The sequence below is a fragment of the Methylophilus sp. 14 genome (genome assembly GCF_015354345.1).
Classification (GTDB): Bacteria; Pseudomonadota; Gammaproteobacteria; order Burkholderiales; family Methylophilaceae; genus Methylophilus.
Genome location: NZ_JADKYS010000004.1, coordinates 1 through 57,671 on the forward strand (window position 1 = coordinate 1; position 57,671 = coordinate 57,671).

The 57,671-nt window shown below is 49.3% G+C and carries 54 protein-coding genes; 29 read left to right on the plus strand and 25 right to left on the minus strand.

Annotated features, from left to right (window positions below; translation table 11 throughout):
- Positions 1–237 precede the first annotated feature (237 nt).
- Positions 238–1,449, minus strand: a complete 1,212-nt coding sequence (hemW, locus tag INP78_RS10850; protein WP_194742227.1) for a radical SAM family heme chaperone HemW — start codon at positions 1,447–1,449, stop codon at positions 238–240.
- Between the two features lie 203 nt (positions 1,450–1,652).
- On the opposite strand from hemW, the gene INP78_RS10855 reads away from it, so the two are divergent.
- Positions 1,653–1,931, plus strand: a complete 279-nt coding sequence (locus tag INP78_RS10855) for a hypothetical protein (protein WP_194742228.1) — start codon at positions 1,653–1,655, stop codon at positions 1,929–1,931.
- 4 nt (positions 1,932–1,935) lie between these two features.
- Complete coding sequence (locus INP78_RS10860; protein ID WP_228522833.1) at positions 1,936–2,463, plus strand: DNA-binding protein; 528 nt, start codon at positions 1,936–1,938, stop codon at positions 2,461–2,463.
- A 16-nt stretch (positions 2,464–2,479) separates the two neighbouring features.
- On the opposite strand, the gene recQ is transcribed toward INP78_RS10860, so the two are convergent.
- The 6 genes from recQ to INP78_RS10890 are packed head-to-tail and all read right to left on the minus strand — an operon-like array spanning position 2,480 to position 7,753.
- Complete coding sequence (gene recQ, locus INP78_RS10865; protein WP_194742229.1) at positions 2,480–4,306, minus strand: DNA helicase RecQ; 1,827 nt, start codon at positions 4,304–4,306, stop codon at positions 2,480–2,482.
- A gap of 20 nt (positions 4,307–4,326) precedes the next feature.
- Positions 4,327–4,542, minus strand: a complete 216-nt coding sequence (locus INP78_RS10870) for a hypothetical protein (protein ID WP_194742230.1) — start codon at positions 4,540–4,542, stop codon at positions 4,327–4,329.
- Positions 4,539–5,162, minus strand: coding sequence for an RdgB/HAM1 family non-canonical purine NTP pyrophosphatase (rdgB, locus tag INP78_RS10875; RefSeq protein WP_194742231.1), 624 nt, complete (start codon positions 5,160–5,162; stop codon positions 4,539–4,541). Before rdgB ends, INP78_RS10870 begins: the two co-directional genes overlap by 4 nt.
- Before the next feature lie 2 nt (positions 5,163–5,164).
- Positions 5,165–5,887, minus strand: a complete 723-nt coding sequence (gene rph, locus INP78_RS10880; RefSeq protein ID WP_194742232.1) for a ribonuclease PH — start codon at positions 5,885–5,887, stop codon at positions 5,165–5,167.
- Positions 5,888–5,903: 16 nt separating this feature from the next.
- Complete coding sequence (locus tag INP78_RS10885) at positions 5,904–6,821, minus strand: PP2C family serine/threonine-protein phosphatase (RefSeq protein WP_194742233.1); 918 nt, start codon at positions 6,819–6,821, stop codon at positions 5,904–5,906.
- Positions 6,818–7,753 carry a serine/threonine-protein kinase gene (locus tag INP78_RS10890; protein WP_194742234.1) on the minus strand — a complete coding sequence of 312 codons (936 nt, stop codon included), beginning with the start codon at positions 7,751–7,753 and terminating at the stop codon, positions 6,818–6,820. The genes INP78_RS10885 and INP78_RS10890 overlap by 4 nt, the downstream gene beginning before the upstream one ends.
- Positions 7,754–7,922: 169 nt before the next feature.
- Here INP78_RS10890 and INP78_RS10895 point away from each other — a divergent pair, with 169 nt between their 5' ends.
- The 9 genes from INP78_RS10895 to recG all read left to right on the plus strand — a co-directional run bounded on the left by INP78_RS10895 (position 7,923) and on the right by recG (position 18,310).
- The gene (locus INP78_RS10895; protein WP_228522834.1) at positions 7,923–8,810 is read left to right on the plus strand and encodes a YicC/YloC family endoribonuclease; all 888 of its coding nucleotides are present in this window, start codon (positions 7,923–7,925) and stop codon (positions 8,808–8,810) included.
- Between the two features lie 173 nt (positions 8,811–8,983).
- Positions 8,984–10,477, plus strand: a complete 1,494-nt coding sequence (locus INP78_RS10900; RefSeq protein ID WP_194742235.1) for a circularly permuted type 2 ATP-grasp protein — start codon at positions 8,984–8,986, stop codon at positions 10,475–10,477.
- A complete protein-coding gene (locus tag INP78_RS10905; RefSeq protein ID WP_194742236.1) occupies positions 10,471–11,415 on the plus strand; it encodes an alpha-E domain-containing protein in 945 nt (314 codons plus the stop codon). The genes INP78_RS10900 and INP78_RS10905 overlap by 7 nt, the downstream gene beginning before the upstream one ends.
- A gap of 87 nt (positions 11,416–11,502) precedes the next feature.
- Positions 11,503–12,339 carry a transglutaminase family protein gene (locus INP78_RS10910; RefSeq protein ID WP_194742237.1) on the plus strand — a complete coding sequence of 279 codons (837 nt, stop codon included), beginning with the start codon at positions 11,503–11,505 and terminating at the stop codon, positions 12,337–12,339.
- 53 nt (positions 12,340–12,392) lie between these two features.
- Positions 12,393–13,130 (plus strand): proteasome-type protease, encoded by a 738-nt coding sequence (locus INP78_RS10915; RefSeq protein ID WP_194742238.1) that lies wholly within the window; start codon positions 12,393–12,395, stop codon positions 13,128–13,130.
- Positions 13,127–13,738 (plus strand): guanylate kinase, encoded by a 612-nt coding sequence (gene gmk / locus INP78_RS10920; protein WP_194742239.1) that lies wholly within the window; start codon positions 13,127–13,129, stop codon positions 13,736–13,738. The genes INP78_RS10915 and gmk overlap by 4 nt, the downstream gene beginning before the upstream one ends.
- A 48-nt stretch (positions 13,739–13,786) precedes the next feature.
- Complete coding sequence (gene rpoZ, locus INP78_RS10925; protein WP_194742240.1) at positions 13,787–14,002, plus strand: DNA-directed RNA polymerase subunit omega; 216 nt, start codon at positions 13,787–13,789, stop codon at positions 14,000–14,002.
- Positions 14,003–14,008: 6 nt separating this feature from the next.
- On the plus strand, positions 14,009–16,225 hold the full coding sequence (locus INP78_RS10930) for a bifunctional (p)ppGpp synthetase/guanosine-3',5'-bis(diphosphate) 3'-pyrophosphohydrolase (protein WP_228522835.1): 2,217 nt from the start codon (positions 14,009–14,011) through the stop codon (positions 16,223–16,225).
- An 18-nt stretch (positions 16,226–16,243) separates the two neighbouring features.
- The gene (recG, locus tag INP78_RS10935) at positions 16,244–18,310 is read left to right on the plus strand and encodes an ATP-dependent DNA helicase RecG (protein WP_194742241.1); all 2,067 of its coding nucleotides are present in this window, start codon (positions 16,244–16,246) and stop codon (positions 18,308–18,310) included.
- Here recG and INP78_RS10940 read toward each other — a convergent pair.
- From INP78_RS10940 to INP78_RS10950, 3 genes are all read right to left on the minus strand, one after another.
- Positions 18,307–20,292: a bifunctional diguanylate cyclase/phosphodiesterase gene (locus INP78_RS10940; protein ID WP_228522836.1), complete on the minus strand. Its 1,986-nt coding sequence runs from the start codon at positions 20,290–20,292 to the stop codon at positions 18,307–18,309. The genes recG and INP78_RS10940 overlap by 4 nt on opposite strands.
- 160 nt (positions 20,293–20,452) lie before the next feature.
- Positions 20,453–21,028, minus strand: coding sequence for an antibiotic biosynthesis monooxygenase (locus INP78_RS10945; RefSeq protein WP_194742242.1), 576 nt, complete (start codon positions 21,026–21,028; stop codon positions 20,453–20,455).
- A 43-nt stretch (positions 21,029–21,071) separates the two neighbouring features.
- Positions 21,072–21,965: a LysR family transcriptional regulator gene (locus INP78_RS10950; RefSeq protein ID WP_194742378.1), complete on the minus strand. Its 894-nt coding sequence runs from the start codon at positions 21,963–21,965 to the stop codon at positions 21,072–21,074.
- 125 nt (positions 21,966–22,090) lie between these two features.
- Here INP78_RS10950 and INP78_RS10955 point away from each other — a divergent pair, with 125 nt between their 5' ends.
- The 4 genes from INP78_RS10955 (at position 22,091) to INP78_RS10970 (ending at position 25,356) form a co-directional block, all read left to right on the plus strand.
- The gene (locus INP78_RS10955; RefSeq protein ID WP_194742243.1) at positions 22,091–22,951 is read left to right on the plus strand and encodes a pirin family protein; all 861 of its coding nucleotides are present in this window, start codon (positions 22,091–22,093) and stop codon (positions 22,949–22,951) included.
- A 115-nt stretch (positions 22,952–23,066) separates the two neighbouring features.
- Positions 23,067–23,693 carry an isochorismate family cysteine hydrolase YcaC gene (ycaC, locus tag INP78_RS10960; protein ID WP_194742244.1) on the plus strand — a complete coding sequence of 209 codons (627 nt, stop codon included), beginning with the start codon at positions 23,067–23,069 and terminating at the stop codon, positions 23,691–23,693.
- Positions 23,694–23,960: 267 nt separating this feature from the next.
- On the plus strand, positions 23,961–24,122 hold the full coding sequence (locus tag INP78_RS10965; protein WP_194742245.1) for a hypothetical protein: 162 nt from the start codon (positions 23,961–23,963) through the stop codon (positions 24,120–24,122).
- A gap of 124 nt (positions 24,123–24,246) precedes the next feature.
- Positions 24,247–25,356 carry a catalase family protein gene (locus INP78_RS10970; RefSeq protein WP_194742246.1) on the plus strand — a complete coding sequence of 370 codons (1,110 nt, stop codon included), beginning with the start codon at positions 24,247–24,249 and terminating at the stop codon, positions 25,354–25,356.
- A 25-nt stretch (positions 25,357–25,381) separates the two neighbouring features.
- On the opposite strand, the gene INP78_RS10975 is transcribed toward INP78_RS10970, so the two are convergent.
- Genes INP78_RS10975 through INP78_RS11000 form a run of 6 tightly spaced genes read right to left on the minus strand, consistent with a single transcriptional unit; the run spans position 25,382 to position 30,784 of the window.
- The gene (locus tag INP78_RS10975; RefSeq protein ID WP_194742247.1) at positions 25,382–26,347 is read right to left on the minus strand and encodes a vWA domain-containing protein; all 966 of its coding nucleotides are present in this window, start codon (positions 26,345–26,347) and stop codon (positions 25,382–25,384) included.
- Entirely contained in the window at positions 26,344–26,907 is a 564-nt protein-coding gene (locus INP78_RS10980; RefSeq protein WP_194742248.1) for a hypothetical protein, read from the minus strand. Before INP78_RS10980 ends, INP78_RS10975 begins: the two co-directional genes overlap by 4 nt.
- Complete coding sequence (locus tag INP78_RS10985) at positions 26,904–27,872, minus strand: VWA domain-containing protein (RefSeq protein WP_194742249.1); 969 nt, start codon at positions 27,870–27,872, stop codon at positions 26,904–26,906. The genes INP78_RS10980 and INP78_RS10985 overlap by 4 nt, the downstream gene beginning before the upstream one ends.
- Complete coding sequence (locus INP78_RS10990; protein ID WP_228522837.1) at positions 27,869–28,759, minus strand: hypothetical protein; 891 nt, start codon at positions 28,757–28,759, stop codon at positions 27,869–27,871. Before INP78_RS10990 ends, INP78_RS10985 begins: the two co-directional genes overlap by 4 nt.
- 55 nt (positions 28,760–28,814) lie before the next feature.
- A complete protein-coding gene (locus INP78_RS10995) occupies positions 28,815–29,732 on the minus strand; it encodes a DUF58 domain-containing protein (RefSeq protein ID WP_228522838.1) in 918 nt (305 codons plus the stop codon).
- A 2-nt stretch (positions 29,733–29,734) separates the two neighbouring features.
- The gene (locus INP78_RS11000) at positions 29,735–30,784 is read right to left on the minus strand and encodes a MoxR family ATPase (RefSeq protein ID WP_194742251.1); all 1,050 of its coding nucleotides are present in this window, start codon (positions 30,782–30,784) and stop codon (positions 29,735–29,737) included.
- 261 nt (positions 30,785–31,045) lie between these two features.
- On the opposite strand from INP78_RS11000, the gene INP78_RS11005 reads away from it, so the two are divergent.
- Entirely contained in the window at positions 31,046–32,509 is a 1,464-nt protein-coding gene (locus INP78_RS11005; protein ID WP_194742252.1) for a PLP-dependent aminotransferase family protein, read from the plus strand.
- A gap of 114 nt (positions 32,510–32,623) precedes the next feature.
- Positions 32,624–34,681 (plus strand): EAL domain-containing protein, encoded by a 2,058-nt coding sequence (locus tag INP78_RS11010; RefSeq protein ID WP_194742253.1) that lies wholly within the window; start codon positions 32,624–32,626, stop codon positions 34,679–34,681.
- A 10-nt stretch (positions 34,682–34,691) separates the two neighbouring features.
- Here the strand turns inward: INP78_RS11010 and INP78_RS11015 are convergent, their stop codons facing one another.
- Entirely contained in the window at positions 34,692–35,000 is a 309-nt protein-coding gene (locus INP78_RS11015; RefSeq protein ID WP_194742254.1) for a thioredoxin family protein, read from the minus strand.
- Positions 35,001–35,124: 124 nt separating this feature from the next.
- Entirely contained in the window at positions 35,125–36,267 is a 1,143-nt protein-coding gene (locus INP78_RS11020; RefSeq protein ID WP_228522839.1) for a Fic family protein, read from the minus strand.
- 577 nt (positions 36,268–36,844) lie between these two features.
- On the opposite strand from INP78_RS11020, the gene INP78_RS11025 reads away from it, so the two are divergent.
- From INP78_RS11025 to INP78_RS11040, 4 genes are all read left to right on the plus strand, one after another.
- Positions 36,845–38,581, plus strand: a complete 1,737-nt coding sequence (locus tag INP78_RS11025) for a DNA cytosine methyltransferase (protein WP_194742255.1) — start codon at positions 36,845–36,847, stop codon at positions 38,579–38,581.
- Complete coding sequence (locus INP78_RS11030) at positions 38,556–39,956, plus strand: hypothetical protein (RefSeq protein ID WP_194742256.1); 1,401 nt, start codon at positions 38,556–38,558, stop codon at positions 39,954–39,956. Before INP78_RS11025 ends, INP78_RS11030 begins: the two co-directional genes overlap by 26 nt.
- Before the next feature lie 86 nt (positions 39,957–40,042).
- Positions 40,043–41,935, plus strand: a complete 1,893-nt coding sequence (locus INP78_RS11035) for a DEAD/DEAH box helicase (protein WP_194742257.1) — start codon at positions 40,043–40,045, stop codon at positions 41,933–41,935.
- Entirely contained in the window at positions 41,919–42,902 is a 984-nt protein-coding gene (locus tag INP78_RS11040) for a DUF3883 domain-containing protein (RefSeq protein ID WP_194742258.1), read from the plus strand. The genes INP78_RS11035 and INP78_RS11040 overlap by 17 nt, the downstream gene beginning before the upstream one ends.
- 241 nt (positions 42,903–43,143) lie before the next feature.
- Here the strand turns inward: INP78_RS11040 and INP78_RS11045 are convergent, their stop codons facing one another.
- The gene (locus INP78_RS11045) at positions 43,144–44,058 is read right to left on the minus strand and encodes a LysR family transcriptional regulator (protein ID WP_194742259.1); all 915 of its coding nucleotides are present in this window, start codon (positions 44,056–44,058) and stop codon (positions 43,144–43,146) included.
- 139 nt (positions 44,059–44,197) lie between these two features.
- Here INP78_RS11045 and INP78_RS11050 point away from each other — a divergent pair, with 139 nt between their 5' ends.
- Genes INP78_RS11050 through INP78_RS11060 form a run of 3 tightly spaced genes read left to right on the plus strand, consistent with a single transcriptional unit; the run spans position 44,198 to position 46,370 of the window.
- Complete coding sequence (locus tag INP78_RS11050) at positions 44,198–44,947, plus strand: glucose 1-dehydrogenase (protein ID WP_194742260.1); 750 nt, start codon at positions 44,198–44,200, stop codon at positions 44,945–44,947.
- Between the two features lie 19 nt (positions 44,948–44,966).
- Positions 44,967–45,605: a glutathione S-transferase N-terminal domain-containing protein gene (locus tag INP78_RS11055; RefSeq protein ID WP_194742261.1), complete on the plus strand. Its 639-nt coding sequence runs from the start codon at positions 44,967–44,969 to the stop codon at positions 45,603–45,605.
- 3 nt (positions 45,606–45,608) lie between these two features.
- Positions 45,609–46,370 carry an alpha/beta hydrolase gene (locus INP78_RS11060; RefSeq protein ID WP_194742262.1) on the plus strand — a complete coding sequence of 254 codons (762 nt, stop codon included), beginning with the start codon at positions 45,609–45,611 and terminating at the stop codon, positions 46,368–46,370.
- Here the strand turns inward: INP78_RS11060 and INP78_RS14585 are convergent, their stop codons facing one another.
- From INP78_RS14585 to dnaA, 4 genes are all read right to left on the minus strand, one after another.
- Positions 46,371–46,922: an EamA family transporter gene (locus INP78_RS14585; protein ID WP_368667988.1), complete on the minus strand. Its 552-nt coding sequence runs from the start codon at positions 46,920–46,922 to the stop codon at positions 46,371–46,373.
- Positions 46,923–47,219: 297 nt separating this feature from the next.
- Positions 47,220–49,625, minus strand: coding sequence for a DNA topoisomerase (ATP-hydrolyzing) subunit B (gyrB, locus tag INP78_RS11070; RefSeq protein ID WP_194742263.1), 2,406 nt, complete (start codon positions 49,623–49,625; stop codon positions 47,220–47,222).
- A 69-nt stretch (positions 49,626–49,694) separates the two neighbouring features.
- Positions 49,695–50,798, minus strand: coding sequence for a DNA polymerase III subunit beta (dnaN, locus tag INP78_RS11075; protein ID WP_194742264.1), 1,104 nt, complete (start codon positions 50,796–50,798; stop codon positions 49,695–49,697).
- Positions 50,799–51,054: 256 nt separating this feature from the next.
- Positions 51,055–52,476 (minus strand): chromosomal replication initiator protein DnaA, encoded by a 1,422-nt coding sequence (dnaA, locus tag INP78_RS11080; protein ID WP_194742265.1) that lies wholly within the window; start codon positions 52,474–52,476, stop codon positions 51,055–51,057.
- A 325-nt stretch (positions 52,477–52,801) separates the two neighbouring features.
- Between dnaA and rpmH the strand changes: the two genes are divergently transcribed.
- The 5 genes from rpmH to mnmE are packed head-to-tail and all read left to right on the plus strand — an operon-like array spanning position 52,802 to position 56,495.
- Positions 52,802–52,936, plus strand: a complete 135-nt coding sequence (rpmH, locus tag INP78_RS11085; RefSeq protein ID WP_018987191.1) for a 50S ribosomal protein L34 — start codon at positions 52,802–52,804, stop codon at positions 52,934–52,936.
- Between the two features lie 32 nt (positions 52,937–52,968).
- A complete protein-coding gene (gene rnpA, locus INP78_RS11090) occupies positions 52,969–53,313 on the plus strand; it encodes a ribonuclease P protein component (protein ID WP_194742266.1) in 345 nt (114 codons plus the stop codon).
- 8 nt (positions 53,314–53,321) lie between these two features.
- Entirely contained in the window at positions 53,322–53,531 is a 210-nt protein-coding gene (yidD, locus tag INP78_RS11095) for a membrane protein insertion efficiency factor YidD (RefSeq protein WP_194742267.1), read from the plus strand.
- 20 nt (positions 53,532–53,551) lie between these two features.
- Positions 53,552–55,150 carry a membrane protein insertase YidC gene (gene yidC / locus INP78_RS11100; protein ID WP_194742268.1) on the plus strand — a complete coding sequence of 533 codons (1,599 nt, stop codon included), beginning with the start codon at positions 53,552–53,554 and terminating at the stop codon, positions 55,148–55,150.
- Positions 55,140–56,495, plus strand: a complete 1,356-nt coding sequence (mnmE, locus tag INP78_RS11105) for a tRNA uridine-5-carboxymethylaminomethyl(34) synthesis GTPase MnmE (RefSeq protein WP_228522840.1) — start codon at positions 55,140–55,142, stop codon at positions 56,493–56,495. Before yidC ends, mnmE begins: the two co-directional genes overlap by 11 nt.
- A 9-nt stretch (positions 56,496–56,504) precedes the next feature.
- On the opposite strand, the gene INP78_RS11110 is transcribed toward mnmE, so the two are convergent.
- Positions 56,505–57,089, minus strand: a complete 585-nt coding sequence (locus INP78_RS11110) for a cytochrome b/b6 domain-containing protein (protein WP_194742270.1) — start codon at positions 57,087–57,089, stop codon at positions 56,505–56,507.
- Between the two features lie 5 nt (positions 57,090–57,094).
- Positions 57,095–57,529: a cytochrome c'' gene (gene cycA / locus INP78_RS11115; RefSeq protein ID WP_194742271.1), complete on the minus strand. Its 435-nt coding sequence runs from the start codon at positions 57,527–57,529 to the stop codon at positions 57,095–57,097.
- Between the last annotated feature and the right edge of the window lie 142 nt (positions 57,530–57,671).

A 57,671-nucleotide genomic window follows, 5' to 3' on the forward strand; every position in this document is an offset into this window, starting at 1 on the left:
GTGACCGCTTGTTTTGGTGAGCAACGCAGGAATCAAGCGGAAGCTAGGGTGCATTTCTTTTGGTTACTTATTCTTTGGGCAAGCAAAGAAAAGTAACTCGCTGAAAAAGCGAAAAGCAACCTAACAAACATCCTCAACCGCGTGGGCATTGATGCCCACCCTACGACTACCAATTAAAGAACAACCTTTTATTACAATCACACCACGCCAGAATGACAACAAAAGAAGAGCTCATCCCTATTCCGGCAAAAACATCCCCAATAACTCATTCAAAAACCGCTGCCCCTGCAACGTCGGCGTAATCACGCCACCCTGCTGCTGCAACAATCCCTTTTGTTGCGCTTCCAGCAACTGAGCCTGAATCGCGCGTAATGGCAAACCCGTACGTTGCTGAAACAACCCAGCCTCTACGCCATCCACCAACCGCAACGCATTCATCATAAACTCAAACGCCAAATCCTCACGGCCAATCTGCCACTCATTATCCACCGCCTGCCCCTGCGGCACCGCCTCCAGATAACGTTTAGGATGCTTATGCCGACTCTGGCGAATAATTTTGTCGTGAAAACTCAGTTTGGAGTGCGCACCAGCGCCTATGCCCAGATAATCCCCAAACGTCCAGTAATTCAGGTTGTGTTGGCATTGCTGACCAGGCTGGGCAAAGGCTGAGGTTTCATAGTGCTGATAGCCATGACTTGCGAGGATTTTCTCAATTTCTTCCTGCATGGTGGCGCTGGTATCGTCATCCGGTAAACTCGGTGGCGTGCGGTGAAATGGCGTATTAGGTTCCAGCGTCAGGTGGTAAAACGACAAGTGCGCCGGTTTGATCTGGCAGGCGGTTTCGGCATCTTTCAATGCATCTTCCAGGCTTTGTTCCGGCAAGGCATACATCACATCCAGATTCACCCGATCAAAGGTATTCAATGCCAATTCAGCTGCAGCCAATGCCTGTTCACGGTCATGAATACGTCCGAGAGATTTCAAATATTGCGGCTGGAAACTCTGGATGCCAAGCGACACGCGGTTCACACCCGCCTGGCGATAACCCTTAAAGTTAGCGATATCGACCGTGCCCGGATTCGCTTCCAGCGTTACTTCTGCACCATACTCCAGCGGCGTCAGCATGCGCACATGACTCAAAATCTTATCAATCGCTTCCGCTGAGAAAATGCTGGGCGTACCGCCACCAAAGAAAATACTACGTATCTTGCGCCCCCACACCAACGGCGTGGCTTGTTCGAGGTCGGCAATGAGCGCATCTACATAAGCTGCTTCCGGGATTTCTTGTCTTGCTTCATGCGAGTTAAAGTCGCAATACGGGCATTTGCGCACGCACCAGGGGATATGAATATACAGCGAAAGCGGCGGCGGATTGGTGAGGCCACTCAAGGTAATGTCGCCTTGCAAAGGCGCATATTTGAGACTGTTGGCTGGGTAGATTGGAATCATGGACGTTATTTTAGCGTGGAATGACTCCGGCTTTGATTTTCATCGTTACTATCGCCTCTGGATCGTAAGTTAGCCATGTTGCAATCCCCCATATGGATGAAAGCAAGATTATTGCTGATGTTTTAAGAAATCCCCAGTACCATATTAACTTATGTTAACAATATAATAGTTGTCGATTGACAACAAATACCGACGGGGATAATATGGCGATTAAGCATCCCAATAAAGAGATTAACGCGGCCATTGAATATGCCTTATCTGAGCAATGGAAAATCAAAGTGGGTGGTGGGCATTGTTGGGGAAAGATGTACTGCCCATTTAATGATGAAGAGTGTCGCTGTGGTGAGTTTTGTGTGACCAGTATTTGGAGCACACCCAGAAGCCCTGAAAATCATGCGAGAGCGTTACGTCGCGTTGTAGATAAATGCGTGGGAAAAATGGACGAGGACGTTACAAACACCATGCCCAAAGTTAAAAAATAGGTGAATGATGAAGGAATACGAGTTTATTTTGAAATATGCCCTAACCGATCAGAACGCAGACTCTTCCCAATATTTGGATGCGTTATTTGAAGCGGGCTGCGATGATGCAATGATAGGGACAGGTAAAACAGGATTCATTGCGCTTGAGTTTGTGCGAGAGGCGGCCAGTGCTGATGAGGCTGTGTTAAGTGCGATTGCAGATGTGAAAAAGGCGATTCCTGATGCTGAACTGATTGAGGTTTCGCCTGACTTGGTAACCCCGACTGAAATCGCCAGTGTGCTTGGTTGCTCTCGCCAGAATATTCAAAAAATTATCGCTAACCCCAAAAAACGTTTTCCTAATCCAATTCATCAAAGTTCTGCTGGTGGCATCTGGCATTTAGAACCGGTACTGCGCTGGTTTATGGAGGATGGCGTCTCTATTAATCAGAACTTGCTGGAGATTGCAGAAATCTCAATGACAGCCAATTTGATTCATCAAAGTCAAAAGGTGAATCCACGAATTCAGTCGAAATTTCGGGATATTATTTAACGGCAAATCATAGGTTTTAAGCCATTTCTTCGAGCACTTGCAAAAATGCATCCCCATATTTCTGCAATTTTACCTGTCCAATCCCGCTAATCTGGCCCATTTCATCTAACGTCTGCGGTTTGCGATTGTGGATTTCCAGCAAGGTACTGTCGTGAAAAATCACGTATGGCGGTACGCCCTGCTCTCTTGCTAGTTCCAAGCGTTTGGCTTTGAGTGCTTGCCAGAGCGGGTCATCATTGGCCCCTTCAAACGCTTCTTTGGCGCGGGCGCTACGTTCGGCTTTGCTCATGCGTTTTTCGGGTTCGGCATCGCGGCGTAGCCAGACTTCCTGCTCGCCCTTGAGCACGGGCCGTGCGGCTTCAGTCAGTTTTAAACCGCCATAGGCGGACATGTCGGCTTCTAGCATGCCTGCGGCAATGAGCTGGCGGTAGACGCCGCTCCACTGGTTTTGATTGAGGATTTTGCCGATGCCAAAGGTACTGACTTTGTCGTGATTAAAGCGCTCAACTTGCGGGGTGGATTTACCCATGAGCACGTCGATTAAATGACCGACGCCGAATCTTTGGCCGGTGCGAAATACGCACGACAGTGCCATTTGCGCGACTTGAGTGGCTTGCCAGGTTTCTACCGGGTGCAGGCAGTTATCGCATTGCTCACAGGCGCCGGGATGGCTTTCGCCGAAATAGCGTAAGATGGTTTGGTGGCGGCAAGCGGTAGATTCGCAATAACCGAGCAAGGCATCCAGTTTTAAACGTTCCAGGCGCTTGCGTTCTTCTGAGGCTTCGCCGCTGTCTAGCATTTGCCGCATGGAGACCACATCGCCCATGCCGTAGACCATCCAGGCATTGGCTTGCAGGCCATCACGCCCTGCTCTGCCGGTTTCCTGGTAATAGCCTTCCATACTTTTTGGCAGGTCGAGATGCGCGACAAAGCGCACGTTGGGTTTGTCTATGCCCATGCCGAAAGCGATGGTCGCCACCATGATAATGCCTTCTTCACGTAGAAAGCGGCGCTGGTGGTGCTCTCGCAATTGCGCAGGTAACCCGGCGTGATAAGGCAAAGCCGACCAGCCTTTTTCGACCAGCCAGGCGGCGGTTTCTTCGACCTTTTTGCGCGACAGGCAGTAAATAATACCGGCATCGTTTGAATGCTCGCGCTCTAAAAAGCTTGCCAATTGCTGGCGCGCATTATTTTTGATGCCGACGTGGTAGCGGATATTCGGCCGGTCAAAACTGGAGACAAACTGGGCGGCGTTTTCTAAATTAAGCTGACTAATTATCTCGGCACGCGTAGGTGCATCAGCCGTGGCAGTCAGCGCGATACGAGGCACATCGGGGAAGCGGTTATGCAGCACGGTGAGCTGGCGATATTCTGGCCTAAAATCGTGCCCCCATTGCGACACGCAATGCGCTTCGTCGATAGCAAACAGCGCCAGGCCAACATGCTGTTGCACTTCATCAAGCAGGCTTAAAAAGCTACCGACCATGAGCCTTTCAGGCGCAACGTAAAGCAGCTTGATTTCACCAGCAATCACCTGACGTGTGATGCGGCTGTTGTCTTCTGCACTTAAACTGGAATTTAAAAAAGCAGCATTGACGCCCAATTGTTGCAAGGCTTCAACCTGGTCTTGCATCAGCGCGATTAACGGCGAGACGACAATCGCCAAGCCTTCGCGTGCAAGAGCAGGAATCTGGTAGCACAGCGATTTGCCGCCGCCGGTGGGCATGAGCACCAGCGCATCTTGCCCGCTGATCACATGCTCAACGATGGCTTGTTGCTGGTGGCGGAACTGGTTGTAACCGAAGACGGTTTGGAGAATGGATTGCGGCGAAAGGCTTGCCATGCTTGAATAGCCCGGCAAATTTAAATTTTGTTGTAGGGATTAACCAGTGTATCGACGAGCGCATGCAGCGCAGCACGCATCTGTTCTTCGCTGACTTCCATCAGCAAGCCGTCTTCCATGGCATCCTGCGCAATTTGTTTGAGTTCATCAAAATTTTCGGCCATGACTTTGACCTTTTCGGTGCAGGACACCACCGAACCGTCATCGCGTACCCATTTTGGCCATTCGTTTTTCATACACTTACTCTTTCCAAGGCTTGCAGCAATTTTACCAAAGCCTGACCGCGATGGCTCATGCGGCTTTTCACTTCCAGCGGTAATTCGGCAACCGTTTTACGGCTTTCAAGGTCCATAAATAGCGGGTCATAGCCAAAGCCTTCACTGCCGCGAAACTCGCGCAGAATTTCCCCCAGCCAAAGGCCATCGACAATAATAGGCTGCGGGTCTTGCGGAGAACGCACCAGGACTAACACGCTGTAAAAATAGGCCCGGCGATCACTCTCACGCGCCATCACTGTGAGTAACTTATCGTTGTTTCGTTCATCTTGCGTGAGCAGGCTATTGGCCGGTTGCGGGCCAGCATAGCGCGCCGAAATCACCCCTGGTGCGCCTTGCAAAGCATTCACACACAAGCCGGAGTCATCTGCCAGCGCAGGCAAGCCGGTGTGCTGGCTGGCATGGCGTGCCTTGGCCAAGGCATTTTCAATAAAGGTGCCGTAGGGCTCTGGGCATTCCGGCACATTGAATTCAGATTGCGACACGATCTCGATATTCAGCGGCGCCAGCACATGCGCGATTTCGCGGATTTTGCCTTTATTGCCTGAGGCGATGACCAGCTTGTTGAATGGCAAAGCCATACTTATCCTTGTGCCAGTGCCTGTTGCTGCAATTTGGATAATTCCACAATGCCTTTAGCCGCCAGGTCCAGCATCTGGTTCATGGTGTCGCGACTAAATGGCTCGCCTTCGGCTGTGCCCTGAATCTCGACAAAACCGCCGTTACCGGTCATGACCACGTTCATGTCGGTATCGCAGTCAGAATCTTCGATGTAATCCAAATCCAAGACCGGTGTGCCTTGATAAACGCCCACAGAAATCGCGCCCACAGAGTCCTTGATCGGGGTTTCTGTCAGCAGGCCTTTTTGCAGCAAGGTAGACACGGCATCCACCATAGCCACATAAGCGCCAGTGATGCTGGCAGTGCGGGTGCCACCATCGGCCTGAATCACGTCACAGTCAAAATGGATGGTGCGTTCACCCAGCTTTTGCAGGTCAATCACAGCGCGCAGGCTGCGGCCGATCAAGCGCTGGATTTCTTGTGTACGGCCGCTTTGCTTGCCACGCGCCGCTTCACGGTCCATGCGGGAGCCGGTGGAGCGCGGCAACATGCCGTACTCAGCCGTCACCCAACCCTGGCCTTTGCCTTTTAAAAAGCCAGGCACTTTTTCTTCTACGCTGGCAGTGCAAATCACGTGTGTATCACCAAACTTCACCAGCACAGAGCCTTCGGCGTGCTTGGTGTAATGGCGGATAATTTCGATGGCGCGCAATTGGTCATTGGCACGCTGGCTGGGTCTGATCATGGTTTACAACTTTCTGCTATTTAATATGTTGCCGGGTCCTGCCCAGCGCTTCCTGTATTTCGGCAATCGCTTTTTCAATTTCGGCGTCAGTCAGGTCCAGCGCATATTGGCTGGGCGTTTCGGCGGCTTCGTTCATCATGGTGGTGGTGACGTCTACCGGCAAATCCAGCGTTGAGATCGTCAACGGGCTGATCACACGCTGCCCCCACTGCAAGGCAATGGCACTCATATTATCGCCGACGGTAATGCTGGCGGCATCGGCATCATCTAATAATCTGCTCACACCGTCGTTAATATCGGCTGCCAGCATATGCTGCGCCATACTCATGTCAGGCACCGCATTCCACACGCCATCCGAGCACAGCAAAATGACATCCCCTTCGCGCAGGGGGATAGGCACTGCCAAATCAACCTTGGGCGCACGCTCACCTCCCACGCAATTATAAATTTTATTGCGGTGCGGGTGATGATCTACCTCGTCAGCCGTAATTTTGCCTTCACGCAATAACGACTGCACCACCGAGTGATCTTCGGTCTGAAACTCTACCAGGCCGTTGCGGTAGAGATACGCGCGTGAATCGCCCACATGCGCACAAAACAGTTTGTTGTGTTGAATCAGCGCCACCACAATCGTCGTGCGCGGAGACTCCATCAGGCGCTTTTGCAAACGCACATTTTCAATCACCTCATGCGCCCGGGCAATTTGCTCGCGCAAAAACTGCGCAGGTTGGGTAATCATGGGCTGCGACTCACGCTGAAAGGCTTCTATCATGGTTTTCACCGCCACCTCGGCAGCCACATCGCCATGCTGATGGCCGCCCATGCCGTCTGCCAGCACCAAAAAAATGGCGTTTCTATGGTATGAATACGCCAGCCTGTCCTGATTGTATGGCCGCGGCCCCTGGCGGCTGCCTTGTGCAATGGTGAACTTCATAACGGTTTGTTCAGCACCTTGATGATTTTATCCACCAGCGAACCGCGCGGGTCTTCTACCACGCGGATGCCGATCATTTTTTTCTGTAATGAGAACACGCTTTGCGGCCGAGACAAATAATCCAGCTGCATGCATTCATCAATAATCGCCAGCAATTTCTCAGAGTATATCTGTTTACCGAGCTCAATCGCAGGCACCAGCGTATCATTTTTCAGGCGCAAATTGGCTGAGACGGGCGATGCGCGTTGCAAACAGGCATACATGCTGGCGCCTATGCTGTAAATATCACTCCATGGGCCCAGGTGTTTGCGGTCTATGTATTGCTCGGGCGGCGCAAACCCCGGCGTGTACGTCGGTGCCAATGTCACCTCAGACAAGGCCTGGCGCGCCGATCCGAAGTCCAGCAGCATGGGCGAACCATCGAGGCGGATATAAATATTGGCCGGTTTGATATCCAGGTGCAGCAGTTTGCGCGTATGCACCTCGCGCAAGCCATTGAGCAACTCGACAAACATGCGGATCAGGAAACTCTCAGGCACCGGCTGTGACAAGGCCATGATGTAATCTTGCAGCGACTTGCCGCGCTCATACTTCATCACCATGTAAACGGTATTGTTGGCGCGGAAGAAGTTTTTCACGCGCACAATGTTTTTGTGCTCAATATTGGCCAGCGCCAGGCCTTCTTCAAAAAAGCACTTCATGCCATGTTTGTAGGCGGCTTCATTTTTGCCGTTGGAACGAATATGCGTATGTTCATCACGTTCAGCCAGCGTCACCGGCATATATTCTTTAATGGCAACGGTGTTTTTTTGCGGATCTTGCGCCAGATAGACGAAACTAAACCCGCCCAGACTCAGCACCCGTGTAATGGTGTAGTCATGTAGCGCAGTGCCTACCGGCAAGGCAAAATCGAATTTATTAGAAAGCTTCACTAACGCTTTAACGTCACAATCATGGCTTTTTTAAGGGAAACCCTGCATTCAATCACTTGCCATACCACCACAAGCGCGGGTTTCTTTTATCTGAGTGCTATTTTCGCATATCGATAGCGCATTTGATACAATCGCCCAGTTTGCCCGGAGACGCAAGGTAGCTACGAAAATGACGACAAAAAAAACCAACAACCAACCTATTTTAAGCATGACCGGCTTTGCTGCAAGTGAAGCCCGTTTTCCTGGCGGCCTGCTGCTGATCGAACTGCGGGCAGTGAATCATCGCTACCTTGAGCTCAATGTCAAAATTGAAGACAGCCTGCGCCAGTTCGAAGCGCAAATTCGCGAACAATTACAGACAAGGCTCGGTCGCGGCAAAATCGAATGCCGCATGAGCCTCAAGAGTGACAACGCAGCCACGACACTGGCGCTCAACCCGGCCATGGTGGCGCAAATTGCACAAACGCTCAGCGAGCTGCAACAACATTTTCCGCAAGCGCAACCGATCAACCTGGTCGACGTGTTCAAACTGCCCGGCGTCTTGCAAACCGAAGCAGTGGATGCCGAAGCCATGGCACAAGGTGTACAAACCGGCCTGTCACGCGGCATTGATGAACTGATTGCTGCACGAGCACGTGAAGGCGAAAAACTCAAACAGGTATTACTCGACCGCCTGCAAGGCGTGCGTGAGCAAATCAGCATTGTGAAACCCCTGCTACCCACGCTGGTGAGCCAATACCAGGAAAAACTGACGGCCAAACTGCGCGAAGCCATGCAAGCCGATGACGACCGTGTGCGCCAGGAAATCGTACTCTACGCACAACGTATTGATGTAGACGAAGAGCTGGCACGCCTGCAATCTCATATCATTGAAATGGACCGCATCCTCAGTGCTGGGGGAGCTATGGGCAAAAAGCTGGACTTTTTAATGCAGGAAATGAACCGTGAAGCCAATACGCTGGGGTCAAAATCTGTCGCGATTGAAACCACGCAAGTCTCCATGCAGCTCAAAGTGCTGATCGAACAAATGCGCGAGCAGATCCAGAACATTGAATAAACACCTCTCACTGCACCAAAATCGTGACGCCAAAACGCACCGTAATGGTGCGTTTTGCATTTGTAGCAACAGCTAAAAACCAATAACAATATGATTTAAAACAGTATTCTTTGCTGGCACACGGCTTGCTCTAATTTAATTGAATTTTACAAGTCAGGCAAAGGTCCAGCATCATGACGCAATCGGCCAAACAGTTTTTCGATGAAATGCAGGGCTATGGGGGCAATGTCCGCGCGATTTACCAGGCGTATAACCGCTGGTTAAGCGATGTACCCACACAACAGCTGGCAGCCAAGCGTGCCGAAGCTGAAGTATTGTTTCGCCGCGTGGGCATTACATTTAACGTCTATGGCGAAGAAGATGGCGCCGAACGGTTGATTCCGTTTGACGTGATTCCACGCATGATTTCTGCCAGTGAGTGGGCACACCTGGCCAAAGGCGCCGTGCAACGCGTGCGCGCACTCAATATGTTTCTGCATGATATTTATCATGACCAGGAAATCATCAAGGCAGGCATCGTACCCAATAGCATTTTGAGTAATAGCCAGTACCGCCCCGAAATGGTCGGCGTGACTGTGCCTAACCAGGTCTATGCGCATGTGGCTGGGATTGACCTGGTGCGCACCAGCGAATCGCAGTTTTATGTGCTGGAAGATAATTTGCGCACGCCTTCCGGCGTCTCTTACATGCTGGAAGACCGCAAAATGATGATGCGGTTATTCCCGGATTTATTTAAAAAATATCCGATTGCACCGGTCGAGCATTATCCTCACGTGTTACTCAACAATTTGCGCTCGGTCGCGCAAACCGGTGTCACTGACCCGACCGTGGTCCTGCTTTCGCCGGGCGCTTATAACAGTGCCTACTTTGAACATGCCTTCCTCGCCCAGCAAATGGGCATCGAGCTGGTGGAAGGCCAAGATTTGTTTGTCCGTAATAACGCCGTCTACATGCGCACCACACAAGGCCCGCAAAGGGTGGATGTGATTTACCGCCGCATCGACGACGACTTCCTTGACCCTCTGGTGTTCAAGCCCGACTCCCTGTTGGGCGTGCCAGGTCTGCTCTCCGTCTACCGCAATGGTGGCGTCACGTTAGCTAACGCCGTAGGCACCGGCGTGGCTGATGACAAGGCGACGTATGTCTACGTGCCGGAGATGATTAAGTTCTATCTGGGTGAGTCTCCCATCCTGCAGAACGTGCCTACGTATCAACTCAGCAAGGAAGATGATCTGGCCTATGTGCTGGATCATCTGCCCGAGCTGGTCGTGAAGGAAGTACAAGGCTCCGGCGGCTACGGCATGCTGGTTGGCCCGACGGCCAGCAAGCAGGAGATTGAAGAATTCAGGCTACGCATCGTCTCCAAACCGGCCAATTACATCGCTCAGCCTACGCTGGCGCTGTCTACCTGCCCAACGTTGGTCGACCAGGGCATTGCACCACGTCATGTCGACCTGCGCCCGTTTGTGCTGTCAGGCAAAACCGTCAGTGTGGTGCCCGGTGGCCTTTCGCGCGTGGCGCTTAAGGAAGGCTCATTAGTGGTTAACTCCTCACAAGGCGGCGGCACCAAAGATACCTGGGTGCTGGAACGCGATGATGTCAGTGTAGAAACCCTGCAGTCGCAAATGGCTGCACAACATGCAACTCAAGAGGCCGTGATATGTTAAGTCGCACTGCAGATCATTTATATTGGATGGCACGTTATATTGAGCGCACCGAAAACGTGGCGCGCGTGCTGGATGTGACTTACAACATGTCGCTGCTGCCGTCAGACAGCAGCAATGAAGAAGAACTGTGGGACACCGTGCTGGAAATTGCCGGTATCCGCGATATTTATGACAAAACCTACAAAGAGCTCAATGCCGCCAATGTGATTAAACACCTGGTGATGGATAGCCATAACCCGTCCAGCATTTACAGCTCGTTGCGTAGCGCACGTGAAAACGCGCGGGCCGTGCGCGTGGCCATGACCACCGAAACATGGGAAAACATGAATACGCTGTGGCTGGAGTTTGGCCAATATATCAAGCAGGACCTGACGCAGACTGGCTTAAGCGAGTTTTGTGAATGGGTCAAAAGCCGCTCGCATTTGTTCCGCGGCGTGTGCTTTGGCACCATGTTGCGCGATGAAGCTTTCAGCTTTGTGCGCCTGGGCACGTTTATGGAACGCGCCGACAACACCGCACGCCTGCTCGATGTGAAATACGAGTTTTTAATCCCCATGCAGGAGGCCAATGACGGCGCGGTGGATTATTACGAATGGAGCGCGGTATTGCGCTCGGTATCGGCTTTCCAGGCCTACCAAAAGGTTTACCGCGATGCGATTGAGCCGATGAAAGTGTCTGAGTTACTCATTTTGCGTGAAGATATGCCACGTTCGCTGCATGCCTGCTATGCCGAAATCATGCCGATTTTGCGCCAGGTGGCCGGTAGCCGCCAAACCGAGGCCGAGCGCCTGGCCGGACAAATGCATGCAAAACTGCACTACGGCCGCATGCTGGATATCGTCAAAGATGGCGTACACCACTTTTTGGATGAATTCATTCTGGCCAACCGCAAACTGGGCGAAGAAATACAACGCAATTTTTTAAGTGCGACGGCCTAACGTTACAACAATAGATTGCCATGAACCCCCTCATGCGCAGACTGTTAAAAACAGCGCTGCGCTTTTTTACTTTAGTACACACAATGTATGTTGCTTAATATTGAACACCAGACGCACTATGCGTTTAGCGAAATGGTGCAGTACACCATACAGCAGTTACGCCTGACGCCGCGCACTGGTGACGGGCAACAGGTCAACCACTGGCAGATCAAGGTCAACGGGCAACTGACAGCGTTTGAAGATGCCTTTGGTAATTTGGCGCATACACTGGTCATAGACCAGCTGCATGATGAATTAACCATCACCGCCTGTGGTGAAGTAGAAACCGGAGTGGAAACTGCCGTGCCTGAGCAGGCACTCCCCTTAGACATTTACCTGCGCGATACACCGCTGACACAGGCCGATGCTGCCATGACCACGTTTGCGCAACAATTTGCAGGTGCGCCCCTGCTAGACATGATGCAGGCTTTGCGTGAACAGATGCAATATATCCAAGGTGCAACCCAGGTTGACACGCCTGCCGCCACCGCCTTCCGGCTCGGCAAAGGCGTTTGCCAGGATCACGCCCATGCATTTATTGGCTGCTGCCGCAGCCTGGGCTTGCCCGCACGCTATGTCAGCGGTTACCTGTTCACCGAAGACGGTCACCTGATGCAAACGCATGCCTGGGTGGATGTCTGGCAGGCGGACCATTGGCTGGGCCTAGACGTCTCTAACGGTATATTGACCAACGAAACGCATATCAGGCTGGCGACAGGCCTGGACTATCGCAGTGCCAGCCCGGTCACCGGCTCGCGCATGGGCGGTGGTAGTGAAGGCATGGCAAGCATGGTCAACGTGAACCAGCATGGTCGCCTGACAGACAAACAGCGTGCGCAATATCAACAGCAACTTCGGCAGCAAGTCCAGGCGGCGCAGCAGTAATCGCTGCGCATGCTATGATGATTTTTTAACCCCTCTTTTTCGCTCTTACGCTTATGACTTACTGTGTTGGTATTTTGCTGGAACAAGGCTTGGTGCTGGCGTCGGATACACGCACCAACGCCGGTGTCGATCAGGTGGCGATTGCCCCCAAAATGCATGTGTTTGAGGTGCCTGGCGAGCGCATGATCGTGCTGCTCACGGCAGGTAACCTGGCGATTACCCAATCGGTGGTTAACCTGTGCCGTGAACAACTCAAGTCCGCCGAGCCGCACGCCCATTTGCATAATGTGCAGTCGTTGTTTGAAGCCGCCAGTGTGGTTGGCGCCGCCATGCGAAGTGTGCATCAGCGCGATGGTAAAACCCTGAAAGAGCATGGCATTGATTTCAGCGCGAGTATTCTGGTCGCCGGGCAAATCAAAGGCGAAAAGCCGCGCCTGTTTAATGTCTATGCCGCCGGTAACTTTATTGAAGCCACCGCAGATACGCCTTATCTGCAAATCGGCGAGACCAAATATGGCAAACCGATTATCGACCGCGTGATCAAACATCAAACCAATGTCACAGATGCGGTAAAATGCGTGCTGATTTCATTTGACTCCACCATCCGCAGCAATATTTCTGTGGCTTTACCGATTGACTTGATGATATACCGCACTGACACCTTTAGCGCCGATTGCCGGCAACGCCTGACGGAAGATGATCCTTATTACGCCTGCATCCGCAAGGGTTGGGGCGAAGGCCTGAAATCCGTTTTTTCTTCACTGCCTAACCCGGAATGGTGTGCCTCATGAGCCATGGTCATTTATATGTGATTTCCGCTGCCTCTGGTGCTGGCAAAACCAGCCTGGTACGCGCCATGCTGGCGCAAGACCCGATTCTAAAACTGTCGGTATCGCACACCACTCGTACGCCGCGCCCGGGCGAAGAAGACGGCATCCACTACCATTTTGTCTCAGAAGCCGAGTTTTTGGGCATTCTGGATAACGGCGGCTTTCTCGAAAGCGCGCATGTGCACAGCGCCCGCTATGGCACAGCACAAAGCGAAGTGGAAAATGCACTGGCCTCCGGCCGCGATGTAATTCTTGAAATCGACTGGCAAGGCGCACAGCAGATACGCAAACTGTTCCCGCAAGTGACCTCCATCTTTATTTTGCCGCCCTCGATTGAAGCGCTGGCGCACCGCCTGAACAACCGTGGCCAGGACAGTGAAGCCGTGATTACGCAACGCCTGGCCGCCGCACGTGAGGAGATGCGTCACGTGCATGAGTTTGATTATGTTACAATTAATGATAATTTTGACGTGGCCTTGCAGGATCTGATGGCGATTGTTCGCGCCCAGCGCTTGCAGTTAAACCGCCAGGTTGCCTGCCACGCGTCATTGATTCAATCACTTACCTGACCCAGCGCGCCTGCTGCTGTGTGCAGGCTCATATATTAAGAGGTTTTTATGGCTCGTATTACTGTTGATGATTGCTTGGACAACATCTCTAACCGTTTTCAATTGACGTTGGTCGCCGCTTACCGCGCCAGACAATTGGCCAATGGCTCAGACCCATTAGTCAGCGGTTATTCACAAAAAGACAAGCCAACCGTGATTGCACTGCGTGAAATCGCCGCCGGTAAAGTAGGCGTAGAGCTGTTAGAGAAAAAGGGCCAAGCATAAACAGCTATGCCCCACACCCAAGGCGATTCTGCCCATCGCAAGTCCAGGTCTCCCCTGGAAGAAGTGGACTTGCTCCCTGCTGACCGTGAGGATTCCCCCCTTACCCAGCTGATCCGCAAGTATCTCAACGAAGAAGAAGTGCAACTGGTCTGGCAAGCGTATCGCTATGCCGAGCAGGCACATGCCGGTCAAACCCGCAAGACTGGCGAACCCTACATCACCCACCCGATTTCTGTGGCCTGCATCCTGGCCAAACTGCATCTCGATTTACCTACACTATTAGCCGCCTTGCTGCATGATGTAGTGGAAGATACCGAAGTCGACAGTGCGGCGATTGCCGAACGCTTTGGCAAACAGGTGGCTGACCTGGTGGACGGACTGACCAAGCTGGACAAGGTTGAGCTGCAAACCGCCACCCAGGCACAAGCCGAAAATTTCCGCAAAATGCTGCTGGCCATGAGCCAGGATGTGCGCGTGATTTTGGTCAAGCTGGCCGACCGCTTGCACAATATGCAAACGCTGGAGGCGATGCGCCCGGAAAAACAAAAACGCATCGCGCGCGAAACGCTGGAAATTTATGCGCCCATTGCCAACCGGCTGGGTCTGAACCCGATTTACCATGAGCTGGAAGACCTTAGCCTCAAGTATCTGTACCCCAATCGCCATCGTGTGATTGATAAGGCCATTCGCCTGGCGCGCGGCAACCGCAAAGAAGTCATCAGCAAAATCCAGGACGCCATTGAGACCCAGCTGACGCAATACCAGATTGAATATGATGTACAGGGCCGCGAAAAGCACTTGTATAGCATTTATAAGAAGATGTCCGAAAAATCGATGAAATTGTCGCAAATTGGCGACATTTATGGTTTTCGGGTCATTGTTAAAGACACGGCCGCCTGCTATCTGGCGCTTGGCGCATTGCATGCCTTGTATAAGCCGATTCCAGGCCGCTTTAAAGACTATATTGCTATCCCCAAAGCCAACGGTTACCAATCGCTGCATACCACGCTGTTCGGCCCCTTCGGTACGCCCATCGAAGTGCAAATCCGTAGCCAGGAGATGCACAACATTGCCGATGCTGGCGTGGCGGCGCACTGGCTATATAAAACCACCGATGCACACCTGACCAAATTGCAACAGCAAACGCACCAGTGGCTGCAACGCCTGGTTGAAATCCAGACGGAAAGTGACGACAGCCATGAGTTCCTGGAGAACTTTAAAGTCGACCTGTTCCCGGACGAAGTTTATGTGTTCACGCCTAAAGGCAACATCATGGCCTTGCCACGCGGCTCGACTGCGGTCGACTTTGCCTATGCCGTGCACTCCGATGTCGGCAACAGTTGCGTGGCGGTGAAAATCAATAATGAACTGGCCCCACTGCGCACCGAAATGCGCAACGGGGATCATGTCGAGATCATCACGGCGCCACTGGCGAAACCCAATCCGGCCTGGCTTAACTATGTGGTCACCGGCAAGGCGCGCTCGCATATCCGCCATTACCTCAAAACCGTGAAGGTAGAAGAGTCGGCACAGCTGGGCGAACGCATGCTAAATGTGGCTTTACGCGCCATGCATATCGAACCGGCAGAAATTACCGACAAGCAGTGGCAAAAAGTCATGAATGACTATGGCAGTAAAACCCGCCAGGCCATTTTGACTGATATCGGCCTCGGCAAACGCAATAGCCTGATGGTGGCGCACCAGTTGCTGGCGCATCCGGCAGATGCGGAAGAGAAGTCCGGCAAAGTGCTGGATACCATTACCATCCGCGGCTCAGAAGGCATGGCCGTGCAGTTTGCACCTTGCTGCCGCCCGATCCCTGGCGATCCTATTCTGGGCTTTATTAATAAAGATAAAGGCCTGGTCATTCATACCCACGATTGCCCGGCCATCCGCAAGTTCAGGCTGGATCCAGAAAAATGGCTGGATGTGGAATGGGATGCCGACCCGAAAAAACTGTTCAGCGTCAACCTGCGCATTACGGTGGTGGACGAGCGCGGCATGCTGGCCAAAATTGCGGCGACCATCTCCAATGCAGATGCCAACATTGATAATGTCAGCGTCGAATCCAGCGATGGCAGCCAGTACTCCAATGTGAACTTCACGGTGCAAGTGCATAACCGCGTGCACCTGGCGACCCTGATCCGCAACCTGCGCAAGATTCAGCAAATCGTGCGCATCAACCGGGTCAAAGGCAACCAGCTGGAACAACGTATCCAGTAAACCAGCGGTGATGCCAGCATGCGTCCCTTGAACGACATCAAAGGCTTCACACCCGCCGTGTGCAGCCAGCTGGCAAAACTGCATATTCATTCAGTGCAGGCCTTGTTGCTGCATCTGCCGCTGCGCTACCTCGATGAAACCCGCATCACGGCCATCCGCGATTTACGATTGGGTGAGCAAACGCAAATCGAAGGCGTGGTAGTACACAATGAAGTGGCCTATAAGCCACGCAAAATGCTCAATGTCAGGTTGCAGGATGATACCGGCATCATCAACCTGCGCTTTCTGCACTTTTATCCCAGCCAGATAGCCGCCATGCAAACCGGCCAGCGTTTACGCGTGTTTGGTGAAGTGCGGCCGGGATTTTTCGGCTATGAAATGGTGCATCCGACTCAACGTAAAGTCGGTGAAGATACCCCGGTCAGCACTGCGCTGACGCCCGTCTACCCGACTACCGCAGGCTTAAGCCAGTCCACCATACGCAAAGCCGTGAACCGTGTATTGCAAACAGAGTATTTGCAAGAAACCCTGCCAGACTGGGTATACCAGTCCATGCACTTGCCCGACTTCGCCAGCAGCCTGCAGTTGCTGCACCAACCCCAATCCGAAACATCACTGGCGACTTTAGAGGACCACTCGCATCCGGCCTGGCAACGCCTGGCTTATGACGAACTGCTGGCACAACAGCTGTCCATGCGCCAGCATTACGCTCGCCGCAAACAATCGCGTGCACCTGCCATCTCAGCTTCACACACACTGGTTGCCCGTCTGCTGGCCAGCCTGCCGTTTACACTGACGGCCGCGCAGCAAAAAGTGGTGGCAGAAATTGAGCACGACCTGAGCCAGCCACACCCCATGCAACGCCTGCTGCAAGGTGATGTCGGCAGTGGTAAAACCATTGTCGCCTGCCTGGCAGCCTTGCAACTGATAGAACATGGCTGGCAAGTGGCCATGATGGCCCCCACTGAAATTCTGGCCGAACAGCATTACAAAAAACTCTGCGACTGGTTGCAACCATTAGGCATCACCATCGCCTGGGTCACTGGCAGCCAGCCGAAAAAAGAACGTGAGCAATCACTGTCACGCATTGCCAGTGGAGAAGCCATGCTCGCCGTCGGCACCCATGCCCTGTTTCAGGATGAGGTGCAATTCAAACAATTAGGGTTGGCGATTGTCGATGAACAACACCGCTTTGGTGTCGGGCAGCGCCTGGCACTACGCAAAAAAGGCACGGCCAGCCAGGGCCGTGGTCAATTGCTGGAACCACACCAGCTCATGATGTCGGCCACGCCGATTCCGCGTACCTTATCCATGAGCTATTACGCCGATCTCGACGTCTCCGTGATTGATGAGCTGCCCCCTGGCCGCACACCGATTGTGACCAAACTGGTGGCTGATGACAGGCGCGATGAAATTTTGCAGCGCGTGCATGATGCCTGCGCCCAGGGCCATCAAGCCTACTGGGTGTGCCCGCTGATTGAAGAGTCAGAAGCACTACAGTTACAAACCGCCAATGACACCTTTGCCTATATGCAAGAGACATTCCCGGAACTCAAAGTCGGCCTGGTCCACGGCCGTATGAAATCGGCAGAAAAACAGGCGGTGATGCAGGCCTTTTCTGCCAATGAGATTCACCTGCTGGTGGCCACCACCGTGATTGAAGTCGGCGTCGACGTGCCGAATGCGAGTTTAATGGTGATTGAACATGCAGAACGCATGGGCCTGAGCCAGTTGCATCAGCTACGCGGCCGCGTAGGGCGTGGCGCGGCCAAGAGCACCTGCATTCTGCTTTATAGTAAACAGCAATGTTCGCAAATCGGCCGACAGCGTTTGAAGGTAATTTTTGAGAGTAATGATGGTTTTCAAATTGCCCAGGCCGATTTACATATCCGCGGCCCCGGCGAATTGCTGGGCACGCGCCAAAGTGGTGTCCCCATGCTAAAGATTGCCGATCTAGAGCGGGATATTGCCCTACTGGACACCGCCAAAACCACCGCAGACCTGTTATTACAGCGTGACCCTGCCGCGGTAAAGGCCCATTTACAACGCTGGTTAAGTCAGGGCGAGGAATGGATCAAAGTTTAATTGAGCCGACGATGCAACACCTTGCGCGCGCTGCTGGTTGAAGACGGCTTGTCATCGCCTGAGATGGCTGCCTGCAAACTGGCTTCAAACTCTTGCAAAGGCAAAGGGCGGCTAAACAGGTAGCCCTGAAAAGAATGGCAACCCATGTTCTGCAACATGGCCATTTGCTGCTGCATCTCTACCCCTTCAGCAATCACGCTGTGGCTCAAGTTTTTGCCCATATTGATGATGGTTTGCACAATAAACGAGTCATAGTTGTTGTGCACAATATCTTTAATAAAGCTGCGGTCTATTTTTAACTCGTCGAGTGGCAATCGCTTTAATACCGATAACGAAGACTGGCCGATGCCAAAGTCATCCAGCGAAAAAGTGATGCCCAGCGCTTTCAGGGCATTAATCTTTTCAATCACCTCATCAATATTTTTCACGATCAGGCTTTCGGTCAGCTCTAAACGTAGGTATTTGGCGTCGCAACCACTGGCCAACACCGTCTCTTTCACCATCTGCACAAAGTCTGGCTGGCTAAACTGTATGGCACTGACATTGACTGACAATTTCAGCTTGGCCGTCGCAGCAGACTGCGACCAATGTTTAAGTTGTGCGCATGCCTGCGCCAGCACCCATTGCCCAATCGACACAATTTCACCGGTTTCTTCGGCAATCGGAATAAACTGGTCCGGCGGGATCATGCCCAGCGTCGGATGTTGCCAGCGTAATAATACTTCCGCGCCTGTAGGCTGCTGCAACTCATTGACTTGCACCTGGTAATACAACAGGAACTGCTTGCCCTGCAAGGCAAATGCCAGCTCATTTTCCAATGTGGCACGCATTTCCACTGCCGGGTGCACGGCCTCGTCATACATTTGGATACTGTTGAGATTATCCGATTTTTTAGCCTGATACATGGCAATATCAGCGCGCCGTAACACCTCATCCTCTTTCAACAAGTCGCCCAAAAACAGGCAAATACCAATGCTGGGGGCGGTACGATATTTACTGTTTTGCAGCTCGAAAGGCTGCGAAAACACTGCCATCATTTTTTCGGCAGTGGTCTGCGCGGCGGTAATCGCTTCTGCCTTGTCGGTAGATAACTCGTCGAGCACGGCAATAAATTCATCGCCGCCCATGCGGGCAATGGTGTCTTTTTTACGCAGGCATTGTTGCAGCCTAAAAGCGACCTGTTGCAACAACTCATCCCCCGCCTGGTGCCCTTTGCTGTCGTTCAGGCCTTTGAAATTATTCAAGTCCAGGCACAACACGGCGCCATAGCTCTGGTGGCGCACACAGCGGGCAAATGCCTGATTCAAGCGGTCTGTCAGTAAACGCCGGTTTGGCAGGCCGGTTAAAAAGTCATAATAAGCCAGCTGGTGTACTTTTTTATTATCCAGGTTAGAGGCAATCCGCAACGAAATATTTTCACGCAAGCTGGTGGCCAGGCTGCGACCAGCCACAGTCACATAGAACACATACACCATAAACAACACGGCCAGTGCCAGTGAGACTGAGCTGCCATGAATCAAAAAGCGTGGAATCATGAATAACACGATGCCGCCACTAAACAGGTTGGTACTTAAGGTATCGACGGAGTAAATAATGATGCCAGCCCCAGATACCCCTACCAGCGCGAAAATCAGAAACGCCTGATGCGCGGTGTCGGCTTCTGGGAAAAGGAGGATGCCGCCCAAGCCCCAGGCCAGGCCGCAAAAACAGGTGCTGGCGCGAAACCACTGTAGCCATTGGCGGCTATGCAGTTCACGTTGCTGGTCTTTTTCATATTGATACGTCAGGTAAGTACGTATGCCATAAGCCACCAGGAAAATGCTGGACCACACGGCGAGGATGGCATGGTCGATGAGGTGCCATTGCACGAGCAAAAGCGCAATCATGACCACGATAGCAGCCATCAATGATCTTCGATTGTTTGCATACAGCATGCCGACAATTTCTGCGTGCAATGCCGATGATTCCGCCGTCGTGTTCAACGCACGTATCCCCTATGTATATGATTGTTATTCTCTTAACAACGGTTATGTCAGGCTGATACTTTAAGTTTACACACTTATCATGCGCTCAAAATTGAAAAAAAACACTATCCAACGGCTTGTTTCTCATCGAAGAATGGCAAAAATAACCTTAGAAATGTCAGCGGTGCAACCAATGCCGCATGAGCTTGCTATAACGTGGCATGACCACATACACCATCAGTGCCACTACCACGCCCGTCACAAAGAAGGTATGTAACACGCGTGATTGCGGGAGGCCACTGGCATTCAGCAGCGGTACCACCAGCAATGGCACCACACTCACCAACGGGAAAATCGCCGACCAGGTCAGCAAAAACTGCTTCCAGCGCACTGGCGGCTTGGCCGCGGGCAGATTGCTTTGGGCAAACAGGAAATCCAGCCCGCTACTGATCTGGTATTCATCCTGCCCGGCCAGCAGATGGGCTGCTTTTGCGATTAAGGCTTTGCGCGCGGGTGAATCCAGCCATTGTGTCAGATGCTGTTCTGTCTGATAGCGAATCATCACGGAGTAAGTGTCGGTGTAACCGGCAACAGGCCGGATGATGTGCCAATCAAGCAGGCCTTCGGATGCCCGGCATAAGGGGCCGATTTCCTCTAACCAGCGCTCATACTCCGCCTGCAAGGCCGGGCTGACGTGATGCGTAATCACCACGCTGGCGCCTTGTGGTGTTGGGGATAATGCCTGTTGAGTCATGCCTGGGCTCCTGTCGGAAAGAAAATCATCATTGCACCTGCCATTATGACGCACTGAATAAGGGTTTTAACTCAGCCACCGCCAGGTCAATAAAACCGCGCAGCTTGGGCGGCATAAAGCGCTGCTTGGGGTACACCAGATGTAGCGCATCCGCTTGCCCGCGCCATGCGGGCAACACCCGTTGCAAACCGCCAGCCTCTACCGTGGGTTGGCAGATAAAAGTCGGCAACAATGCCACACCTTGCCCGTTCTCAGCCATCGCCCGCACCACGCCAATACTGTTCACCAGCATGCGCCCATTGAGCGGCACTCGAATAGCGGTCGCTCCTTGCTGTAACTCCCAATGGTGACGGCCCATGGGCGTAAATTGCACCATTTGATGCTGGCCAAGATCAACCGGCGCCTCAATCTGCCCGGCAGACTGCAAATAGTGCGGGCTGGCAAACAAGGCCCATTGTATGGTGCCCAATGATTTGGCAATCAGGCTAGAGTCGCGCAACTCACCAGTCCTGATCGCCACATCCACACCTTCCGCGACCAGGTCCACATAGCGCTCGGTGAGCATCAACTCCAGTGACAATGCCGGATAAGTCAGCTTTGTCTGCGCCATCACGCCTCCCAGCAAGGCATCACCCAGGTCAGCAGGCGCCGTGACCTTGAGCACGCCTTGCGGTTGCTGGCGCGCTTCATCCAGCGCGGCCTCCGCCTCAAGTAAGTAGCCCAGGCCAGTAGAAGCATGCTCAAAATACATGGCGCCTGCCTCCGTCAGGTTTAAGCGCCGCGTGGTGCGTTGCAACAAGGTGACGCCCAGCCGCTGCTCCAATCTGGCCACACGTGTACTGATGGTAGACGTGGGTAAACCAAGCTGGCGCGCGGCAGCACTGAAACTGCCCGCCTGCACCACCTTCACAAACACTGCGGCTTCGTTAAAGTCCATGCTGAATGAATGATTATTCATTTAATTGAAAAGTGATTTCACATTTAACCATCTAGTGCCTTAAAAGTCATCTGTTTATAGTGTGAACCATGCAAACACGCAAACATTTCTGAAAGGGAATCATCATGAAAAAACTGGCTTTTATCAAACGCAGCAACGGCAACCACTGGGTGGGTGATGGTTTTCCGGTACAAAGTATTTTTTCTTACCGTGACATTGCCAATGACATTTCACCTTTCCTGTTGATGGATTACGCCGGGCCTGCCAGCTTTGAGCCCACCACACACAGACGCGGCGTCGGCCAACACCCGCACCGTGGCTTTGAAACCGTGACCATTGTTTATGATGGCCAGGTCTCACACCATGACTCCACCAATGCCGGTGGCACCATCGGCCCGGGTGAAGTGCAGTGGATGACTGCAGGCAAAGGCATTATTCATGAGGAATATCACGGCGACGACTATGCACGCAGCGGTGGCCCATTTGAAATGATCCAGTTGTGGGTCAATCTGCCCGCCAAGGACAAAATGACCGCACCTGGCTATCAGGGGATTACCCGTGCGCAGATTCCTGAGGTCGCGTTGCCAGAAGAGGCAGGTAAAGTGCGCGTGATTGCCGGTGAATATGCAGGCCAAAAAGGCCCGGCCAATACATTTAGCCCGATGAATGTGTGGGATGTGCGCCTGAATGCCGGTACACGCACCACCTTCACGCTGCCAGAAGGCCACACCACCGCCATTTTTGTGCTGCATGGCGCGGTGAAAACCGGTGAAGTGCATACCATCCGCCCGGCTGAACTGGCGGTGATGCAGCGCGAAGGCAATGAACTGGTATTGCAGGCACAGCAAGACTCCGTGTTGCTGTTACTCAACGGTGAGCCGCTGAATGAGCCTGTGGTGGGTCATGGCCCGTTTGTCATGAATAGCTGGGAAGAAATTGACCAGGCCATTAATGACTTTAACCAGGGCCGTTTTGTCACCGCATAACGGCTTGTAAAGTAGTCCAACATTTTAAAAAAAGGAAACACGGCCGTCAGTATCCACACTTTACGCGGACGGCCGTGATCTCCACCCGACTAAATCCATTGAGAGGATATTCACTATGAACAACAAACCTTATGTACGCCTGGACCGTGACAACGCTGTCGTTTTGCTGGTAGACCACCAGGCTGGCCTGTTATCGCTGGTACGCGACATTGAGCCAGACCGTTTTAAGAACAATGTTTTGGCCTTGGCCGATGCCGCCAAATTTTTCAACTTGCCGACTATTTTGACCACCAGCTTTGAAACCGGCCCCAATGGCCCACTGATGCCAGAATTAAAAGCACTTTTTCCGGATGCGCCTTATATTGCGCGCCCAGGCCAGATCAACGCCTGGGACAACGAAGACTTCGTCAAAGCCATTAAAGCCACAGGTAAAAAACAACTGATTATCGCTGGCGTCGTCACCGAGGTATGCGTCGCCTTCCCTGCCTTGTCTGCCATTGAAGAGGGCTTTGAAGTATTTGTGGTGGGCGATGCCTCAGGCACTTTTAACGAACTGACGCGAGATGCCGCCTGGCGCCGCATGGAAGCGGCCGGTGCACAAATGATGACCTGGTTTGGCGTGGCCTGCGAGTTGCATCGCGACTGGCGCAACGATATCGAAGGCCTGGGTACCTTGTGCGCCAACCATATTCCTGACTACCGCAATTTGATGACTGCATTCAATGCGCAACAGGCCAGGTAAAAAATTGACAAATTGCAGAACCATATGGAACTTTTTTTGGATACTTTTTGTCAAAAAGTTGCACGGCTTTTCTTTGTGCCGCAGCATCTAGCATTTCCTACACCATCATAGGAAACCTGCTGATTAAGTATTCAGGTCAATTAGCGTAATCTGCAATTGTCGCGTTTGTTATGAAGTGTCGAATGCATTTCGAGTTTCATTCACACACGACAACCACGGCAGCCTTAGCGGCTGCCGTTTGTACTCAACGAATGAAGGAGTATGCATATGCCTAGAGGATCCAACCCGAAGCGCGAGCAAGAATACGCAACTCCCAAACACGCCTTCACAAAAGACCACTGTTACCCTGGCAGCGAAGAAGAAGTCGCTGCCCGTATCGTCAACAAGCAGCGCAAACAAGCCGGTGAAACCAAGGACAACTCATCCTGAATCGCGCGGTTTTTACGTATCAACTCAGTGCCATGTTCAACCAATGTTCAAGAAGATCCATGCAGGTTTGATGGGGTCACACTTATAAAACCCCCGCCAGACCTATTTAAAAATGGGGGTTGTTATGCAACAAACTGCTGATATTGGAATTTCACCACTCAACTACCAACCAGCCTATGAGGTGTTGGCTGAAAGCGAAACCAACAGCCGCGAAAACCTGCAATATACGCTGCGCAAAATCTCCGAAATCACGGCCAGGCATGCCGCCTACAGTGCGCGTAGCGTGCATGTGAAAAGTCATGGCCTGATCTCTGCTGAAATGGAGATTTACGATAACCTCCCCCCGTCATTGGCCCAGGGCATGTTTGCCAAAGCGCAAACCTTGCCGTTGGTCATGCGCTTTTCAACGGTACCGGGTGATATTTTGCACGACAAAACCTGCACGCCTCGCAGCCTGGCGATCAAGGTACTGGGCGTCGATGGCGACCGGCTGCCGGGCAGCGAAAAAGCCATCACACAGGATTTTTTATTTGTGAACGGCGCCAGCTTCCTGTCATCCAGCGTACAGGTGTTTCTCTCCAACCTTAAACACATCGCCTCCACGCCGGAAACCAGCACTGAATTCAGGCATTTTTTGTCGCAAATTTTCCGCTCGACGGCCAAGCTGGTCGAATCGCTCAAAAGTGGCCAGCAAACCCTGATCAGAAACCTGCACCAGCCACAAGAAACCAATATCTTAGGTGAAACCTATTTTAGCCAGGACCCGATCTTATACGGCAACTACATGGCCAAAATCGCCTTTGTACCGATCTCCCCAGACCTGATCACCCTCACCAACAAACCGATTGATACCCTCGCCTCCGATGGACTCAGGAAGTCTATCGTCGATTACTTTATTGCCCACACCGCCGTCTGGGAGTTACGCGTGCAACTGTGCACGGATATCAAGCAAATGCCTATTGAGGACTCGACGGTGATCTGGTCGGCAGATGTGTCACCTTATATCCCGATTGCCCGCATTACGGCCAAACCACAAATCGCCTGGAGTCCCTATCGTTCGCATGTTGTTGATGAAGGCATGATGTTCTCGCCCTGGCATGGCATTCAATCACACCGGCCGCTAGGCTCGGTCATGCGACTGCGAAAAATGAGCTATGAAATGTCCAGAAACCTGAATGCGGCCCCCGTAGGCGCGCCGGTACATGAGCCGACCAGCCTGGATGATTTGTGCTAAACACACATCACCAGGCTGACACACCCTAGGCGGTCTGGCGATCACGCAGGCGGTATGCCCATACATCCGGCAGGTAAGTCGCGATGACCATCAATGCCGCCAGGGTTAAAAACAGCCACTTCACCGAATAGCTGGTGACAAACTTGGCAGCGGGCGTTTGCGACTGCACAAACTGATAAAAAGCCGGTTCGTCTATGCCTTCGATATATTGGCCTTTGATTTCAGTCGCCATTTCTTTTAGATGGTCCACATCCTGGCTGGATAAATAGCGGTCAAACTCGGCATAAGCCACCGGTGGATCAGGATCATCTTTGCTGGCATCACTGTAATTGACGCCACCGCCCGCACTTTCAGCCGCCGCATCGGTGCCCCAATAGCCGACAAAGCGATTATTCGCATTAAAGCGCTTGATCGGTGCAGGCTCCTTACCGCCGACGCCCACAAAAATCACGTTTTTGCCTATGCGCACATCGCTGATATCCAGTTTGTTAATGCCGTTGGCTTTGGGCGCTTCGTCACCATCGGTAAAAAACAGCATTTGTGCCGGAATATTCAGGTAATCAAACGTGGCTTCGGCAGCTTTCACGCCAAACGTCATACGGCTGTTACCACTCCAGGCCATGCGCCATTCCAGGTGGTTAATGCTGTCATTAATAATGTCAAAGTTAGCGCACACTTCTAATGGCATAAACAATAACGCGACATTCTCCGCCGCAAATACGCCCACACTCACATACGTGCCGCATGGCGATGTTTTCACCACTTGCCGCATCAGATGCTGTGTGTAAGCCAGGCGCGTCGCCGGTTTATTGGCAACCTGCATATCCTCGGCATTCATGCTTTGCGAAATATCTGCCAGCAACAAATAGTTATGCACTTCTTGTTTGAGTTGTATCTCCGGCTTCACCAGGGCCAGCACCAGAAACAGCATGGCGCCCAGCAGCAAGCTGGTTTCATAATGTGCTTTCAGCAGTGAAAAAAGGCGTTTCATGGCAACCCCTGTGGCAGATTACTAATCTCCATGCCAGAAGGATCCTGCGGCACGGTTTTAATATGTTTGGGAATCACGCCATGCAATAAACTCAAATTGAATTTGGCTGCCTGGTTGCCAGGGTCGAGCTTGAGTGACTGCTCATACGCCGCACGTGCCTGTAAATAATCAAACTTGGCTTGCTCCTGAATCGAGCCATCCGCCTCGACCAGGCGCTGCAAACCAGAACGGAACAAGTGATTGCCGATATTAAAATGAATCTGCGACTTTAATGCCTGGCTGGGTTCAAACACAGAGGCATCCTGCTGTTTAGGCGCCTCTAGCAATTGGCCAAAATTCTGTATTGCATGTTTGTAGTTACCGGTTTTGCCTTGCTGATAAGCATCGGCAAACTTCTGGTGAAAAGGAAACGGGTCTCCTGCCAACACTTCACCCGCCTGTAAAAGGCCGTTGGCCGCAGAGATGGTATGCAGCTGATAGCCTTCATACGCGCTCCCTAGCACGCCGACAATGAAGAGGAATCCCAGCACCTGGTTTTTGCGCGTTAAATGATTTTTCATTCGTATACCCTTACATTTTTAATCACCAGAATCAGCAACACCAACACCAGCGCAGAGACCATAAACACCTTGGAATAGTCATAGCCGGCAATGGTCTCGTGGTATTTAATGGCCTTTTTCTCCCGCGAGTCGATATCGTTAATCGCCGACTGCAAGGTTTCAGGATCATCGGCTTCATAGGCTTTATATTTCAGGCCCAAGGATTGAAAATATTTGTGCAAGATAATCGAGTTAGGTGTGCGGTCTTCGCCGTATTCATCTTTGGAGAAAATGCTCGGCTCGCCAGGTTCACGCAGCATGATCCAGTAAATACTCAGCTTGCGGCTTTTCAGGCGCTCGCTAAGCAAATACTTCACGCGCGGGCTCAGTTTGCCAGCGCCATCCGAGAGCAGAATCACCGCACGAGAGCCTGAGCTCTGGATATTATCGAACAAGCCAACCGCCTCGGTGAGCCCGGCACCGATATTGGTCTGGTTGAGCGAAGGACTGGTGGCGGCCAAAATCGCTGCATGAATGGCATCACGGTTAGTGGTGATTTTGATGCCGTACAACGCCGAGTTGGTAAACCCCACCACCCCCATCATGTCATTCGGACGTGAGTCAATAAATTGCGTGATGATACGGCGCGCCGCGGCAGATTTGATTTCCGCCATATGCCCCCCCGTAGCATCCCCCGCAAACGGGTGGTCCATACTTACGCTACGGTCTATCACCATCACCGTTTGGGCACCCTTGCCTACACGAGCTACTTGCTCGTCTGAACCTCGCGGGGCCGCCAGTGCAATCACAATGCTCAGCAACAGCAAAGACATAATGACCTTGACCGCCAGGTTGAGCCGGTCAGAAAACAGGTCTTCCGGCATCAGCTCCAGCCAGCTGTAATGCTGGCCCTGATGGCCTTTTAACCAGAAAGGCAGCAGCGCGATGGGCAACAGGGCAAAGGCCCATGGATTTAAAATGATCATGACACGCCCCGCTCACAATCGCGCAAACGCTTGCTGAGCTGCACCAGTTGCGCAATCACCTGGCGGCTGTCGCGGCTTTTCACATCGTATAACGATTGATTGGACGCCTCAAAAAATTGCGTAATCTCCTGCTGCAGGCCTTTAAAGCCTGGGCGCAAGCGCACAAACTCATCCACATCGCGGGCGAAAATATTCGCGCCATAATGCTGGTTGAAGGCCTGATGCAAATAAACCAGCGCTTTTTTCTCTTCTGCCGCGGTTTTTGGTTTGGCGGATTTTGCCAGTCGCTTGAGTTGCCTGTGCGCCCGTGCAAACGCCCCGCCCATGAATGGCAGCCATTGACCATCGGCATTGATATACAGCAAGGCGAGCAAGCTGATCACCGTGATGCTCAGACTGACCACCAACCCTTGCTGATGCACATGACTGTCAATCAGGGGTGTTTTCACTTCGGGCAAGATATTCTTCCTGGCGGTGGTCGTCCCGCCCGTCACCAGTGGTGAAAACCAGAATCCCCAGGCGGGAATATCCACTGTAGTGGCTGCGACGGTCAGTTTTTCTGCGGGCAAATACATCACGCTGGGCGTGGCACTAGCCGCAAACACCTGATAATCAAATTGCACGGTATAGCGGGTATGCCCTGACTGCGCCTGGCTTTGTACGGCGACGCCAACCAGCTCGATGCCATTCTGTTTGCGGCCCTTTTTAGGCAAGGTGTTTTTTGCCAGTATGTCTCCGCCGGAGTCAACCACTAGGGTTCTGGTCAGCACATCCCCAATATGCACCCCATAAGTCGAGGGTGGGTTCACCACACTTAAAGTAGGAGCTGCTGCTTGGCTGCTAGTGGCCGTGAGCAGTACGCTGACAGCCAGTAACAGGCATTGCATGCCCCTGCGAACGGTTATGTTTGAAATCTGTTTTAGCATGATTGTTTTTTCACCATCACATTGCTTGTTCAAAATAATGCGTCATCAGCTCAGGCCGGTAGTCGCCGTGCATAAACAGCGCCGGACTCTCAAAACGCATGAATAAGGCTTCTAATGCCTGCCTGCGCGCATGAAAGGCGTGAATGAACTTGGCCTTGACTTCGCTACGGAAAAACAGGGTGCGATTGCGCCCGGTTTCCAGGTCTATCATGGTGCCAAAGCCAAACTTGGGCAGTTTTTTGTATTCCTCATCGTCCCACAGCACAATCGGCACCACCTTATGGGCAGACATCGCCAACAAGGTTTTCTCAATCACCTGCAAGGGCATATGAAAATCCGAAATCCAGAACACCAGGGCGCGCGTCTGCCCCAGAAAGTTAGGCATGTCGGTGACACCCTCCATGCCAATACGCAGCGAGTGATACTCATGCAGCAAGGCGATGGTCTGTTTGCTCTGGTGATAATTGCGGCTCAGCGGCAAGGTGAAATCCTCAAGCACCTGCTGGTTGTAGCCAATAAAACCGAACAAATCGCCCATGTTATAAGCCGAATTCGCCACCGCCGTGGCGATTTCTACCGCAGTATCCAGCTTGCGCTGGCGCCCCCTGAACTGCATGGATCCGGATAAATCACACACGGCATAAATCGGCGTCGTACTGTCCTGGTTAAACTGTCGCACCTGCACCTGCTCAAACGGATCGCGTATGGTCTGCCGCAAATCCATACGCCTGGCATCCGGGTAATCCACCAGGTTGATGGTGCCGCGGTAGTCAGAGCCTATTCCGCGCTGTGTGCCTGGATGATCACCGAGCTGGATGCTGTCAGACTTCCAGCCAACCACATATTCAAAGGGCCGCGCGTAACCGGCCTCTTCGTCATGCAGCGGTGTTTTCTGCTCGGCTTTTTTCCAGGCGTTTTTGAGTGTGGCGCGCATGCTTAAGCCGCTTTGCTAAATGACAGGCTAGGCACCGCCACCGTGCGGATAATATTGCTCGTCAGTTCCCGGGCCAGGGCTGTCCTGCGGTTTTCATAAGCCGCGTTAAACACCAGGCGGTGCGAAATCACCTCGTGGAACACGGCATGAATATCTTCCGGGTAGAGACTATCGCGGCCGTTCAACCAGGCATTCACACGGGCGGCTTTCATCAACATGCCCATGCCGCGCGGGCTGGCGCCAGTCTGGATCACGCGACTCACATCCACACTTTCCATGGTCACGCCAAACTTCTCCGGATGCTGCGTGGCCTCCCACAAATCCATGGTGTATTCCTCCAGCACATCACTGGATTGAATATGATTTTGCAGACGGTCAGAAAACGCATTTAACTGGTCAAACTTCAAAATGCTGCTATCCACCTGTTGCGTGAGCTTTTCGGCGTGCTGGAACTTGGTATTGAACACCAGCGATTTTTTCAACTCACGGTCCGCCGGAATATCAATCGGTATCTCCATCATGAAGCGGTCACGCGCCGCGGAGGGGATTTCAAACGTTTCGTTTTTCTCCACCTGGTTGCGGTCAGCAAACACAATCATGTGCGGCATGCGGTATTCTTTTTTAAACGCACTGATATGGCGTTCCGCCATCACCCGCAGCATCAGCGCATGCACCTGTGGCCGCGCACGGTTGATCTCGTTAAAAAAGAACACGGATAAATCTTCCCCGGCGCGCAACAACGGCCCCTCATCAATTTGCGGCCTGCCATCTGGCCCCAAAAAGGTGTGGTAAATGAGGTCGTTCGGCATCAGGTCTACCGTGCCTTCAATCCGCTCATACGCGCCACCAATGCCGCGCGCAATCGATTGCAGCAAGGTGGTTTTGCCCACACCGACGCCACCATCCAGCAACACATGGCCACGGGCAAAAATGGCAATATTCATCAAGCGGATGGCTTTGCTCTGCCCGACAATCACCTGGTTCACCTGCTTTTCAAGTTCCAGCGCATGATGGCGCCAATCTGTCAGTTGGATATCTAATGGAGGTGACATGACTCTTCCTTTCTAACCACGGTTAAAAATACGCCCATGGAGAAGGTCTCCACTAGCGATTTATCTCAATGTACAAAATGTTTCAAAAATGTAACAGAGTGGCACTAGTCCACAATCCTCCAGTTTTGAGAACTTCACTGGTCCAGTTATTTTTGCGATATAGTGCCGATTGAGTCATCCAGATTTCCCGCAAAAGAAAGGGATTTATTCCTGACATAACATGTTTTGGTGTGACTATTGGTGTGATTAATGGAGAGCGCAATGCTACGTTCGTGGAGTCTTAAACTCACAATTACCGACACCTCAGGTTTGCCGGTCTACCTGCAAATTGCCCAGCAAATCATGGAGGAAATCCAGCGTGGCCGCCTGGCGCCTTCTACCGCCATGCCTGGGACGCGTGAGCTTGCCGAGAAACTCAACGTCAACCGCAAAACCGTGATCCTGGCTTATGACGAACTCATCGCGCAGGGCTGGCTGGTGTCTGAGCAACGCCGAGGCTCGTTTGTCTCGGCCAACCTGCCCAACTTTAGTACGCAGGCGCAAACCGCTAAAAGTAGCCATCAACCCGCCAATGTGGTGGAAGGCCCGACGCACCCGCTACTCAATTATCAATCGCCAGTCGATGGCGTGATTGATTTTAATGACGGCATTCCCGATGCACGGCTGATCCCGTTCAACATCCTGTCGCGGGCATTCCGCCATGCGCTCATCGGCTCCAGCAAAGGCAAAAGCCTGGGCTATGGTGACCCGCGCGGCACCCTGGCGTTACGGCAGTCCATCGCCACCATGCTCAATATGGAAAGAGGCCTGAGTGTGGATATAGGCCAGATTTGTATTGCGCGCGGCAGCCAGATGGGCATTTTTTTAGCCGCACGCGTATTGACCCGCCCGGGCGACAATATCGTCGTCGAGCAGCTCAGCTACCCCGCCGCCAAAGAAGCCTTCAGGTCTTGCGGTGCCAACATTCTCACCGTCAAACAAGACAAACACGGCATTGATGTGGTCGCACTGGAAAAACTCTGCAAACAACAGCCTATCCGCGCCATTTATGTCACGCCGCATCACCAGTTCCCCACCACCGTTATCATGACCGCCGAGCGGCGCTTAAAATTGCTGATGCTGGCCGAGCAATATGACTTCACCATTGTCGAAGACGATTACGACCACGAGTTTCACTTTTCGCATCACCCGGTGTTTCCACTCGCCAGCACTAACCACGCCGGGCGCGTCATCTATGTCGGCTCGCTCTCCAAAGTGCTCGCGCCTGGCTTGCGCGTGGGCTACCTGGTCGCCACCCCCAGCCTCATAGACCGCTGTGCGCAAGAAGTCATGCTCATAGACCGCCAGGGCAATGCCATCACCGAACTCGCCGTGGCCGAACTCATGCACTCCGGCGAAATAAAACGCCATATCCGCCGTACGTTCAAGGTGTATAGCGAACGCAGAAACCTGCTGATTGCGCTGATTAAAAAAGAGCTCAAAGAATACGTCACCTTTGACGCCCCCGATGGCGGGCTCGCCATCTGGTTACGTTTAAAAGAAGGTTACGACGTAGAACAGGTTGCCACACAGGCGTTGAAACATCATGTGCGCATTTTGCCTGGCACCTTGTTTTCAGAATCCGAACAAAGCGTGCATGCCATACGCTTGGGGTTTGGTAGCCTGACTACCGCCGAGTTAGAGAAAGGTGTGCTCGCCTTAAAAGCCGCTTTTATGGGCAGCTAGGTATTTAATATTTAAGAAAATTTAAATATTACCGAAAACAATTTATTACAATGTAAGTTAATTTTATTGTGGGAAGCGTCAGATAAATCAATATTAGAAATATTCGTTCATGTCATGAAAAATATTAACAACCAGAATATTGAGAGTAATCAATACATTCAGACCCTCATTGATAACTTTCCATTCATGGTCTGGCTCAAGGATGTAAACAGCCGGATCCTGGTGGCGAATAGCGCCTATGCCAATATGGTGGGCGTCGCCTCCAGTCATGAGTTGATTGGCAAAACTGATTTTGATTTTTTCCCGCCAGAGTTGGCGCAAGAGTATGTCGATGGCGATAAACGCGCCATGCTTAGCACCTCACCGAGCGCCGTCACGGTGCCGATTAAAAACGCTGAAGGCGAGTATTACTGGATAGAGTCATACAAATCGTCGGTCGTCGTAGACGGCCAGGTGGTCGGTTCGCTGGGCTATGCCAGGGATATCACCGAAGATATCCAGAAACAAAACGAATACAAATCCATTGTCGAAAACTCCTCCAATTGCATCGCCAAATTCAATCGTAACTGTGAACGCATTTTTCTCAATAAAGCCAATTCATCGTTTTATGAGGTGGATTCCTCCAGCCTGTTCGGCAAAACACCCTCGCAACACCCCGGTGGCGCCTCTGGCAAAGCGCTTGAGAAAAGCATACGTGAGGTGTTCCAAAACGGCAAAAATCAGCATGTCGCATTCAAGCTCACCATCCGCAATGGCAAGCACAAAATCATGGATACCGTGTTGACGCCAGAATTCAATGCCATCAACGAAGTCATTGCCGTCATCGCCATTGGCCAGGATATGACGCAATCATACGAAAACCTGGACCGTATCCATCACCTGGCTTATTTTGACTCCATCACCCAACTGCCCAATCGCATTTCACTGCTGGAAGTGTTGGAGCAATCCCTTAAAAAATCTCATCAGACAGACTGTTCGTTTGCTTTTTTAATGCTGGATTTAGATGGCTTCAAGGCTGTCAATGATTTACTCGGCCACGCTGAAGGTGACTTGCTGCTTTATGAAATGGCCAGGCGTATTGAACGCGCGGTAAGACCCACCGATACCGTGGCCCGCCTCGGGGGCGACGAGTTTGCCATCGTGCTATCAGACGTGAAAGATCCTAAAAATGCGGGCTTGGTCGCCAAAAAAGTGCTGGAGGCGATCAAGCAGCCTATCCTGATCCGCGGCACCGAGCTGTTTATTTCTGCCAGCATAGGCATCGTCATTTGCCCGGACCAAAGCTGCGATGTCAGCGATATTGTGAAGTATTCAGATATCGCCATGTACAAGGCCAAAAAACAAGGCCGCAACAACTACCAGTTTTATTCCGCCGACTTATCGCAAACCACCATCGAGCGCATAGACATCGAGCACTCCCTACGCCGGGCACTGCAAAACGAGGAGTTCTTGCTGCACTATCAACCGCAAGTGAATATGAAAACCGACAAAGTTGTCGGCGTAGAAGCCCTCATCAGATGGCACCGCAACCATAACGAAATGATCCCGCCCAACCGCTTTATCGGCATCGCCGAAGACTCAGGCTTTATTATCGAGATTGGCGAGTGGATCATGCAAACCGCCTTTAAAGATGCCGTCCGCTGGAACACTGGCCGCCAAGACCCCATCACCGTCGCCATCAACTTATCGAGCCGGCAATTTATTCATAACAACCTGCTCAACGCCATCAACCACTTACTCAAAAAAACCAAATGTGACCCGGCCTGGATCACGCTGGAAATCACCGAAAGCCTGCTGCTCAGCGACAGCCAGCACATCACCAAAACCTTAAAAGCCCTGGATAAAATGGGCTTCAGAATCTCCCTAGACGACTTCGGCACCGGCTATTCCGCCCTCAGTTATTTAAGTAAATTCCCGGTGAGCGAAATCAAAATTGACCAATCATTCGTGCAAGGCATTGCCGACAATAATGACCACAAACTGATAGTGCAGGCGATTATTTCAATGGCAAAAAGCTTAAAAAAAGAACTGGTCGCAGAAGGCGTAGAGACAGCTGAACAAGCCAAGTATTTGCAAGATTGCGACTGCAACGTGGTGCAAGGTTATTTGTTTAGCAAACCCAAACCATTTGATGAAATTGATATGCAAGCTTCGTGGAAAGCTGCTGTTTAACAGTTGCCTGTTAGGCTGCAATCAACGCTAGCCCAGACTTCAATTCAGCCGCGTCAATTTCCCTGACTAAACGCCTAAGCTCAACACCATCTTTCAAAAAAATCAGCGTCGGCCATAGTTTCACGTGGAACGACCGCCCTAGCCTGCGGCCTTTGCCATCTTCAATTTTAATGTGACGGATATTTGGGAAATGGCTCAATTCAGAAGTAATCGTAGGTTGTGCAGCCTTGCAGTATCCACACCAAGTGGCACCGAACTCCAACATGGTGGAACCTTTGAGGGTGTTTATTTCTTCGCGGGTGGGTTCTAGTTTTTCCATGTTGGTGACCAATATTCTCTCATCTCTGATATCTGGTTAACCTTTGCTATCTAAGCGAGTAGTCAAGGATTTCTTGACGACTGAACTCTCATCCAACGATGGCTTTTAATTTGGACGTATTAAATTAGTTATCAAAAATATCCAGATAAGGTGCAAAAACAAATACCCTGTTACGTGTTTGGCCTGTCACCTCATGCAAAATCTCGTGTTTGCTCATCAAGCCAATCAAATCGTTAGCTGCTTTATAACTCAAATCACAAATCCTTGAAGCATCTTCTACACTTGTCGCTGGCTGCTCAAACAATGAATTTAACAAGAGTTGCGCACTAGCATTTCTTCGCCCAAAACTTTGTTGCAGTTCTTTCTCTAGGCGGGCTTTTAATTTCAATATCTCTGATAGCGTATGCACTGCCAAGGAAGCAGTTTGCTCTATCCCTACCAAGAAATATTTCAGCCACTGCAACATATCGCTGTGAGTGCGCACCCGCATCAAATTGTCGTAGTACAAGCCTTTATTCTTTTCAAAATAGCTCGAAAGATATAACAGTGGCTTGTCTAAAATACCCGCATTGACCAAAAACAAGGTAATCAACAAACGTCCAATCCGTCCATTACCATCTAAAAATGGATGTATCGTCTCAAACTGATAATGTGCAATTGCAACTCTTATCAATGCGGGGACATGTACATCATCATTATGTAAAAATCGCTCCAAATCACTCATCAAATCATTCACATATTGATGATGTGGCGGAATGAACGTAGCATCAGACAAACTATTGCCGCCAATCCAGTTTTGGCTAATGCGAAATTCTCCAGGCAACTTATGCTCACCACGGACATTGCTTAGCAAAATAGCATGCGTCTCCTTAAGCAATCGTGATGATAGAGGTAACGTTTGCAGTGTTGTAATTGCTTGATTTAAAGCCTCAATGTAATTTTGTACTTCACGCCAATCATTACGATGTTCAGGTGAAATTTCTGCCTCAGAAAGCACTGCCTGCTGCATATTTGTTTGAGTGCCCTCAATCCGACTAGAAACAACAGCCTCTTTGGTCACATGCAGCTGAATGAATAAATCAATATTAGGGACTAATCTTGCAAACGAATTAAGTTCACCAAGCTTAATGGCAGCTTTTTCGAGTAATGCATTTACCTGTGGGTTTTGCCAAATCCACTCATCGTTTATATTTGTAGGCAAAAAAAAGCGATACTCATAGCCTTTTTCAAACTGCCCGGCTCGAAATTGTTCTAGCTGAATGGTCATAAATCAAAAGGCCAAAAAGTAAAATACATTCCCCAATATATTACTTTTAATAGCAAAAGTAAAATAACAATATTTGTATTTTAGTTTTAAACCCGCCTTATTCTAGAATGACATTTCAAGCTGTGTGAGCCACACAGTATGGCCATCTGCGCGCAATTGAATACGGCTTATATAAAAATCTTAGCATTGCTGAGAGTTTTATAAAGCATAAATATTGGCGCTCATATTACGCTGCATTGTTTCTGGGATTATTAAACGCTCAGTTACTGGTAAATTACCCGTGAGTAAAATCAAAACTGATTAGTCTTTTGCACAAGGGAGTCCAGATAACAGTAACCACCAGTCGATTATTAGTGCAATTATTTCAATAGCTAAAATTTGCGCTTCGGTAATTCATAAATTCTATTTTCTTTTTCACGCCTAAAAACACCTTGCTATTAACTCTATAAGTTGTAAATGGCTTGAATTCGCGGCAATTAGTTAAAGTAATCCCCGTATGAATTAATTTCAGCAACAACTAGCAAAATGATATGATTTACGGTAAAGATAAGATTGATATAAAAATAGGTAGAACATAGTGGGAGATACTAAACAACTAACTGTAGTGGATTTCTTTTGTGGTGCCGGTGGTTTCTCCGAAGGATTTAGACAACAGGGATTTAGAATCATCCAAGGTTACGATAACTGGCGTCCTGCCATCGACACCTTTAATCATAACTTCGGCACTAACTCAGAATGTTATGACATTCTTAACTTCAACAACTCAATTGAAGAAATAAATAAAGTACCCAATACCGATGTGATTATTGGGAGTCCACCTTGCGTATCATTCTCGAGCTCCAATAACTCTGGTAAAGCTGATAAGACCAAAGGTCTGCTTCTTATAAAAGCCTTCTTAAGGATTGTCGTAATAAAAAAGTTTCAGAAGGACTCTATTCTTAAAGCCTGGTACATGGAAAACGTACCGAACTCAAAAAAATACTTGCCCGCGTCATTCAATTTCGAGGATCTAGAACTCACTGAATGGGCAGAGGAAAATGGACTTAATCCTCAGGCCCTAGCAATTACACTTGAGGGTAATCAGCCGGTCATCAATGCGGCTGACTATGGCTCATACCAATCAAGAAAAAGAGTTATTTCTGGTGAGATAATCGCTGCAAAAAAACTGATTGTTCCAGCCCCAACCCATTCAAATGTTGATCAGTGTTTACCTAAGTGGAGAAGTCTTAAAGAGCTTCTCCAATTAATGCCGTCCCCCATACTTAAAGATGAAAGCATTATTGTGGATCCTATATATCCCACAATAACGTTATCCTCAAAACTACTAACAGATCATTTTTATGACAGTGGTATCTATCAGTCCAAATGGTCACAAGCCAAACGCCTCAAAACAAATCACCCGTACATGGGAGTTATGTCATTCCCCGAAAATCTTGAAAAACCAAGCCGAACGGTTCTTGCCACTATAAGTGCAAGCACTAGAGAGGCTCACATATATCAATCTGAATATAATCGTAAAGGTGATGGTGAATATAGGTCCCCTACTGTCCGAGAGGCAGCCACAATCATGGGATTTCCATATACCTACCAATTTCTAGGAAGTGCGAATCCTAAGTGGAGATTAGTCGGAAATGCAGTCTGTCCTTCTGTGAGCCGTGCTTTCGCAGGAGAGCTTTTAAAACATTTGAATCTTGAAATCCCTAGCTCGCTAAAAGTCACACTTCAGCCAAAACTAGAGGGTGTTATTAATTTAAATAACCCTAATCCGATTAATTTCTCAGAGGCTTCAGTCAAGATAAAAAACTCAAGGTTTAGAGGTCATCCGTTAAAAGTTGGCAATCTTACAGTCACACTTTCCAATTACGACATTGCAACGCGTGGCGACGTGGGAGGAGCTTGGATGACAAGCATACAATATGGGACAGGAAGTGGATTTCCAATACAAAAAGTCGATGATTATTACTATGAACAAATTGAAGAAACCATTAAGAAATTTCCAGCTGGAGAAAGCTTCATCAACCGCGTCAATAATGGCTTCTCAGACAAAATTGGAACGGCAAAGCAACTACAAATGATGTACGAACAGTGCAGGTCAACTGATTTGTTAACGGAACCGACATTGCTTATTGAAAAACTTAAGCAGTTGATTGATGAGGCTGGCATAGCTGACTTGATGTATAAACAAGAACAAATTAAGTTTTTCTCATATAAAGCAGTTGTACCAGTCAGTCAGCTTTTTGCTTTATACGCTGTTAATAAAATTTCAACGATAGCCAACGGGGAATACAATGGATCAAAAAACGAGAATCAGTAAAATCCAAGAAATTATCGATCGGGATGAGAAAAATCCTTTCGGGGTCCAGGAAATTGCCTGGGAGGACAGTCTTAAATCGATGAATGTTTACAAAATCCCGTTAGCATATCTAGTTTACAACAAATATAACGGTCGAATTTTGAGTAGGACCAAATCTTTAGAAAAACAGAATCATAGTATCGACGTCGAAACTCCCGAGGGGAAAAAGCAGATAGAGCGGCTCCTATGGGATTCAAAAGAGGATAGAAACAAGACAACTCAAGCAGACCTGGCAATCTCCGGTCAAAAGAAAGTAGGGATAATTACCCGTGACGGGATAATTATCGATGGCAACAGGCGAGCCATGCTTCTGAATCGTTTGGGTAAGGATGATTACTTCAAAGCAGTTGTACTACCAGTAACTCTTGAAGAAAATCCTATCGAAATAAAAAAACTCGAAACATCTTTTCAGATGGGGGAGGACGAAAAGTTAGGCTACAACCCTATTGAGAAATATTTGAAGGCAAAGGATCTTTATACCGACCTATCGGCCTCTTTTGAAGAAGAAATTACCATAGCCAAAATTGCTGATTGGATGGGTGAGCAAAAATCTGCAATCAAAGATTATTTGGCTGTAATGGACATCATGGATGAATACCTAAGCGAACTAGGTTATGACGGCATATATACCCAATTGGATGGACGGGAAGATCAGTTTATAAGCTTGACGAAATGGATGGAGAATTTCTATGGAGAGACAAGCAGTAAAGCATTTGATGGATACAAAGATAATGACGTAGATGACTTAAAGATTATTTCATTTGATTACATACGGGACAAGTATGAGGGCAAGGAATTTCGAAATCTCGCTTATGGTCTAAAGACAAATCATTTCTTCGGTACAAAAGAAATATGGACGAGCTTTCGTGACTCACATTTCGAGGCGACTAAAGGAATAGAGGAGCCAGCAATAGATTTCAACTCAATGAATCTAAAAAGTCATTTGGACGATAGAGATCAAAAATTCCATGACAAAATCCACGACCGAATCAAAGATAACCTTGAGGTACATTACGAAAAACTCAGGAACTTACAGTCTGGTAAAGAGCCTGAGAAACTGATTAAGAGAAGTATTGACTCCTTTGATGCAATCCAAAAAAATAATAAGGCTTTTAAAAATCCTGCCATTCAGCAATTAGTAGTCGAATTGGCAGATAAAGCTTTTAGATCAGTAACTGAGCATGCACCGTTAGAAATTTTTCCCAAAATAATTTCCTTATTAGAATCAATCGAAGTAGAAAAGATTGGTGAGGGTGATGTTGAAAAGGCTGAACAATTCGCAACCGATATACAACGCCTTTCTTACAAACTGACTAAAAAACTTTCTCAACTATGATATTGATAGATATTGAGGAAAGCGATTCATCACCGAAGTTTTCCCTATCTGGAGAGATAGAGGCTATATCAAGCAACAGGAGGTTCATGACATCCCTAAAACGTCTTGAATCTGAGTTCACGTCCCATAAGATTTACGTTCCGTTCACTGATAAGAGCCAGATTACGATACTGCAGAGTCTGCGCGATTTGTTAGAAAAATTTGATTTACCTTACAGGCAGTCGAATTCAATCAATAATGAATTGAGATCATATTCTAATGAGCTGCAACAGTTTGAAGCATTCTCGACACTTGCCAAGCAGATTAGGAATAATGAGTTCAATGACAATGTTGACCTCGTAAATCACTTTGACAATTTCCAGGCGGTTCTTTCGAAATCGTTAGTCAGAAAGTTGTATCCTCTTCAGTTACTGTCTGCTTTCCATCTAGCCTTTTCTCAGAACGCTTGCAATTTTGCAGTTCCTGGAGCGGGGAAGACATCCATAGTTTATGGCGCTTACGCTTATCTAAAAAGTTTGGATCAAAATAACAGCTGTCATGTAGATAAGTTAATGGTCATAGGGCCTTTATCGTCTTTCGCTCCTTGGGAAAAAGAATATAAGGAATGTTTTGGACAATTCGCTTCTGTACAGCGGATGTCTGGTGACTTAACCATCTCGAAAGAAAAAAAGCTTCAGCATCTTTATGCTGCGACACCTCATGAGGTTTCACTTATATCTCATGCAGGTGTAGACATTCTATTGAATGACATCATCGAATTCTTGAAACGTAATAAAACTATGCTTGTGGTAGACGAGGCGCATAGAATCAAAAATCCAGACGGTATCTGGGGTAAAAGCATTACCGAGATATCTAAATATGCTACAGCCAGAGTTATCCTTACCGGCACCCCTGTACCGAATGGCTTTCAGGATATCTATAACTTAATGAAGTTCATCTACCCCTTCAAACATAAAGAAGTAATAGGATTCCATTATCAAAATCTAGTGGATATGACGAATGAAACAGATCTTGAATCTCCACGTATCCAACAATTGAAGAGAAACCTTTCACCTTACTTCATCAGGATTAAAAAGGATGACCTTCAATTACCTCCAGTTACTGAAAACAATGTATTTGTAAATATGAATCCTATCCAGAGGCAGTTATATGACCAGATAGAATCAAAATACATAAAATCCTTCAAGAAAGATTCGTCTGCCACATTCATGGACATGGTGAATAAAGCCAAATTAATTAGATTACGTCAGGCCTCCTCTAACCCCTTGTTACTGGCAAAACCACTAATAGGTGCCTTGGAAGAGAACGATTTAAATGGGGATATTGATCCAAATACCCGTTATACGAAAAACAATGAAATTTTTATTGATGATGCGGAGTTTCTACGAAACATATTAAATTATTACACTCTTGAAACTCCGGTCAAATTCCAAAAGACCCTAGAGATTCTGTTAGGAAAAATCATACCAAACAAAGAAAAATGTATCGTCTGGACGATATTCATACAGAATGCTAAAGACCTACAAACATATTTGTTGACAAATGAAATTAATGCAAAACTATTGATTGGAGAGGTGGAACAAAAAGAAAGAGAAATAATAATAGATTCATTCAATGACCCCAAGAATCTTGATTTCCAGGTTGTTATTGCCAATCCGTTTGCCGTAGCTGAGTCGATTTCACTTCACAAAGGGTGCCACAATGCCATTTACCTAGAAAGAGACTATAACTGTTCTAATTTCCTCCAATCAAAGGACCGAATACACCGTGTCGGACTAGAAAAAGACCAGGTAACGAACTACTACTACCTCATCTCTCGTGATTCCATAGATGAGGTAATTACGCAGAAACTTCAAATAAAAATCAATCAGATGAATGAAATCATCAACGACGATATTCCATTATTTAGCCGGATAGATGAAAGTGATGAGACAGATATCATCACGGCTCTTTTAGATAATTATGCTGCAAGAGTTTAGCCAATATACGAACTTAGGCACTCCCAAATTTTACAAAGAGCTAGTTGGGGTTATACATAAATCTTCGAAGCCCTGGTCAAAAGCCGACCTAAAGAAATTATTTTTCAATAGATCCATTGACGGCAGAAGCAGATTTGAGGGGTGTTTTGAGCTAGCTATTACTTTAGGCATATTGGATTTAGCACCCAACGAAACGCTGACTTTAAATACATCTTTCTTGAATCACATTGAGGATGAAGGATTACTTTGTCGCCGCATTGTTAAAAGCCTCTTTGAGTTACTCAAGTCGGACGTAATAAGTGCCAGGATTTTCTCAGAGGCTAATTTGTCTACTGATTTAGTTTTGAAGACTATAAGAATCACGAATGAAGCTTTTGGTTTTAAGCATACTAACTTCAAACAACTACTAATTGATTTCGAAGTTTTAAAATATATTTCAACGGAAGTATCAAGCTATTACGTAATCAATCCTGAGTATCAGGATCTTTTCAAAAAAGAAGTTCTTCGAAGTTATAGATCGAAGTCATTATCACCTGAACAACTTCAAAGAATCCTGCAACTACAAACACAATATGGTACCGAAGCTGAGTTGTATGTTTTGGAATTTGAAAAAAGACGACTTAATAATCAATGCACTGTCTTGTGGGTAGCCGAATACTCTACTTCTGATGGCTATGATATAGCTTCGTTTGAAGATGTAGACTCAAGGACCTATGATCGATTCATAGAGGTCAAATCGTATAGTGGCTCACAACCTTACTTTCATTGGTCTAGGAATGAGATTGATATAGCATTTGAAAAAGGGCAAACTTATTTTTTATATCTGATTGATAGGAGCAAGATTAATGATGTGTCCTATTCTCCAATAATTATTCAAAACCCATTCAAGACAGTCTTCGAATGTGAAGAGTGGGAAAAAAATCCCGAGAATTATTTGATTACCAAAAAGAAAATAAACAGAGCTTAATCTAACTATGCTGTCGTAAGTGAATCTCATGCAATAGATTCACTTACGACAGATAAAATATCCAAACTTTATACAATTAAATTTAGGTCCAGGATATAAGGGGAAATAGCGAGCTCTAACTCAAACTTAGAAAGGCGCTTTAGACTACTCATGTTTGGTTTTCGAGATGAGTTTAAACAGAGTTTCTTCAAGAGTTTTTCGAGGCTTATGTCACTTCCTTTTTCTCAAATAAGGTTTCGTTCTAACTGGTTTTCTGCAGTAAGCGGCATTCCGAAAACAACTCCGCCACCCACTCAATAAACGCCCGCACCTTCGATGATAAATGCCGGTTTTGCGGATAAAGCGCATTAATCGGCAAACTCCCTGCCCCATAATCACCCAGCACTTTTTCTAACTTACCCTCGGTTAAATAGCCTTGCACCATAAAGCTGGGCAGTTGGCAGATGCCTATGCCTGCCAGCGCAGCGGCGACGATGGCATCGCCATTATTAATGGCCAGTTTGCGTATGGTGGGGATTTCTTGTTGAGCGCCTTCGTGCTCGAGAATGAAGTTGCGCACTTTGCCGGTTTTGGATGAAAAGAAGTGCACGGCCTGGTGGCGTTGCAGGTCGTCTGGGAGTTGTGGTGTGCCGTAGGTTTTTAAATAGTCAGGCGAGGCGACCAGCATAAATTGCATGGTGCCTACGCGGCGCGCGACCAGGCTGCTATCTAACAAATTACCGATACGGATGACGCAGTCGACGCCTTCTTCTAGCAGGTCAATCGGCCTGTCATCGCAGCCGATTTCGAGTTGTATCTCGGGGTAGCGGTTAAAAAAGTCTGGCAGTGACGGAATAATCACCAAACGCCCTAACGGCGTGGGTACATCTACCCGCAAGCGCCCTTTTGCGCTAACTGTGGCCTGGTTGAGGGCGGCTTCGGTTTCTTCTAGCTCGTTTAATAACCTGATCGCGCGCTCGTAATAGGCGGCACCGTCCGTCGTCACGCTGATGCGCCGGGTGGTGCGGTGCAATAACTTCACACGTAAACGTTTTTCCAGTGCCAGCACCTGGGCCGAGACGGTGGTTTTTGGCAGGTTGAGTGATAGTGCGGCTTTGGTAAAGCTCTCCAGCTCTACCACGCGCGTGAACGCCAGCATGGTGTCGAATCTATCCATAAGCCCCTCTAAGCTCTCTTGATTGTCCAATAAATTAGCACAGTGATTGCATATTTAGGTGATTTATCTGTTTTTTTATTTATTTATAGTGGTCACCAGTTTCAAACAACTTCATTACTTTTTAATTAGGAGATTTATTATGAGCAAGAAACTTGAAGGTAAAGTCGCAGTCGTCACAGGTGCCTCTAAAGGTATTGGTGCTGAAATCGCCAGACGTTTTGCCCGTGATGGCGCAGCGGTGGTGGTGAATTATTTGTCTAGCAAAGCGGGTGCGGACAAAGTGGTGGCTGACATTACTGCCGCGGGCGGCAAGGCCGTGGCGGTGGGTGGCAATGTGAGTGAAGCGGCAGATGCACAGGCGATTATTGAAGCGGCGATTAGCAACTATGGCAAGCTGGATATTCTGGTGAATAATTCCGGCATTTATGAATTTGCCAGCATCGAAGAAATCACTCCTGAACACTTTCACAAACAATTCAATATCAACGTGCTGGGCTTGTTGTTGACAACCCAGGCCGCAGTGAAATATCTGCCTGAAGGCGGCAGCATTATCAACATTGGCTCTGTGGTCAGCCGCTTAACGCCGCCGGGTGCTGCGGTGTACACCGCGACCAAAGGCGCAGTGGATGCCATCACTGGTTCGTTATCCAAAGAACTAGGCCCTCGCAAGATTCGCGTCAATGCTTTAAACCCTGGCCTGGTCGCCACCGAAGGCACACAAACCGCGGGCGTGATTGGCTCAGAAATGGAAAGTGGCTATGTAGCACAAACCCCATTGGGCCGCACCGGCCAACCGAATGATATTGCCTCAGTAGCGGCATTCTTGGCTTCAGAGGATTCTTACTGGTTAACCGGCGAGCAATTGCTGGTGGGTGGCGGTTTACGTTAATTTTTTAAAGGCAACAAGAATGATCAACTTATACACATGGGCAACACCGAATGGTCGAAAGATCTCCATCATGCTGGAAGAGCTGGGGCTGGACTATGCGGTGAGCCCGGTTGATCTGGGCAAGCAGGAGCAGTTCTCTGCCCATTTCAGCGCGATTTCGCCTAATCACAAGATTCCGGCGATTGTCGACACGGAGCCAGGAGATAGTGAACCTATGGTGATTTTTGAAAGTGGCGCCATTTTGACCTACCTGGCTGAGAAATATGGCCAGTTTTTAGCCCCCCACAGGCAAGCCCGTTATAGCGCACTGGAGTGGTTGCACTGGCAAACCAGTGCGCTGGGGCCCATGCTCGGCCAACTTGGTTTTTTCGCCGTGCGCAGCCAGGAAAAATCGCCTTTGGCCATTACGCGGTTTACTGAAGAAGTGGATAGATTGTTCTCCGTGATGGAAAAGCAGTTAAGCAGCCATGCTTATCTGGCCGGGGAAGAATACTCTATCGCCGATATCGCCTGTTACCCATGGGTGCAGGCGGCCACGGTGTATTTTAAACAGGCATTAAACAATACCTTTAACGATAAACCGGCGTTGCAACGCTGGCTGCACACCATCGCTGACCGCCCTGCGGTGCAACTGGGCATGGCTGTGCCCAAACTTTAAGCCATGTGGACAACACACTTTACCTATTCAACCACCGCAACGCCGATTACTTTGCAGGTATTTGGCAACGGCGATGCTAAAAGCAAACAACCTGCCCTGATTTATTTTCATGGCGGGTTGTTTAACTGCGGCAGTATTGAAACGGCTTATGACATTGCCAATGCGCTGTCTGAGCATATGGTGGTGGTCTGTGTGGCTTATCCATTAGCACCAACCATGCAGTTCCCAGACACCATAGAAGTCGCTTACCAAGCACTGGCATGGGTAAGTACGCATGCGAAAAAGATAGGCGCTGACCCAAAAAAACTCTTTGTGGCCGGGGAACAGGCCGGCGGCAATCTGGCGGCCGTGGTTGCCATGTTGTTTCGCGACCGTGGCCTGGCTTGCCAGCACACCCTGCAAGGGCAAATATTGATCATCCCCATGCTGGATGCGTTACAAACCTCAAGGTCTCTGGCGGCTGAAGTAGATAGCCCTTGCCGACGCGCCTGGGCCGACTATACGCAAGTGGCCAGCAATGCCTTGCACCCTTATGTGTCTCCAGTAAACTCTTGCCGATTGGCGGGGCTGGTGCCTGCCATGGTGATCAGCACGCAGGCCAACCCGTTACGCGATGAAGCTGAGGCTTACGCCACCAAGCTATTGCAAGCTGGTGTGCCGGTGCAGGTACAACGACTGGAAGACAGCACATACACTTTAAGCGCTGGCGCACACCCGGCTTTTAACACGCTGTGCCAGTTAATCAGGCAGTTTATTATGCAATAGTTATTTGCTGGCGCGACCACTCAGCAATGAACCTAGCGTCACCAGGCCCACGCCGTAGATAAACCCGGCATCTGGTTTAACGCCTAACCACACGCAGGCTAGCAACGCAGATAACACAGGCGTGAAATACGACATCGTCGCCAGCACCGCCAGGTTACCGTGCTGGATGCTGTAGTTCCAGCAGGAGTAGGCCGTGGCCATCAGTGCGCCCATAACAGCTACCTGAAGGAATCCGGCCAGATTGAATGTTAACGCGGCTTGGTCGCTGAATACATAAGCCAGCCACAACACCCCTACCGTGATGACGAGGAATAACGGTACGCCATTCACACCGTTGCCAAAGCGACGGGTAAAGACCGAATACACTGCCCAGGTGATGGCGGCAAAAAATGCCATGCCATAGCCTGTTGGGTTGCGCTGGATATTGTTCCAGAAAATAGCGACTGACCAGGCACCCTCGCCTTGCATCACGCAAACGATCCCCAGTTCAAGTGCCTGCCCTCTGTCAGTCGCAGAACCGATAGAAAGCGCCAGCATGACCTCGTAGAGCACGAACAGGCCGATAGGTATAGCCTGGGGAATGTTTGAAGCTTAGGCGCGCCGATAATCATATTGGCAAATAATCCGGCAACGCTAAAAATCATGGCCGCACCGGCAATCGGGCCAAAAATTTCAGCCACACTCCTGAACAGGCCTACCTTGACGCTCCACATCAGTACGGCGCTTAGGCCTATCAGCGTTGCCTGATTGAATCGCGGGTTTGTCTCTCGCATGTTTTTAAGCTTTAAAAAGTGAGTAATAAAAAAGCGCCCGCAGGCGCTTTTTTAATGCAGATGAAAACAGACTTCGTTAAACATCTAGTGAGCTGACGCTGAGCGCATTGCTTTCGATAAACGCACGGCGTGGTTCCACGTTATCGCCCATCAGTGTGGTGAAGATTTCATCGGCGCCGATGGCATCTTCAATTTGCACTTTGAGCAGGCGACGCACGGTGGGGTCCATAGTGGTTTCCCACAATTGTTCCGGGTTCATCTCGCCCAGGCCTTTGTAACGCTGAATATTCAGGTTATGTTTGGCTTCGCCCAGCAACCAGTCCAGCGCCTGTTTAAAGGTGCTGACTTTTTGCTCTTTTTCACCACGCTTGATCAAGGCACCTTCGCCCAACAGGTTGTTGACCATGTTTGAGGTACGGTTGATCTGGCGGTAATCGCCACTGCTGAGGAACTCAGCATCAATGACGCAGCTTTGCAGGTTACCGTGCACATATTTGTTCACCTCCAGGCGATAGGCACTGGTTTCAGTGTCTTGCGCGACAATCACTTCTGAACCAACTGCACCCAGGATAGGACGTAGTTTTTCAGCCGCCGTATTGGCCGCAGACTCAGTGCTCAAATCGAGGTCGCCCAAATCTTGAATGGCGCGCAATACGCTTTCATCGTACAGATTGGCAATACGACGGATTACGGCTTCTGTCAGCACCATTTGTTTGGCGATGCTGGTCAAGGCGTCGTCTTTCAGAATGTCGCCACCCTCTTTAGTCACCAGCACGGCATCACGCAAGGCGGAGTTAAGCAAGTATTCATCCAGCTCGTGTTCGTCTTTGAGGTAGCGCTCGTCGCGGCCTTGTTTGACTTTGTACAACGGTGGTTGCGCAATGTAGATATGTCCGTTTTCAACCAGTTCTGGCATTTGGCGATAGAAGAACGTCAGCAACAAGGTACGGATGTGCGCACCGTCGACGTCCGCATCGGTCATGATGATGATGCGGTGATAACGCAATTTTTCCAGGTTGAAATCATCTTTGCCGATGCCGGTACCCATGGCAGTAATCAGCGTAGCGATTTCCTGTGAGCCCAGCAGTTTGTCAAAACGCGCTTTTTCCACGTTAAGGATCTTACCTTTGAGTGGCAGAATCGCCTGGAACTTACGGTCACGGCCTTGTTTGGCTGAACCACCCGCAGAGTCACCCTCGACCAGGTACAGTTCAGACAAGGCTGGATTTTTTTCCTGGCAATCCGCCAGTTTGCCTGGCAGACCCATGGTGTCCATCACGCCTTTACGACGGGTGATTTCACGCGCCTTACGGGCAGCTTCACGTGCACGCGCGGCTTCTACAATCTTGCCACAGACAATTTTGGCATCGACCGGGTTTTCTTCCAGAAATTCTGCCAGTTTAGCGGCCACAATTTCAGACACCACTGGTTGTACTTCACTAGAAACCAGTTTGTCTTTGGTTTGTGAAGAGAATTTAGGATCAGGCACTTTGACTGACAACACGCAGGTAATGCCTTCGCGCATATCGTCGCCAGTGGTTTCGACCTTGGCTTTTTTAGCAAATTCGTTTTGTTCGATGTATTGGTTCAAGGTACGCGTCATTGCCGTACGCAAACCAGTCAAATGCGTGCCGCCATCGCGTTGCGGAATGTTGTTGGTGAAGCACTGTACCGATTCAGAGTAGCTATCGTTCCATTGCATCGCCACTTCCACCGTCATATTGTCTTTTTCACTGACGGCGTAAAACACTTTTGGATGCAGCACCGTTTTAGTACGGTTCATGTATTCCACAAAGCCTTTGATACCGCCGCTAAAAGCAAAGTTTTCAGACTTGCCTGTGCGTTGGTCGATCAATTCGATCTTGACGCCATTATTCAGGAAAGACAGTTCACGGATACGTTTGGCCAGAATTTCAAAGTGATATTCGACCAGGGTAAATGTTTCAACCGATGCCAGGAAGTGGACTTCTGTCCCTTTTTTGTCGGTGGTACCAGTGATGGTTAGAGGCGCTTGTGGCACACCGCGATGAAATTCCATCTGGTGCACTTGGCCCTTGCGGTAAATTTTCAGTCTTAACCAGTCAGACAGGGCATTCACCACAGACACACCCACACCGTGCAAGCCACCAGACACTTTGTAAGAGTTCTGGTCAAACTTACCGCCAGCATGCAGCTCAGTCATCACGATTTCAGCCGCAGAACGTTTAGGCTCGTGTTTGTCGTCTTCTTTGATATCGGTAGGAATACCACGACCGTTATCAGAAATACTGATGGAATTATCCGGATGGATAATCACTTTAATATCGTCACAGTGGCCTGCCAGTGCTTCGTCAATCGCATTATCGAGCACTTCGAATACCATATGGTGCAAACCGGAACCATCTGACGTGTCACCAATGTACATGCCGGGACGTTTACGTACTGCGTCCAAACCTTCCAAAATCTTGATACTGTCTGAGTTATATTCTTGTGGCTGTGCCATAACAAAAGCTTCTTTAATTGAGATTAAAAGTCACTGCAGCGTGTTTCACGTGAAACACGGGTGCAGGCATTATATGCGCATTGGCATCACAACGTATTTATAGTTGGCATCACTGGCAGCAGTAATCAGGCAACTGCTGTTGGCATCGGCAAACGCAAACTCAATTTGCTCGTCACCCAGGTTATTGAGCACATCAATCAGGTAGGTGACATTAAAGCCAATATCCAGCGCAACCTGGCTGTAATCAATTTCCAGTTCTTCTTCTGCTTCTTCTTGCTCAGTGTTGGTACTGATCAGTTTGAGTTGTCCCTGCGTAATCACCATGCGGATACTACGGTATTTTTCGTTGGACAAAATAGAAGCCCGTTGCAAGGCACTCAAAATCGCCACGCGGTTGACCATAAATGTGTTCTGGTGGCCGGTTGGAATCACGCGGTTGTAATCGGGGAATTTGCCGTCAATCACTTTGCTGATCAGTTGAATATCACCGAATTCAAAACTGACCTGGCCATTGAGCACATCAATCACCACTGGCGCATCAGATTGTTCATCCAGCAACTTGGTCAGCTCCAGCACGGTTTTACGTGGCAGGATCACTTCAGTTTTATCAAAACTCTGGTCCAATGTTGTGTTGGTGTAACTCAGGCGGTGACCATCAGTGCCCACCACATGCAACTGGTTGCCATTCACTTCTAACAACAAGCCGTTGAGGTAGTAACGGATATCTTGCTGGGCCATCGCAAACTCAACTTGTTTAAGCAAGCGCTTCAGTTCTGACTGCGCGAGACTAAAACTAATGTTCTGGCCGCTGGCTTTACTCATTAAAGGGTAATCCGCTGCAGGCAGGGTTTGCAGGTTAAACCGACTCTTGCCTGCTTTGAGCGTGATGCGGTTATCCTGGTTGTTCATTTCTATGGTCGTACTGTCCGGCAGTGAGCGACAAATATCCAGCAGTTTTTTAGCTGAAATCGTAGTACTTAATTCACCTTCTATCCCGCCATGTACTTTGAGCGAAATCTGCATTTCCAGATCGGTCGCAGTCAAATGCATTTCTTGCTGTTTGATATTGACCAACAGGTTGGAAAGAATAGGCAGTGTGTGTCTACGCTCTACGATACCAGTGACACTATTAAGGGGTTTAAGCAAAACCTCACGGTTGATTTTGATTTGCATGGCCTGACCTGATTAATAACTTTATTTCAATATATAAAAGATAAGACTAATAGTAATGTGCAACTTTTTTGTGGGTAACTCTAAAAACCAATTTAATTCAATGAGTTATAACCAAATTAGCTTGTGTATAAATTGCGGTTTAAACATGCATGATTTGTGGCTGATATTGTAAACCGATTTTATCCTGTCTATACGCAATATTTAAACACACGTCATTCTCAACTTATCCACAGCTTATTTTGTTAAATTTTTTTTGCTAATCACGAATGACCTGCGTTAACAAACCAATATCGCGCGCCAATGTCTGGTCATTTAAGCGTAATTGTTCAATTTCTTCACAGGCATGCATCACGGTGGTGTGATGACGTCCGCCAAAGGCTTCGCCAATCTCCGGGAAGCTATGATTGGTGAGTTCACGCGCCAAAGACATCGCGACTTGGCGCGGCCTGGCCACATTGCGTGAGCGTTTTTTGCTAAACATGTCACTGACTTTAATCTTATAGTAGTCAGCCACGGTTTTCTGGATATTTTCAATCGTAATCTGGCGGCCACGCACGGCAATCAGGTCGCGTAAAGCGTCTTTGGCCAGATGCACGTCAATGGCATGACCGGTAAAGTTGGCCATGGCGATAATACGGTTCAATGCGCCTTCAAGCTCACGCACGCTGGAGCGGATCTGCTTGGCAACAAAAAAGGCTACATCTTCATGCAGGTTGATTTTGAGGTTTTCGGCTTTCTTGCGCAGAATCGCTACCCGCATCTCTAATTCTGGTGGTTCAACCGCAACGGTCAGGCCCCAGCTAAAACGGGTGCGTAGACGCTCGTCCATGTCTGCGATCTCTTTAGGATAGGTATCGCAGGTGATGACGATTTGTTTTTTTTCTTCAATCAGCGTGTTAAAGGCGTAGAAAAACTCTTCCTGGGTGCGGGTTTTTTTGGCAAAGAACTGAATATCATCAATCAATAATAAGTCGAGTGAGTGATATTGCTGCTTGAACTCATCAAATGCTTTGTTTTCATAAGCCTTCACCACGTCAGAGACATAACGCTCGGCATGCAGGTAACGTATATTGGCGTCAGGCTTGGCTTTTTTCAGTTCGTTGCCTATCGCTTGCAGCAAATGTGTCTTGCCCAAGCCCACCCCGCCATAAATAAAGAGTGGGTTATAAGCCTGGCCGGGATTGCCTGCGACTTGAATCGCGGCAGCACGGGCTAACTGGTTGGCGCGGCCGGTAACATAGTTATCAAACAGGAAGCTGTCATTCAGGCCGCTGCTTTTTTCTGACTTGAGATGTTTGGCCGGTGCGCGGTTGCTCACTGGTTTTTTATCAATTACCCGGGCGGTTTGGGCTTGTGTGGCAGCTGCAACAACGGCCTCTACGGGTGATTGTGGTGCTGGCGCGGTTTTTGTCGGCGTTGCACTTGGTGCTGGTGCGGCTTGCTCACTGGCATCTACAATCAGTTCAACCACCGCGCTGGGGGATAATTCGGTGGCGATGGTGGCAATGCGGCTAAAAAATTTGCTTTTTACCCACTGCATGACAAATTTATTAGGCGCAACAATCTGCACCGCCTCGCCATTGACGCGTGCTTTCAGGGGTTTAATCCAGGTGTTGTATTGTTGTGCAGAAAGTTCTTTTTCGAACTTGAGCAAACAATAGGCCCAAAAATTTTCCATTGCTCCAGTGCTTTTTAAAAGTGTCAGCAAAAAGTCAGCCTGTTTCCGTGTTTCAGGCGCTGTTTACGTTTATTCGTTATAATTGCCGGGAAGAGTGGCAGAAGACGTGGTCGAGTGGCGAATGTCACCTTGACCTGTTGCTGACATTCTAAACGTTTTGACCTGAGTTATCCACAGCCACGGTCTATAAAAAAATAAAAAAAATCATTGACATAAGATCTCAATTTGCTGTTTAATTAAGGGTTTTTGAAATCGGCAAATATTTACTGTTAAATCAGCGTTGCCGGATTAGAGTTTAATTGCCATTTTTGGCAGGAGTTTAATAATGAAACGTACCTATCAACCATCCAAAACCCGTCGTGCACGTACCCATGGCTTTCTGGTACGCATGAAAACCAAAGGTGGCCGTGCAGTGATTGCTGCTCGTCGCGCTAAAGGTCGTAAACGTCTGGGTCTGTAATCCCTGACGATGCATTGCTTGAAACTCAATGCATGACATTGTACAAGCTAAAAAAAACGGATGAATTTTCATCCGTTTTTAGTTTCAGGAAACGGTTTTATGGTGAATGGCTGTTTGCCAACATCATGCCTAACCAGCAAGACCATCATCGTTATGGCCTTGTTGTGTCGAAAAAAGTCGCCAAACTGGCGGTGAAGCGCAATTACATGAAGCGTGTCTTGCGTGAGTTATTGCGTGCTCAACCTTCTCTCGCCAGCACTGGGTTTGATGTGGTGCTACAAGTGCGCAAGGCTTTTCAGCATGATGATTTTCCGGCCATACAGCGTGATTTGTCACAATTGCTGGCTAGACTGAAAAAACACACGCCCGTTTCCTAACAATTCTGATGAAAACGATACTGATTACATTAGTAAAATGTTACCAGTGGGGCTTAAGCCCCTGGCTGGGGCGTCAGTGTCGTTTTCACCCTACCTGTTCACACTACGCCATTGAAGCTTTGCAGCGCTACGGTGCCTGGCATGGTAGCCTGTTGGCTTTGCGCCGCATTGGCCGCTGCCATCCGTGGCATCCCGGTGGTGTGGATCCCCTTCTTTAGACTTGTAAAAACGAAACCTTATGGATACTCGCCGTTTAATTCTGTTCGTGATCTTTTCCTTTTCGATTATGTTGCTGTGGGACGCCTGGCAGCAGCAACATGCGCCTGCGCCGGTTGCACAACAAGGGGCTGCGCAAACCTCCCCTGCGGATAAGCCGCAAGAAAATGGCTTTAAATTAAGCAAGGGGACACGTATTGCGGTGAAAACAGACCGTTATTCGGCAGTGATTGATACGGTTGGCGGTGATCTGCGCCAATTGTCCTTGCTGGAACATAAGGCCGACGATAATTCTGGTCCTTATGAGCTGATGAGTGATGCTAGTGCCGATAAATTGTATGTGGCACAAACCGGCTTAAAAGGTGATGGTTTGCCTACCCATTATGTGACGTTTACTGCGGCTGAGACCAACTACAGCTTGCAAGATGGCCAGGACACATTAGAAGTGCGTTTAACCGCGCCAGAAACCAATGGCGTCGCTGTGGATAAGGTGTATCGCTTTCACCGCGGTCAATACTTGATTGATGTGCAATACGAAATCAAAAACAATAGCGATAAAGCGATTTCGCCTTCTGTGTATTACCAGATTATTCATGATAACGAGTCCAATCAGGGCTCTAAAATGATGCCTACTTTCACTGGTGGCGCTTATTTCACCGAAGCGGACAAATATAACAAGGTCAAATTCGATGAAATGGCCAAGAAAGATGTGTCGATTAATGCCAAAGATGGCTGGGTAGGTTTGGTACAACACTATTTTGTCAGTGCCTGGGTGCCGCAATCGACTGCTGAACGTAAGTTCTACACCACCAAGCTGAGCGAACATGACTTTTCTATCGGTACGATTTTGCCTGTAGGTGAGATTGCCGCAGGTAGCAGCAAAACCGTAGATGCCAAGCTGTTCAGTGGCCCGCAAGCGCAAGAGGATCTGGAGGCAGCTGCACCAGGCCTGGAATACGTGGTGGATTACGGCATTCTGACCGTGATTGCCAAGCCATTGATGTGGTTGTTGACCCATATTCACGAGCTGGTGAAAAACTGGGGTATTGCCATTATTGTATTGACCATTCTGATCAAGGCTGCATTCTTCAAATTATCCGCCTCTGGTTACCGCAATATGGCGCATCTGCGTGAAATTGCACCACGCATGCAAGCGCTGAAAGACAAATTTGGCGATGACAAGCAGAAGCTGCAGCAAGCTATGATGGAAATGTACCGCACCGAGAAGATCAACCCGATGGGCGGCTGCTTACCTATCCTGGTGCAGATTCCAGTGTTCATTTCATTGTATTGGGTTTTGCTGGGCTCGGTTGAGTTGCGCCATGCGCCCTTTTTTGGCTGGATTCAGGACTTGTCAGCGACGGATCCTTACTTTGTCTTGCCAGTGCTCATGGGTGCAACCATGATTATTCAAACCTTTTTGAATCCTCCACCAACGGATCCGATTCAAGCTAAAGTGATGAAAATCATGCCGGTGGCATTCAGTATTTTCTTTTTCTTCTTCCCGGCGGGCCTGGTGCTGTACTGGTTGGTGAACAATATCCTGTCTATCTGGCAGCAATGGGCCATCAACCGTATGATTCATGCTGAAGCTGTGGCAAAAAAAGGGCATGGCAAATAATCAGGTTTTAAGCATAGACACTATTGCCGCCATTGCGACCGCCCCTGGTGCTGGCGGCATTGGCGTAGTCAGGGTGTCTGGCCCGTTGGCGGCCAATATCGCAACACAGATTTTAGGCCACTGCCCTGCCCCGCGCCATGCGGCCTATCTGCCTTTTTTACAAGCCGATACCACGTTAATCGACCGTGGTATCGCTATCTACTTCCCTAATCCACACTCCTACACCGGCGAAGATGTGCTTGAGCTACAAGGGCATGGCGGCACGGCGCTGATGCAAATTTTGCTGGCGCGTTGCATAGAGTGCGGTGCGCGTCATGCACAAGCGGGTGAATTTACCCAGCGTGCGTATTTAAATGACAAGCTTGATCTGGCGCAGGCAGAAGCTGTGGCTGACCTGATTAATGCCGCGACGGTAGAAGCCGCACGCAGTGCTGTGCGATCGCTTTCAGGCGAGTTTTCACAAGCGATACAGACCTTATTGCAACAATTGGTCGATTTGCGCATGTATGTTGAAGCGTGCCTGGATTTTCCTGAAGAAGAGATTGATTTCATCACTCAAGGTCGAGTACTTGAGAAATTGCAGGCCAACCAAGCCGCTTTGCAGCATATTTTTCACCAGGCCAGGCAAGGTGTCTTGTTGCGCGAAGGCATTAATGTCGTATTAATTGGGCAGCCTAATGTGGGCAAGTCCAGTTTGCTCAACGCCCTGTCTGGCGAAGAAGTGGCGATTGTGACGCCAATTGCCGGTACCACGCGCGATACGATCAAAAGCGTGGTCCAGATTGAAGGCGTGCCGCTGCATGTGATTGATACCGCTGGTTTGCGTGAAACTGAAGATACGGTTGAACAAGTGGGCATTGCACGCACCTGGAAGGCGATAGAAACTGCGCATGTGGCGTTGCTGCTGGTGGATAGCAAGCATGGCATAGGTGCGCAGGAAAAGGCTATTTTGCACAAACTGCCGCCGGAAGTGAAAAAAGTTTGGGTGCATAACAAGATAGATGTTTCACGTGAAACATCGCGCATTGAAAAACACGAAAATGAGCAACACGTGTTTTTATCGGCCAAGACAGGCGATGGTATTGCCAGCCTGCAAAAAACGCTTCTGGAGATTGTGGGTTATCAGCCTGGTGGCGAAGGTGTATTTATGGCCAGGGCGCGTCATTTACAAGCGCTACAAGAGGTTGAGCAACATCTGGATCAGGCCATGTTGCAAATGCATGCGGCTGAGTTGGTGGCAGAAGAGTTGCGTTGTGCGCAAGAGGCGCTGGGAACCATTACAGGTGAGTTCACCCCCGACGATTTACTGGGGGAAATTTTCAGCCGTTTTTGTATCGGCAAATAAAAACCCGCATTAGCGGGTTTTTTTTCTTGGGAACGGCGTATTGCGCTCATTAAAGCGCTCATCAATACTGCACACACGCTTGCAGCCGGTAATCATGGCCCAGATCAGGTTGTCGTGATTGATAAAACTTTCAAAAATCACCCCGAACACATGCACCACCACCACTGCCAGCCAGGTCCAGGTGGCATAGTGATGTAGTACCTGGCTCATCTCGTCATCAATGATGCCCCAGCCATTGTTGTAAACGATACAACCCGAGCCAACAGTGATGATACCAAGGCCTAGCATGGCGTAAATGGCAATTGACCCGGTTGGGTTGTGGCCAATGTAGTGCCTGGCTGTGCCTTTGAGTAGCTTAAATAGGTGTTTAACTGCCCATACCGGATTCAGTGGAAAGCTGCGAAAGCTGGCGTAGCCGGTTGCAAGCAATCCCCAGATAATACGCGCGACAATCAGTGTCCCAGCGACATACCCTGCATAAGCATGATGTAGGCGGTCCCACATGGAGGCGTGGGTATAAAATGCATACCCAAACGCCGCCACTAAAGACCAGTGGAAGATCCTGATGAAAGGATCCCAGACATACCGTAGCATTTAGATTATTTGCTAGGTTTGGTTTCTGTTAACAGATAAGCGATAAAGTTGGCTTTTTCTGAAGGTGAGCAATCTGCACCCAGAATGTCGTTGCAGTGCTTGGTGAACTCATCTTCCACTTTATCAATGTCAGTAAAGCGCTTGGTGTTAACACGTGGTGCCAATGGTGGAATTTCTTTGTTGGTCACAATGTTTTTGCCTACGTTGGCTGGGTTGTTGGTGTGGCAGGATGCACAAGCTGCTTCTTTACCGCTAGGTGTTTTGAACTTGCGGTTGAAGAAAATTTTACCGTCTGTAATAGAAGGTGCTTCATACATAGGGTTGGCGGAGTGTGCAATGTTGGTGTACTTATATACCAGCTTTTCAGCATTGGTTACATCAGCCATTGCGTGTACAGAAAACAAGACCCCGAATGTAGCAATAATTGTTTTGATTTTCATGGTAAGAGCTCCTTGGTTGTTTTGAAAAAATTCTATTCTTTTTATGTTAAGTAAATATGGCCTGCTTGTAATTGATTTGTATTAAACCGTAATAATTTTGTATTAAGACCGTATCAATTCATATTAAAACATGGAACAAGTG

Excerpts from the sequence above, each read along its gene's own strand:
- INP78_RS10915 (WP_194742238.1), top strand. The coding sequence starts at position 12,393 with ATGACTTACTGTGTTGGTATTTTGCTGGAACAAGGCTTGGTGCTGGCG.
- INP78_RS10895 (WP_228522834.1), top strand. The coding sequence starts at position 7,923 with ATGACGACAAAAAAAACCAACAACCAACCTATTTTAAGCATGACCGGC.
- rpoZ (WP_194742240.1), top strand. The coding sequence starts at position 13,787 with ATGGCTCGTATTACTGTTGATGATTGCTTGGACAACATCTCTAACCGT.
- INP78_RS10870 (WP_194742230.1), bottom strand. The coding sequence starts at position 4,542 with ATGAAAAACGAATGGCCAAAATGGGTACGCGATGACGGTTCGGTGGTG.
- INP78_RS11010 (WP_194742253.1), top strand. The coding sequence starts at position 32,624 with ATGAAAAATATTAACAACCAGAATATTGAGAGTAATCAATACATTCAG.
- INP78_RS10900 (WP_194742235.1), top strand. The coding sequence starts at position 8,984 with ATGACGCAATCGGCCAAACAGTTTTTCGATGAAATGCAGGGCTATGGG.
- INP78_RS10995 (WP_228522838.1), bottom strand. The coding sequence starts at position 29,732 with ATGCGCGCCACACTCAAAAACGCCTGGAAAAAAGCCGAGCAGAAAACA.
- INP78_RS11060 (WP_194742262.1), top strand. The coding sequence starts at position 45,609 with ATGTGGACAACACACTTTACCTATTCAACCACCGCAACGCCGATTACT.
- INP78_RS11110 (WP_194742270.1), bottom strand. The coding sequence starts at position 57,089 with ATGCTACGGTATGTCTGGGATCCTTTCATCAGGATCTTCCACTGGTCT.
- recQ (WP_194742229.1), bottom strand. The coding sequence starts at position 4,306 with ATGGCAAGCCTTTCGCCGCAATCCATTCTCCAAACCGTCTTCGGTTAC.
- INP78_RS11020 (WP_228522839.1), bottom strand. The coding sequence starts at position 36,267 with ATGACCATTCAGCTAGAACAATTTCGAGCCGGGCAGTTTGAAAAAGGC.
- INP78_RS11045 (WP_194742259.1), bottom strand. The coding sequence starts at position 44,058 with ATGGATAGATTCGACACCATGCTGGCGTTCACGCGCGTGGTAGAGCTG.
- INP78_RS10975 (WP_194742247.1), bottom strand. The coding sequence starts at position 26,347 with ATGAAACGCCTTTTTTCACTGCTGAAAGCACATTATGAAACCAGCTTG.
- yidC (WP_194742268.1), top strand. The coding sequence starts at position 53,552 with ATGGATACTCGCCGTTTAATTCTGTTCGTGATCTTTTCCTTTTCGATT.
- gyrB (WP_194742263.1), bottom strand. The coding sequence starts at position 49,625 with ATGGCACAGCCACAAGAATATAACTCAGACAGTATCAAGATTTTGGAA.
- INP78_RS10980 (WP_194742248.1), bottom strand. The coding sequence starts at position 26,907 with ATGAAAAATCATTTAACGCGCAAAAACCAGGTGCTGGGATTCCTCTTC.
- hemW (WP_194742227.1), bottom strand. The coding sequence starts at position 1,449 with ATGATTCCAATCTACCCAGCCAACAGTCTCAAATATGCGCCTTTGCAA.
- INP78_RS10990 (WP_228522837.1), bottom strand. The coding sequence starts at position 28,759 with ATGCAATGCCTGTTACTGGCTGTCAGCGTACTGCTCACGGCCACTAGC.
- INP78_RS11015 (WP_194742254.1), bottom strand. The coding sequence starts at position 35,000 with ATGGAAAAACTAGAACCCACCCGCGAAGAAATAAACACCCTCAAAGGT.
- INP78_RS11000 (WP_194742251.1), bottom strand. The coding sequence starts at position 30,784 with ATGTCACCTCCATTAGATATCCAACTGACAGATTGGCGCCATCATGCG.
- cycA (WP_194742271.1), bottom strand. The coding sequence starts at position 57,529 with ATGAAAATCAAAACAATTATTGCTACATTCGGGGTCTTGTTTTCTGTA.
- mnmE (WP_228522840.1), top strand. The coding sequence starts at position 55,140 with ATGGCAAATAATCAGGTTTTAAGCATAGACACTATTGCCGCCATTGCG.
- INP78_RS10885 (WP_194742233.1), bottom strand. The coding sequence starts at position 6,821 with ATGAAGTTCACCATTGCACAAGGCAGCCGCCAGGGGCCGCGGCCATAC.
- yidD (WP_194742267.1), top strand. The coding sequence starts at position 53,322 with ATGAAAACGATACTGATTACATTAGTAAAATGTTACCAGTGGGGCTTA.
- INP78_RS10910 (WP_194742237.1), top strand. The coding sequence starts at position 11,503 with ATGTTGCTTAATATTGAACACCAGACGCACTATGCGTTTAGCGAAATG.
- INP78_RS10945 (WP_194742242.1), bottom strand. The coding sequence starts at position 21,028 with ATGACTCAACAGGCATTATCCCCAACACCACAAGGCGCCAGCGTGGTG.
- rpmH (WP_018987191.1), top strand. The coding sequence starts at position 52,802 with ATGAAACGTACCTATCAACCATCCAAAACCCGTCGTGCACGTACCCAT.
- INP78_RS10965 (WP_194742245.1), top strand. The coding sequence starts at position 23,961 with ATGCCTAGAGGATCCAACCCGAAGCGCGAGCAAGAATACGCAACTCCC.
- INP78_RS10905 (WP_194742236.1), top strand. The coding sequence starts at position 10,471 with ATGTTAAGTCGCACTGCAGATCATTTATATTGGATGGCACGTTATATT.
- INP78_RS11055 (WP_194742261.1), top strand. The coding sequence starts at position 44,967 with ATGATCAACTTATACACATGGGCAACACCGAATGGTCGAAAGATCTCC.
- dnaN (WP_194742264.1), bottom strand. The coding sequence starts at position 50,798 with ATGCAAATCAAAATCAACCGTGAGGTTTTGCTTAAACCCCTTAATAGT.
- INP78_RS10950 (WP_194742378.1), bottom strand. The coding sequence starts at position 21,965 with ATGGACTTTAACGAAGCCGCAGTGTTTGTGAAGGTGGTGCAGGCGGGC.
- INP78_RS11005 (WP_194742252.1), top strand. The coding sequence starts at position 31,046 with ATGCTACGTTCGTGGAGTCTTAAACTCACAATTACCGACACCTCAGGT.
- rdgB (WP_194742231.1), bottom strand. The coding sequence starts at position 5,162 with ATGGCTTTGCCATTCAACAAGCTGGTCATCGCCTCAGGCAATAAAGGC.
- INP78_RS11040 (WP_194742258.1), top strand. The coding sequence starts at position 41,919 with ATGCTGCAAGAGTTTAGCCAATATACGAACTTAGGCACTCCCAAATTT.
- INP78_RS10970 (WP_194742246.1), top strand. The coding sequence starts at position 24,247 with ATGCAACAAACTGCTGATATTGGAATTTCACCACTCAACTACCAACCA.
- ycaC (WP_194742244.1), top strand. The coding sequence starts at position 23,067 with ATGAACAACAAACCTTATGTACGCCTGGACCGTGACAACGCTGTCGTT.
- gmk (WP_194742239.1), top strand. The coding sequence starts at position 13,127 with ATGAGCCATGGTCATTTATATGTGATTTCCGCTGCCTCTGGTGCTGGC.
- INP78_RS11050 (WP_194742260.1), top strand. The coding sequence starts at position 44,198 with ATGAGCAAGAAACTTGAAGGTAAAGTCGCAGTCGTCACAGGTGCCTCT.
- recG (WP_194742241.1), top strand. The coding sequence starts at position 16,244 with ATGCGTCCCTTGAACGACATCAAAGGCTTCACACCCGCCGTGTGCAGC.
- INP78_RS11030 (WP_194742256.1), top strand. The coding sequence starts at position 38,556 with ATGGATCAAAAAACGAGAATCAGTAAAATCCAAGAAATTATCGATCGG.
- INP78_RS10985 (WP_194742249.1), bottom strand. The coding sequence starts at position 27,872 with ATGATCATTTTAAATCCATGGGCCTTTGCCCTGTTGCCCATCGCGCTG.
- INP78_RS10930 (WP_228522835.1), top strand. The coding sequence starts at position 14,009 with ATGCCCCACACCCAAGGCGATTCTGCCCATCGCAAGTCCAGGTCTCCC.
- INP78_RS10855 (WP_194742228.1), top strand. The coding sequence starts at position 1,653 with ATGGCGATTAAGCATCCCAATAAAGAGATTAACGCGGCCATTGAATAT.
- rnpA (WP_194742266.1), top strand. The coding sequence starts at position 52,969 with ATGACATTGTACAAGCTAAAAAAAACGGATGAATTTTCATCCGTTTTT.
- INP78_RS10955 (WP_194742243.1), top strand. The coding sequence starts at position 22,091 with ATGAAAAAACTGGCTTTTATCAAACGCAGCAACGGCAACCACTGGGTG.
- dnaA (WP_194742265.1), bottom strand. The coding sequence starts at position 52,476 with ATGGAAAATTTTTGGGCCTATTGTTTGCTCAAGTTCGAAAAAGAACTT.
- INP78_RS11035 (WP_194742257.1), top strand. The coding sequence starts at position 40,043 with ATGACATCCCTAAAACGTCTTGAATCTGAGTTCACGTCCCATAAGATT.
- rph (WP_194742232.1), bottom strand. The coding sequence starts at position 5,887 with ATGATCAGACCCAGCCAGCGTGCCAATGACCAATTGCGCGCCATCGAA.
- INP78_RS10860 (WP_228522833.1), top strand. The coding sequence starts at position 1,936 with ATGATGAAGGAATACGAGTTTATTTTGAAATATGCCCTAACCGATCAG.